53 protein-coding genes and 1 pseudogene (2 of these 54 cut by a window edge) are annotated in these 56,935 nt (G+C 54.6%); 28 read left to right on the top strand and 26 right to left on the bottom strand.

The window, feature by feature from the left end; genetic code table 11:
- Window positions 1–42 carry the final stretch of a hypothetical protein gene (locus AABB92_RS20915; RefSeq protein WP_031378110.1) on the top strand. 162 nt of this gene lie to the left of the window's left edge, so only the last 42 of its 204 coding nucleotides appear in the window; its start codon lies beyond the left edge, outside the window; the stop codon is at window positions 40–42.
- Between the two features lie 15 nt (window positions 43–57).
- Here AABB92_RS20915 and AABB92_RS20920 read toward each other — a convergent pair whose 3' ends face one another.
- The 6 genes from AABB92_RS20920 to AABB92_RS20945 all read right to left on the bottom strand — a co-directional run bounded on the left by AABB92_RS20920 (window position 58) and on the right by AABB92_RS20945 (window position 5,610).
- On the bottom strand, window positions 58–525 hold the full coding sequence (locus tag AABB92_RS20920; protein ID WP_031378109.1) for a GlcG/HbpS family heme-binding protein: 468 nt from the start codon (window positions 523–525) through the stop codon (window positions 58–60).
- 11 nt (window positions 526–536) lie between these two features.
- A complete protein-coding gene (locus tag AABB92_RS20925) occupies window positions 537–1,904 on the bottom strand; it encodes a c-type cytochrome (protein ID WP_052720639.1) in 1,368 nt (455 codons plus the stop codon).
- Window positions 1,904–3,496 (bottom strand): GMC family oxidoreductase, encoded by a 1,593-nt coding sequence (locus tag AABB92_RS20930; protein ID WP_046289413.1) that lies wholly within the window; start codon window positions 3,494–3,496, stop codon window positions 1,904–1,906. The genes AABB92_RS20925 and AABB92_RS20930 overlap by 1 nt, the downstream gene beginning before the upstream one ends.
- Window positions 3,483–4,154 (bottom strand): sugar dehydrogenase complex small subunit, encoded by a 672-nt coding sequence (locus AABB92_RS20935; RefSeq protein ID WP_031378107.1) that lies wholly within the window; start codon window positions 4,152–4,154, stop codon window positions 3,483–3,485. The genes AABB92_RS20930 and AABB92_RS20935 overlap by 14 nt, the downstream gene beginning before the upstream one ends.
- Window positions 4,155–4,193: 39 nt before the next feature.
- Window positions 4,194–4,604, bottom strand: coding sequence for a DoxX family protein (locus AABB92_RS20940; protein ID WP_031378106.1), 411 nt, complete (start codon window positions 4,602–4,604; stop codon window positions 4,194–4,196).
- A 118-nt stretch (window positions 4,605–4,722) separates the two neighbouring features.
- Window positions 4,723–5,610, bottom strand: coding sequence for a LysR family transcriptional regulator (locus AABB92_RS20945; protein WP_046289414.1), 888 nt, complete (start codon window positions 5,608–5,610; stop codon window positions 4,723–4,725).
- A gap of 94 nt (window positions 5,611–5,704) precedes the next feature.
- On the opposite strand from AABB92_RS20945, the gene AABB92_RS20950 reads away from it, so the two are divergent.
- From AABB92_RS20950 to AABB92_RS20970, 5 genes are all read left to right on the top strand, one after another.
- Window positions 5,705–6,685 (top strand): hydroxyacid dehydrogenase, encoded by a 981-nt coding sequence (locus tag AABB92_RS20950; protein ID WP_031378105.1) that lies wholly within the window; start codon window positions 5,705–5,707, stop codon window positions 6,683–6,685.
- Window positions 6,682–7,374 carry an RraA family protein gene (locus AABB92_RS20955; protein ID WP_031378104.1) on the top strand — a complete coding sequence of 231 codons (693 nt, stop codon included), beginning with the start codon at window positions 6,682–6,684 and terminating at the stop codon, window positions 7,372–7,374. The genes AABB92_RS20950 and AABB92_RS20955 overlap by 4 nt, the downstream gene beginning before the upstream one ends.
- Complete coding sequence (locus AABB92_RS20960) at window positions 7,371–8,516, top strand: L-dopachrome tautomerase-related protein (RefSeq protein ID WP_238585860.1); 1,146 nt, start codon at window positions 7,371–7,373, stop codon at window positions 8,514–8,516. The genes AABB92_RS20955 and AABB92_RS20960 overlap by 4 nt, the downstream gene beginning before the upstream one ends.
- A gap of 295 nt (window positions 8,517–8,811) precedes the next feature.
- Window positions 8,812–10,104 (top strand): CitMHS family transporter, encoded by a 1,293-nt coding sequence (locus tag AABB92_RS20965; RefSeq protein WP_031378103.1) that lies wholly within the window; start codon window positions 8,812–8,814, stop codon window positions 10,102–10,104.
- Between the two features lie 686 nt (window positions 10,105–10,790).
- Window positions 10,791–11,813, top strand: coding sequence for a tyrosine-type recombinase/integrase (locus tag AABB92_RS20970; protein ID WP_046289415.1), 1,023 nt, complete (start codon window positions 10,791–10,793; stop codon window positions 11,811–11,813).
- Window positions 11,814–11,999: 186 nt separating this feature from the next.
- Here the strand turns inward: AABB92_RS20970 and AABB92_RS20975 are convergent, their stop codons facing one another.
- Window positions 12,000–13,037 (bottom strand): NADP-dependent oxidoreductase, encoded by a 1,038-nt coding sequence (locus tag AABB92_RS20975; RefSeq protein WP_031378101.1) that lies wholly within the window; start codon window positions 13,035–13,037, stop codon window positions 12,000–12,002.
- Complete coding sequence (locus tag AABB92_RS20980) at window positions 13,027–13,881, bottom strand: oxidoreductase (RefSeq protein ID WP_046289416.1); 855 nt, start codon at window positions 13,879–13,881, stop codon at window positions 13,027–13,029. Before AABB92_RS20980 ends, AABB92_RS20975 begins: the two co-directional genes overlap by 11 nt.
- Before the next feature lie 152 nt (window positions 13,882–14,033).
- Here AABB92_RS20980 and AABB92_RS20985 point away from each other — a divergent pair, with 152 nt between their 5' ends.
- Window positions 14,034–14,591 carry a TetR/AcrR family transcriptional regulator gene (locus tag AABB92_RS20985; RefSeq protein ID WP_031378099.1) on the top strand — a complete coding sequence of 186 codons (558 nt, stop codon included), beginning with the start codon at window positions 14,034–14,036 and terminating at the stop codon, window positions 14,589–14,591.
- Window positions 14,592–14,642: 51 nt separating this feature from the next.
- Here AABB92_RS20985 and feoB read toward each other — a convergent pair whose 3' ends face one another.
- The 3 genes from feoB to AABB92_RS21000 all read right to left on the bottom strand — a co-directional run bounded on the left by feoB (window position 14,643) and on the right by AABB92_RS21000 (window position 18,107).
- Window positions 14,643–16,976 (bottom strand): Fe(2+) transporter permease subunit FeoB, encoded by a 2,334-nt coding sequence (gene feoB / locus AABB92_RS20990; RefSeq protein ID WP_046289417.1) that lies wholly within the window; start codon window positions 16,974–16,976, stop codon window positions 14,643–14,645.
- Complete coding sequence (feoA, locus tag AABB92_RS20995) at window positions 16,973–17,200, bottom strand: ferrous iron transporter A (RefSeq protein ID WP_046289418.1); 228 nt, start codon at window positions 17,198–17,200, stop codon at window positions 16,973–16,975. The genes feoB and feoA overlap by 4 nt, the downstream gene beginning before the upstream one ends.
- A gap of 703 nt (window positions 17,201–17,903) precedes the next feature.
- Entirely contained in the window at window positions 17,904–18,107 is a 204-nt protein-coding gene (locus AABB92_RS21000; protein ID WP_031378098.1) for a hypothetical protein, read from the bottom strand.
- Window positions 18,108–18,169: 62 nt separating this feature from the next.
- Between AABB92_RS21000 and AABB92_RS21005 the strand changes: the two genes are divergently transcribed.
- The 4 genes from AABB92_RS21005 to AABB92_RS21020 all read left to right on the top strand — a co-directional run bounded on the left by AABB92_RS21005 (window position 18,170) and on the right by AABB92_RS21020 (window position 20,256).
- Window positions 18,170–18,382 (top strand): hypothetical protein, encoded by a 213-nt coding sequence (locus AABB92_RS21005; protein ID WP_152659116.1) that lies wholly within the window; start codon window positions 18,170–18,172, stop codon window positions 18,380–18,382.
- A gap of 633 nt (window positions 18,383–19,015) precedes the next feature.
- The gene (locus AABB92_RS21010) at window positions 19,016–19,252 is read left to right on the top strand and encodes a YgdI/YgdR family lipoprotein (RefSeq protein ID WP_031378096.1); all 237 of its coding nucleotides are present in this window, start codon (window positions 19,016–19,018) and stop codon (window positions 19,250–19,252) included.
- 61 nt (window positions 19,253–19,313) lie between these two features.
- Window positions 19,314–19,856 (top strand): YfaZ family outer membrane protein, encoded by a 543-nt coding sequence (locus AABB92_RS21015; protein WP_046289419.1) that lies wholly within the window; start codon window positions 19,314–19,316, stop codon window positions 19,854–19,856.
- Between the two features lie 97 nt (window positions 19,857–19,953).
- Window positions 19,954–20,256, top strand: coding sequence for a hypothetical protein (locus tag AABB92_RS21020; RefSeq protein WP_082097629.1), 303 nt, complete (start codon window positions 19,954–19,956; stop codon window positions 20,254–20,256).
- 64 nt (window positions 20,257–20,320) lie between these two features.
- On the opposite strand, the gene AABB92_RS21025 is transcribed toward AABB92_RS21020, so the two are convergent.
- Window positions 20,321–20,506, bottom strand: a complete 186-nt coding sequence (locus tag AABB92_RS21025) for a DUF2256 domain-containing protein (RefSeq protein WP_202966900.1) — start codon at window positions 20,504–20,506, stop codon at window positions 20,321–20,323.
- Window positions 20,507–21,734: 1,228 nt separating this feature from the next.
- On the opposite strand from AABB92_RS21025, the gene AABB92_RS21030 reads away from it, so the two are divergent.
- A complete protein-coding gene (locus AABB92_RS21030; protein WP_031378094.1) occupies window positions 21,735–22,136 on the top strand; it encodes an H-NS family histone-like protein in 402 nt (133 codons plus the stop codon).
- A 254-nt stretch (window positions 22,137–22,390) separates the two neighbouring features.
- Here the strand turns inward: AABB92_RS21030 and AABB92_RS21035 are convergent, their stop codons facing one another.
- Both AABB92_RS21035 and AABB92_RS21040 read right to left on the bottom strand, forming a co-directional pair.
- A complete protein-coding gene (locus AABB92_RS21035; RefSeq protein ID WP_031378093.1) occupies window positions 22,391–22,840 on the bottom strand; it encodes a VOC family protein in 450 nt (149 codons plus the stop codon).
- 68 nt (window positions 22,841–22,908) lie between these two features.
- Complete coding sequence (locus tag AABB92_RS21040; RefSeq protein WP_031378092.1) at window positions 22,909–24,471, bottom strand: sensor domain-containing diguanylate cyclase; 1,563 nt, start codon at window positions 24,469–24,471, stop codon at window positions 22,909–22,911.
- 270 nt (window positions 24,472–24,741) lie between these two features.
- Here AABB92_RS21040 and AABB92_RS21045 point away from each other — a divergent pair, with 270 nt between their 5' ends.
- The gene (locus tag AABB92_RS21045) at window positions 24,742–25,143 is read left to right on the top strand and encodes an H-NS family histone-like protein (protein ID WP_031378091.1); all 402 of its coding nucleotides are present in this window, start codon (window positions 24,742–24,744) and stop codon (window positions 25,141–25,143) included.
- 104 nt (window positions 25,144–25,247) lie between these two features.
- Here the strand turns inward: AABB92_RS21045 and AABB92_RS21050 are convergent, their stop codons facing one another.
- Both AABB92_RS21050 and AABB92_RS21055 read right to left on the bottom strand, forming a co-directional pair.
- Entirely contained in the window at window positions 25,248–26,225 is a 978-nt protein-coding gene (locus AABB92_RS21050; protein ID WP_031378090.1) for a GlxA family transcriptional regulator, read from the bottom strand.
- Window positions 26,226–26,294: 69 nt separating this feature from the next.
- A complete protein-coding gene (locus AABB92_RS21055; protein WP_046289421.1) occupies window positions 26,295–27,074 on the bottom strand; it encodes an MBL fold metallo-hydrolase in 780 nt (259 codons plus the stop codon).
- Between the two features lie 343 nt (window positions 27,075–27,417).
- Between AABB92_RS21055 and AABB92_RS21060 the strand changes: the two genes are divergently transcribed.
- The gene (locus AABB92_RS21060) at window positions 27,418–28,086 is read left to right on the top strand and encodes a DUF2268 domain-containing putative Zn-dependent protease (RefSeq protein WP_031378089.1); all 669 of its coding nucleotides are present in this window, start codon (window positions 27,418–27,420) and stop codon (window positions 28,084–28,086) included.
- Between the two features lie 53 nt (window positions 28,087–28,139).
- Here AABB92_RS21060 and ahr read toward each other — a convergent pair whose 3' ends face one another.
- The 3 genes from ahr to AABB92_RS21075 form a co-directional block, all read right to left on the bottom strand.
- Window positions 28,140–29,156: an NADPH-dependent aldehyde reductase Ahr gene (gene ahr, locus AABB92_RS21065; RefSeq protein ID WP_031378088.1), complete on the bottom strand. Its 1,017-nt coding sequence runs from the start codon at window positions 29,154–29,156 to the stop codon at window positions 28,140–28,142.
- Between the two features lie 104 nt (window positions 29,157–29,260).
- Window positions 29,261–31,234 (bottom strand): methyl-accepting chemotaxis protein, encoded by a 1,974-nt coding sequence (locus AABB92_RS21070; RefSeq protein ID WP_031378087.1) that lies wholly within the window; start codon window positions 31,232–31,234, stop codon window positions 29,261–29,263.
- 268 nt (window positions 31,235–31,502) lie between these two features.
- Entirely contained in the window at window positions 31,503–31,799 is a 297-nt protein-coding gene (locus tag AABB92_RS21075; RefSeq protein ID WP_031378086.1) for a hypothetical protein, read from the bottom strand.
- A 205-nt stretch (window positions 31,800–32,004) separates the two neighbouring features.
- On the opposite strand from AABB92_RS21075, the gene AABB92_RS21080 reads away from it, so the two are divergent.
- Window positions 32,005–32,190 carry a con-10 family general stress protein gene (locus AABB92_RS21080; protein ID WP_072051034.1) on the top strand — a complete coding sequence of 62 codons (186 nt, stop codon included), beginning with the start codon at window positions 32,005–32,007 and terminating at the stop codon, window positions 32,188–32,190.
- A 170-nt stretch (window positions 32,191–32,360) separates the two neighbouring features.
- Here AABB92_RS21080 and AABB92_RS21085 read toward each other — a convergent pair whose 3' ends face one another.
- Together AABB92_RS21085 and AABB92_RS21090 are read right to left on the bottom strand one after the other, a co-directional pair.
- Complete coding sequence (locus AABB92_RS21085) at window positions 32,361–35,465, bottom strand: efflux RND transporter permease subunit (protein ID WP_046289422.1); 3,105 nt, start codon at window positions 35,463–35,465, stop codon at window positions 32,361–32,363.
- 574 nt (window positions 35,466–36,039) lie between these two features.
- Entirely contained in the window at window positions 36,040–36,864 is an 825-nt protein-coding gene (locus tag AABB92_RS21090; RefSeq protein WP_046289423.1) for an SGNH/GDSL hydrolase family protein, read from the bottom strand.
- Window positions 36,865–37,403: 539 nt separating this feature from the next.
- Between AABB92_RS21090 and AABB92_RS21095 the strand changes: the two genes are divergently transcribed.
- The 4 genes from AABB92_RS21095 (at window position 37,404) to AABB92_RS21110 (ending at window position 44,138) form a co-directional block, all read left to right on the top strand.
- Entirely contained in the window at window positions 37,404–38,522 is a 1,119-nt protein-coding gene (locus tag AABB92_RS21095) for an acyltransferase family protein (RefSeq protein ID WP_031378084.1), read from the top strand.
- Between the two features lie 260 nt (window positions 38,523–38,782).
- The gene (locus AABB92_RS21100; RefSeq protein WP_046289424.1) at window positions 38,783–41,110 is read left to right on the top strand and encodes an FdhF/YdeP family oxidoreductase; all 2,328 of its coding nucleotides are present in this window, start codon (window positions 38,783–38,785) and stop codon (window positions 41,108–41,110) included.
- A 437-nt stretch (window positions 41,111–41,547) separates the two neighbouring features.
- The gene (locus tag AABB92_RS21105; protein ID WP_031378222.1) at window positions 41,548–42,771 is read left to right on the top strand and encodes a cupin domain-containing protein; all 1,224 of its coding nucleotides are present in this window, start codon (window positions 41,548–41,550) and stop codon (window positions 42,769–42,771) included.
- Between the two features lie 251 nt (window positions 42,772–43,022).
- Entirely contained in the window at window positions 43,023–44,138 is a 1,116-nt protein-coding gene (locus AABB92_RS21110; protein WP_046289425.1) for a metallophosphoesterase, read from the top strand.
- A gap of 55 nt (window positions 44,139–44,193) precedes the next feature.
- Here the strand turns inward: AABB92_RS21110 and AABB92_RS21115 are convergent, their stop codons facing one another.
- Complete coding sequence (locus AABB92_RS21115; RefSeq protein ID WP_031378196.1) at window positions 44,194–44,649, bottom strand: winged helix-turn-helix transcriptional regulator; 456 nt, start codon at window positions 44,647–44,649, stop codon at window positions 44,194–44,196.
- Window positions 44,650–44,780: 131 nt separating this feature from the next.
- Here AABB92_RS21115 and AABB92_RS21120 point away from each other — a divergent pair, with 131 nt between their 5' ends.
- Genes AABB92_RS21120 through AABB92_RS21130 form a run of 3 tightly spaced genes read left to right on the top strand, consistent with a single transcriptional unit; the run spans window position 44,781 to window position 47,767 of the window.
- Complete coding sequence (locus AABB92_RS21120; RefSeq protein ID WP_052720642.1) at window positions 44,781–46,043, top strand: MFS transporter; 1,263 nt, start codon at window positions 44,781–44,783, stop codon at window positions 46,041–46,043.
- Entirely contained in the window at window positions 46,040–46,927 is an 888-nt protein-coding gene (locus AABB92_RS21125; RefSeq protein WP_046289426.1) for an EamA family transporter, read from the top strand. Before AABB92_RS21120 ends, AABB92_RS21125 begins: the two co-directional genes overlap by 4 nt.
- A 36-nt stretch (window positions 46,928–46,963) precedes the next feature.
- Window positions 46,964–47,767 carry an MBL fold metallo-hydrolase gene (locus AABB92_RS21130; protein ID WP_031378197.1) on the top strand — a complete coding sequence of 268 codons (804 nt, stop codon included), beginning with the start codon at window positions 46,964–46,966 and terminating at the stop codon, window positions 47,765–47,767.
- Between the two features lie 151 nt (window positions 47,768–47,918).
- Here the strand turns inward: AABB92_RS21130 and AABB92_RS21135 are convergent.
- Window positions 47,919–48,188, bottom strand: a pseudogene (locus AABB92_RS21135) (methyl-accepting chemotaxis protein); the annotation flags it as partial.
- A gap of 650 nt (window positions 48,189–48,838) precedes the next feature.
- On the opposite strand from AABB92_RS21135, the gene AABB92_RS21140 reads away from it, so the two are divergent.
- Entirely contained in the window at window positions 48,839–49,159 is a 321-nt protein-coding gene (locus AABB92_RS21140; protein ID WP_046289427.1) for a hypothetical protein, read from the top strand.
- Window positions 49,160–49,191: 32 nt separating this feature from the next.
- Here the strand turns inward: AABB92_RS21140 and AABB92_RS21145 are convergent, their stop codons facing one another.
- Window positions 49,192–49,476: a hypothetical protein gene (locus AABB92_RS21145; RefSeq protein WP_046289428.1), complete on the bottom strand. Its 285-nt coding sequence runs from the start codon at window positions 49,474–49,476 to the stop codon at window positions 49,192–49,194.
- 1,166 nt (window positions 49,477–50,642) lie between these two features.
- Between AABB92_RS21145 and AABB92_RS21150 the strand changes: the two genes are divergently transcribed.
- The 3 genes from AABB92_RS21150 to AABB92_RS21160 all read left to right on the top strand — a co-directional run bounded on the left by AABB92_RS21150 (window position 50,643) and on the right by AABB92_RS21160 (window position 53,198).
- Window positions 50,643–51,863, top strand: coding sequence for a diguanylate phosphodiesterase (locus tag AABB92_RS21150; protein ID WP_031378201.1), 1,221 nt, complete (start codon window positions 50,643–50,645; stop codon window positions 51,861–51,863).
- Between the two features lie 147 nt (window positions 51,864–52,010).
- A complete protein-coding gene (locus AABB92_RS21155) occupies window positions 52,011–52,220 on the top strand; it encodes a CsbD family protein (protein ID WP_031378202.1) in 210 nt (69 codons plus the stop codon).
- A gap of 207 nt (window positions 52,221–52,427) precedes the next feature.
- The gene (locus AABB92_RS21160; protein ID WP_031378203.1) at window positions 52,428–53,198 is read left to right on the top strand and encodes a MerR family transcriptional regulator; all 771 of its coding nucleotides are present in this window, start codon (window positions 52,428–52,430) and stop codon (window positions 53,196–53,198) included.
- A 112-nt stretch (window positions 53,199–53,310) separates the two neighbouring features.
- Here the strand turns inward: AABB92_RS21160 and AABB92_RS21165 are convergent, their stop codons facing one another.
- Together AABB92_RS21165 and AABB92_RS21170 are read right to left on the bottom strand one after the other, a co-directional pair.
- Window positions 53,311–53,805, bottom strand: coding sequence for an Hsp20 family protein (locus tag AABB92_RS21165; RefSeq protein ID WP_031378204.1), 495 nt, complete (start codon window positions 53,803–53,805; stop codon window positions 53,311–53,313).
- Between the two features lie 168 nt (window positions 53,806–53,973).
- Window positions 53,974–54,213 (bottom strand): hypothetical protein, encoded by a 240-nt coding sequence (locus AABB92_RS21170; protein WP_031378205.1) that lies wholly within the window; start codon window positions 54,211–54,213, stop codon window positions 53,974–53,976.
- Between the two features lie 378 nt (window positions 54,214–54,591).
- Between AABB92_RS21170 and AABB92_RS21175 the strand changes: the two genes are divergently transcribed.
- Together AABB92_RS21175 and AABB92_RS21180 are read left to right on the top strand one after the other, a co-directional pair.
- On the top strand, window positions 54,592–54,816 hold the full coding sequence (locus AABB92_RS21175; RefSeq protein ID WP_031378206.1) for a DUF3606 domain-containing protein: 225 nt from the start codon (window positions 54,592–54,594) through the stop codon (window positions 54,814–54,816).
- Between the two features lie 522 nt (window positions 54,817–55,338).
- Window positions 55,339–56,935, top strand: partial view of a GGDEF domain-containing phosphodiesterase gene (locus AABB92_RS21180; RefSeq protein WP_046289429.1) — the 5' portion only. Its footprint extends 188 nt past the window's final position; the window shows 1,597 of its 1,785 coding nt (coding positions 1–1,597); its start codon is at window positions 55,339–55,341; its stop codon lies off the right edge, out of view.

Below are 56,935 nucleotides of genomic sequence, written 5' to 3' on the forward strand. Positions count from 1 at the left end.
GTCGCTCACCCGGATGTGGCGTTACTGCACCAGGTGAGCTGACCGGCTTCGGCTACCTCAATTCAGCGCCTCACTGGCCGCTTTGGCAATGGCAATTTCATTTGGGTTGGCTGAGCCGCTGACGCCAACCGCACCGGTGACCTGACTATTCAGGGTGACCACCGACCCGCCGCCCAGCGGCACCATTCCCGGCAGCGTGGCGATGGCAGGTTCAGCGCCATTGGCACGCGCCATGTAGCGATCGGTTGAGGTGCGATAAAGCGCGGCGGCACGTCCTTTCTGGATCGAAGAGTCGATACAGCCGATTGGCGCATTATCCATTCGCTTAAACGCCAGCAGTTGGCCCGATTGATCCAGCACCGCGATGCAAACCTGCGCATTCAGGGTTTGCGCCTGCTTTTCAGCCCGGGCAATCATGTGCTGTGCATCTTCAGCGCTGAGGATCGTCTGGGTCAGGGTGGCATCAGCCGTCGCTGTCCAGAGCGTGGCGAGCATGCAGAGCGAGGTACAAAGTGTTTTCTTCATTGTTTCTCCTTTTACCGGTTCATTTTTTTGGCGCGATACTGCTTCAGCAGCAGGCAGATAAGCAGCAGCACCAGCAGACACAAAACGATCCACGGCGCGCGCTGCAGCCAGGGGTTGTTTTTAGGCTGTAGCAATACCTTTTCTACCTGCGCTTCGGTGACAGATTGATCGGGCTTACCAAATCGGGTTGAAACGTAATCCAGCAGGCGTGTCAGCTCGCCACGGCTCATCTGATGGGCGAAGGCAGGCATAAAAGCGTGCCCGGCCTCGGTGGTACGATTGACCCCTTCAGCAACGGTCATAATCAGATTGGCGGGATCGGCCGCAATCACTGCAGAGCTGCCGGTTAATCGCGGAAAGGATTGCGGATTATCGTGAGTGCCTTCGCCCTCTGCCCCATGACAGCTGGCGCAGGCGGCATTGTAGAGCTGCGCCCCACTCAGATGATTGCCGGATATCGCATCCTCAAGCGTTGCCGCCGGCCCGGATTCAACCGACACCACGTTAAACTTGTCCGGCGCGGAAAGAGCCTGAGGTTTTGCCGGCGCTTCTCCCAGCGTTAACAGATAGCGGGCAATAGAGTGACGGTCATTATCAGTAAGACGTGAGAAGGAATTCTCTACGGCAGTGCCCATTTCACCCGCCGCAATGGCTTTGCCCGGCAGCGAGCCGGTTTTGAGATAGGTAGTCAGCGCCTGTTCTGACCAGTCATACAAATGGGCCTGAGTCAGATCGGGGGCATTCCAGCTGCCGACTTCGCCTCCACGCAAAAAGCTCCCGCTTTTCTCTGCCATCATCAGGTTGCGTGGTGAATGGCAACTGCCGCAGTGCCCCAGCGTTTTCACCAGATATTCACCGCGCGTTGTGCTGATTTGATCAGGACTTCCGGCGGGCAGGGCTTCCTGAGACAGAAACAGGGCATTCCAGACGGACATCATCGATCTGACAGAGAACGGAAATGGAAGCTGCGTCTCAGGCACGCGGTGATCTTCCGCCGGTACGCCGTAAATCAAGTAGTTGTAGAGTGCGTCAATGTCCGCATCGGTCATCGATGCGAAGGCGGTGTAAGGCATTGCCGGATAGAGATAACCGCCATCCGGTCGTCGGCCTTCCCGCATTACGCGCCGAAAGTCGCTCAGTGAATAACGGCCAATGCCATTCAGCCGTGAGGGAGAAATATTGGTGGCGATGATATCGCCCAGAGGAGATGAGATCCGGTAACCGCCAGAAAAGGGGTTGCCGTTATCGGGATTGCGGTGGCAGGCCGAGCAATCACCTGCAATCGCCAGATATTCACCGCGCTTAAGCGTCGCCTCATCAGGGGTTGCCCGCACCAGCACCGGAAGCAGCAACAGAAAGACCAGCGTCATTCGCATCATTACAACTCCCGAATCAGGGTGTCAGCCAGACGGAGCGCCAGCGCGATGCCGGTCAGCGTCGGATTCACCGTGGCTGAGGTTGGCATGACCCCGGTGGTGGCGAGAAACAGATTCGAATGATCCCAGCTGCGACAGTGCGCATCGACCACCGAGTCGCGTGGGTTGTCGCCCATAATCGTGGTGCCCATGATGTGATACTGATTACGCCATCCTGTGGGTGCCTCAACTATTTCGCCATTAAAGGCCATCAGAAAATTAGCGAAATCCCGGTAAGCCTGTGCACGCATGCCGCGGACATAACCGTCCAGCTGATAGTTCACCTGCAGCATGGGTAGTCCGATAGCATCACGCCGGCTCGGGTGCGGAATCACGCGATTGGTGGGGCTGGGCAGAGTTTCACTCATGGTGCTGATGTTCATGATGCGCGAAGCGCGATCGCGAATCGCCGCATCAAGTTCACGTCCCATCAGCCCTTGCTTTAGCAGTGACGGTGTCACGTCAATATTCGGCACCAGATTGCGCAACGAATAGCGAATGGCAGAGTGTTGGGCACGGCTCGGCTCATCGCGTCGGGTGGCAATACTGCCGTGCTGAACGGAACCACGGCCTGTCCAGAGGGGTTCATCCGCCAGAAACGTCATGCTTAAACCGGTGTGATCCATCAGATTGCGGCCAACCTGATCGGAACTGTTCGCCACCTCCGACATCAACAGCAATTTTGCAGTTTCCAGCCCATGGGCAGCCACGATGAATTTTTTCGCGCGGAGTCGCACATTACGGCCGTCAGGTTTGCGGTAGTGCACCGCGACGATCTGATTGCCAGCGCCCTTCTCCAGCTGCCAGGCGACCGATTCAGTGCGCAGATCAACGCCCAGCGCCACCGCTTTATCGACATGCATATCACCGGAATACATGGCACCGATGGGACAAACCGGTTCGCAGTTGTTGTTGCCGGCACAGGCTGGACGACCATCGTAAGGCTGCGAAATCCGGGCATGCGGTTCATGTATCACCTGGTAACCGAGCGGCCCAAGTCTGGCCTGCATCCGTTGCACCATGTAGGGTTTGGCTTCCGGTGGCAAAGGATAAGGCGCGGAACGCGGTGGCCATGCCGCCCGGCCCTGACCGCTTTGATCCTCATCAGCGCTGCCCACTACGCCAATTTCACGCTCGGCGAGAAGATACCAGGGTTCGAGATCGTCATAATCTATCGGCCAGTCGCGGCCAACGCCGTAAACGCTTTTTAGTTTGAAATCATTCGGCAACAGCCGCCAGCAGGCGGATGCCCAGTGGCGGGTACTGCCGCCAGCCACTTTCAGAAAGCTGGTGACATACTGAAAATCCGCATCGCCGTGCGCCTCAATGTAGCCATCGGTATAACTATTGGGTGCCCAGGGCAGGTTCGGATAAGGCGCGCACCAGTTACGCTTGCTGGCGCTGTTGCGGTAATTTTCTACCACTTTCCAGCGCGGAATGTAGGGTCCCGCCTCCAGCATAATCACCGACTTGCCGGCTCTGGCCAGTTGACAGGCTGCGTTGGCGCCCAGTGCGCCAGAGCCAATAATCACCACGTCGGCATCATACTGCGTCATGATTTACGTCCTCTGCATGGCTCAGCAGACGCACCGCATCGGCATGGGTTCTGGCTCGCCCTTCCACCATCGCCAGCCATTCGGGCTGCGGCTCGGTGATAACGCGGGCTGCACGCGGTGAGTCGGTGCCCCAGGCGGTGATGTTTTCCGGCATCGGGGGCGCAGTTACACCCTCTGGCACCGCCTGCCAGTAATCATGTCCGCGCTGGGAATAGGAGGGGCGTGGCGTAATACTGGCCGTTGGCTCATACATCAATGCCGAGAGGAACGTGACAAACTGCGCGTCGTCAGTGGCGCGGGTAGTGGCAGGATTACCGGTATAGCCCAGATACCACGGCGTGATAATGGACAGCGCGGTTGTAACCTCCTCTTCAGAGAGCTGCGCGAGACGCTCTTCCGGCGACAGGTGGATATGGCGACGTAAGCGTTCAGCCAGCCGCGTAAGTTGCTGGTCAAAATCGTGCGTCTGGCGGGATAGCAACAGATAGAGACGCTGACAGATGGCCGGATCCAGTCCCTGTCGACCCGTTAAGGTCTGGCTGACAAAAAGTAATGTCTCTTCACTGCCGGACCCGGCCAGCGCAGCAGGCATGATAGCGGGCACGCTGATAATGACGCTTGATGAAATCATCATGCGCAGGAATGTACGCCTGTTCATTTTTCCTCCAGGTGTAGGTAGGGTAAGAAATAATGCGGATTAAACGGCGTATTTTTTATTTTGAATCCGCTGATTCAGCCATTTATCGATGCTCCAGGGGCCGGCACCGTGAATTATTAGCATCAGGAATCCGGCGCAGCAGGATATATTTTTCAGCCACACCATCAGATGGGCGTGCGAATAACCGGGATAAAAAAGAAATGCGGAAAGCAGAGAAAAAATCACCATGAAAATGCAAACAAAACGGGTTAAAAATCCGAACGTTATGGCGAGACTGCCTGCAACTTCCAGCAAAATAACCCACGGTAGAAAATAATCTGACACGCCGTTTTGACGCATCAAAATTAAGTTCTCATCGTAATGAATTATTTTATCGATGCCGGATGTGAAAAAAAGTGCGACAGCGAGCAGGCGCGATAAAGCCCAGATAAACATTTTATAATTTTTCATTTTTTATTAGCTTGAGGTAAGCGTTGTTATTTTTAAAATAGGCCTCAATCAATAAATTTTTTTTGACTTTTTGTGCGGTGAGTCATTTCACCGCATCGCCATCGCGCTCAAAAAGGTTTCACCACTGCCAGCGTTTTTCAGCCAGCTCAACCAGCAATCGTGCGGCTGGTGTCAGTTCGCTCAGCGATCGGTATTGCCAGCCAAAAGTCCGCGGCATGATCACCAGCGGCAGTGTGATTTCTACCAGCGACGGTGGAGTCATCTCCTCCTGCAACAGGCGGCGCGAAAGAAAACTCAACAGCTGAGTCTGCGCCAATACCTGGCGAAGCGGCGATAAAGTATTACTCTCCATCTGCACTTTTGGCGCGGCATAGCCGCCGCTCAGCAGGCGTTGTTCAAGCCACTGCCGGGTCGCAACCTGCGGCGAGGGTAATAACCACTGAAAACGGTTCAGTTGTTCAGGCGTGGGATGCAAACCCGCCAGTGGATGAAAGCAGCTGGCAGCCACCACCACTGGATCTTCCATCAACGGGCGGGTAATAAATTCATCGCTCTTATCCGGTAAAAATCCCAGGATCAAATCCAGTTTGTTTTCCCGCAGCCGTGACTGCAGCAGATCGTTCAGCCCTACCTGCACTTCAAGCACCACGGTAGGCGCATGCTGCAGTAATTCACGGGTTAAATGCGGCAGCATAAATTCGGCTGCAGTAGCTGCAACACCGAGGCGGATCACCCCGGCGGTTCCCGCGCCGAGGGCATTTAAATCCTGCTGCGTCACCTGCATCAGGTGCAGAACTTTTTGAGCGCGTTCACAAAGTAGTAACCCTGCTTCCGTCAATTGTATCCCGCGTCCCACCTTCAGAATCAGCCGCGTTGAGCATGATTTTTCCATGCGCTGAATGCACTTTGTCAGCGCCGGCTGAGTAATACCAAGGGCTTGCGCCGCTTTGCCAAGGTGAGCGGTTTCACGTACCACCACCAGGTAACGCAGGTCTTTAAGCTCCATTCATTCCTCGCAGGAATCAAATCATAAAGAACAGAGAATATTATTTATCAATTCAACCTGCCAGGCTAAATGAAAATTAACACTGGAGTAACACATGAGCTGGAGAATCCTGATGACCGCCCCGACGTTAGGGGCCGGAGGACAACACGCACTGGCCGAGGCAGGATGCGAAGTACATTACCTGCATGACAGCCAGGATGAGGCCGAGGTTGAGAGAGTGATGGCGCGCATCCCTTTTGATGCGGTTATTTCCCGCACGGTTGCCCTTTCCCGTCGCGCCATCACCGCCTGCCCGAGCCTGAAGGTGATTTGTAAACACGGCGTTGGCGTCACCAATATTGACGTCGAGGCGGCTACCGAACAGCACATTCCGGTATTTACCACGCCCGGCACCAATGCGCAGTCGGTGGCTGAACTGACCATCGGCTTGATGCTGAACGCGGCACGCCGCATAAGCTGGTATCAACAGGAAATCGAGGCGGGTCGCTGGACCCGCAACGGCGGCGGTATTGAACTCAGCGGCAAGACGCTGGGTCTGGTGGGCTTTGGTGAAATTGGCCAGCGGGTTGCCCGTATTGCACACGCAATCGGGATGCGCGTCTGCTTTTACGATCCGGTGGTTGGCGATCAGCAGACAAATCTGCCTGGCGAACAGGTCAGTTCACTGGACAGCCTGCTGACCCAAAGCCACGTAATCAGCCTGCACTGCCCGGTCAATGCGGCAACACGTCAGATGCTGAACAGCCGCACGCTGGCGCTGTTACCGCCCGGCGCGGTGATCATCAACACCGCGCGCGGTGAGTTAATCGATGAAGCCGCGCTGGATGCGGCGCTGCGTAACGGTCAGCTTTTCGCAGCCGGACTGGATACCGTCGCCTCGGAGCCTCTCCCCGCCGATCACCCTTTTCGCACGCTGAACAATCTGCTGCTGACGCCGCACATTGGCGGCTCGACGCCTGAAGCGCTGGATGCGGTGGCGCGTTTTGCGGCGCGTCAGTGTCTCGATTTTCTGGCAGGTCATGCGGTAAATCCAGTGACCTGTGTTAACCGAACTGTACTTAAGGAACGCTCATGACAACCGATAACCGCTGGCCTGCTGGCTATTTTATTGGGCAACGTGGATCCCTGCCCGATGCTGACACCATCGACGCCTTCTGCCGTTTACCGGTGCCGAATATCGGAGACTGCATGGGCCGCAGCTGCGGCGCATCCGGATTACAGGCTTATCATAACGACCCGCAGCATGTACTCTGCGGCCCGGCGCTGACGGTCAAGGTCCGTCCCGGCGATAACCTGATGATCCACAAAGCGATAGAGATGGCCCAGCCGGGCGATGTTCTGGTCATTGATGGATCGGGCGATCTTACCCAGGCGCTGATCGGTGGGCTGATGCGTACCTCCGCGCTGGAGAAAGGTATCGCGGGTTTTGTCATTGATGGCGCGATTCGGGACATCAACGAATGGGCAGAAGGCGGCGTCGCTCTCTGGGCCCGGGGAAATACGCTGCGCGGGCCCTCGAAGGAAGGCCCTGGCGAGATCAACGTCACCATACAGTGCGCGGGGATGGTGGTGGCACCAGGCGATTTAATCGTTGCCGATGCGGATGGTGTGATTGCGATTCCACAGCAGCAGCTCGCGTCGTTACTGCCCCGGGTACGTGAACATGAGCAGCGCGAAGCGCGCATTCGCGAAAATAACCGGCAGGGCACCGCCGATCCGGAACGTTTTAACGCGATTTTACGTGCTAAGGGGTGCCCGCTGTGATCAATAAAAAACATACCCGCTCGCTCAGCCTGCTGACACTGCTGTCGGCAATGATGACAACAACCTGTGTCGCTGCCGAGGATCAGCTGCCGGTTCAGTTGCCGACGCAGCAGGACAGTCGTTTGCAGCAGGTTGAAACTTCACCGCGCGTCTGGAATGGCGTTACGGTCAGCGCGGATGGGCGCATTTTTGCTTCGCTGACACAGTCTGAAGGCACCGGTTTGCAGCTGGCTGAAGTGAAGAACGGGCAACTCGAAGCCTGGCCAGACAAGGCGTGGAATCAGTGGGATAGCAAGGACCCGTCCCATCATTTTTTACATGTTAATGCGCTGCGATTTGGCCCTGATGGCGATCTGTGGGTCATGGATGCTGGCAATAAAGGGATCGGTACCGGCGACAAAGCGGTAGAAGGCGGCGCCAAACTGGTACGCATCAATATTCAGACGCGCAAAGTTGTGGCGAGCTATCTCTTCAGGGCTCCCACGCTGAAGCCCGCCAGCTATCTGGATGATGTCCGTTTTAATGGTGATTTTGCCTATATCACTGACCCAGGCGCAGTCGGGCTGGTGGTGCTGAACCTGAAAAATGGCCAAAGCTGGCGCGTGCTGGATAATCACCCGCTCTCCATCGATCATCAACCAATCTATGCTGATGGGAAAAAGCTTTTCTTACGCGACGGGCGTGAAAAGCGGGTAGGACTGGATCAGCTCGAAGTCTCTCCTGATGGCAAATGGCTCTATTACCAGGCTATTCCGGGGCCGATGGCGCGAATAGAGACCCGTTATCTTAATGATGCAACGCTAACGGCTGAAGAGGTTGCCCGTCACACACAGAAGTTTGTTGAAACCTGGAGCACCGGTGGTACCGCTATTGATGCTGACGGCAATCTCTATGCATCGGATATCAACACGCGTTCGGTGAAACGTATTACCCCGCAGGGTGATGTGAGCACGGTGATTCAGGATCCCCGACTGGTCTGGATTGATGCGATGTGGATCTCTGAGGGGCAACTCTGGATGCCATCGGCGCAGATTAACCGGACTCCGGCGACAACCGGCGGTAAGCCTTCTGTGGTGGAGTACCCGGTTAAGCTCTATCGGCTGAGTTTGCCGGTCGCGCCTTCACCGCGCGATCATCAATAATTGACAGGCCCGTTAATTCGGGCCGAATTATCAGGCTTTAGCCAGAAAGTAATTAATCGTTCTCAGACGTAAGTATCGCCTTTAATCATCATCACTTTGCGTGATTTGAAATTTGTTAAAAACATGAGTCAGCGCACAGGAATAATCTTTTTATTGATTGTTAACAGCATCCTTTTTTTCTGATAATGGCTGAATCATTAATAATAACGTTAGTGCACATCGCATTGAATTAAAATCCGCTACGTTTTCTGTTTGTCGCTGACGGACGGGCGATCTCCCTGCAACAGGATAAAATATGTTACTTATTATCAGTCTGCTCATGATAGCCGTGTTTATTGGTCTGTTAATGACCAAAAAGCTCTCTGCCCTGACGGCATTGATTGTGGTGCCAACCCTGTTTGCATTATTAGCAGGGAATGGTTTAGAGACGGGCGATATGGTAATTAAAGGATTGCGCACCGTTGCGCCAACCGGCGTCATGCTGATTTTCGCCATGCTCTATTTTATGAGCGTAACAGATGCCGGTATGTTCGATCCGATCATTAAGAAAATTGTTTCAGCCGTAGATGGTGATCCGGTGAAAATATTTTTCGGCACGGTGCTGCTGGGTTTTATCGTCGCACTGGACGGCGATGGTGCAACCGTTTATATGATTGTGCTTTCCGCGTTTCTGCCGATCTATGAGCGCATCGGGTTGTCGAAATTAAAATCAGCGTGTTTGCTATTACAGTGCACCGGCCTGGGGAATATGTTTCCCTGGGGTGGCCCGACGGCACGTGCTGCAACAGCCGTACATGCAGAGATCAGCACGCTGTTTGTTCCCTTAATGCTGCCCTTACTGGCTTGTGTGATCTGGACTTTTGTCATGGCGTTTATACTGGGACGGCATGAACGCAAACGAATTGGCTGGAACGGCGATTCGGCAGAGAAGCCCCCGCTGGTCTTCGAAGCTAAAGCCTGTGCAAGCTGGCGCTTCTGGACAAACTGGGTATTAACCATTGCACTCATTACGCTGCTGGTGCTGGACCTGGTGCCAATGGCCTATCTGTTTATGCTGGCGACGGCAATAATGTTTCTGGTTAATTTTCCTCGTCTCGACCAGCAGCAGGAGCAGCTTGGCCGGCATGCTCCGGCGATTCTTTCTGTCGCCAGCTTAATTTTTGCGGCGGCGGTATTTACCGGGATTTTTTCAGAAACAGGGATGGCAAATGCACTCGCGCAGGCGATTGTGAACGTTATTCCTGCGGCGTTAGGTCCTTATTTAGCCGTGATTACCGCCTTGATCAGTATTCCGGTAACCTGGCTGGTTTCAAATGATGTTTTTTACTTTGGTATGTTGCCCGTTCTGGTTCAGGCAGCCAGCCATTATGGTATTGCGCCAGTAGAGATGGCGCGTGCTGCGCTGGTGGGCCAGCCGGTTCATATATTAAGTCCGCTGGTCGCATCGACCTATCTGCTGGTGGGCATGCTGAAACTGGATTACGCCCAGACGCAGCGATTCACGTTACGCTGGTCATTTATTACCAGTATCGTGTTCTTTTTAACCTGCCTGTTACTGGGTGCCTTCCCTTTTTATCAGAACGTTTAATCTAAAAAATAGCAGGATGATCGATTGAAATATCATCTTGGCTGCTTAGGGTAACGTACATCATATAAATTTTAACGGGTTTAATATCGATGATGAATCTGCCTGGCAGAATCACCTTATCAATCAGATTAATGCGGTCCTGAAAAATGCACGTTACTTTAATAAAAAATTGAATATTAAAATTTGCAGCACTGTTAATCTATTTTTAATCTGACTGGTACAGCAAAGCCTCTGGGTTTTTAATTAGCGAGTTTGTTAAGTATAAAAAATAACATGTCAGAACTTTGGCCGCACAACCCCCTGGTATGCAGGTGTGAGACGAGTGCAATGCTAATGCTAATGCCAATGCCAATGCCAATGCCAATGCCAATGCCAATGCCAGAATAGACTCAGGTAAGACGTAGCGCAAAATGGCCTGAAGCTGGCTACCCGCTGGCTTCGGCAACCCTCTCCTGCGGTTGTCGCAGTACGGATCAATGATCGCTGTTCATTACGCAACTGAGTTCGTATAATTGTACTTATACGAACTCAGATTAATGAAATGCTGTGCGCTCAGGCTGGATACCCGCCAGTCTCAGGGTAAAAAATGGCAACGCTACGTGAATTCTGTCCGGTTATCCCCCTGCCAGTATCACAGAATTGACGTAGCGCGATCACCGGCAAAAAAGGTCAATAAACGAGCAGAAATGACGAAGTTAATCCCGCTGGCCAATCTGAGTAACCCGCCGCATGCTGACATCACGGATCAGCTAAAACAATTTGTTCAGGACAAAGAGGCTTTTTCACCCAATACCTGGCGGCAGCTGCTGAGCGTAATGCGGATCTGTAGCCAGTGGGCAGAGGATAATCAGCGCAGTTTTCTGCCCATGGCAGCCGACGATCTGCGAGATTATCTGTCGTTTCTGGCAGAGAGCGGGCGGGCATCCTCAACCGTGTCGTCACATGCCGCGCTGATCTCAATGTTACACCGTAACGCCGGACTGCCGGCCCCTAATCACTCGCCGCTGGTTTTTCGTGCCATGAAGAAGATAAATCGGGTAGCGGTGATGAAAGGAGAACGAGCCGGACAAGCCGTACCGTTCAGACTGACCGATCTGCTGGCGCTGGATGAGCGGTGGAGCCGTTCACTCCGCTTGCAGGAGCTGCGTGATTTAGCATTTTTACACGTGGCGTACGCGACTCTGCTGCGTATCAGTGAGCTGGCACGACTGCGGGTGCGGGATGTCTCTCACGCCACGGATGGAAGAGTGATCCTCGACGTCGGCTGGACCAAAACCGTTGTTCAGACCGGCGGACTGGTTAAAGCGTTGAGTTCCCGTTCAACGCAACGGCTTGAAGCATGGATTGATGCGGCGGGTCTTGCCAGCCAGCCTGATGCTTACCTGTTTAGTGCAGTGCACCGCTCTGGTCGGGTGATCACTGCCGGGGCGCCGATGAGTACCCGGGCACTGGAACAGATTTTCTCCCGCGCCTGGTCTGCCGCTGGAAATAACGGTCCTGTTAACGCCAATAAAAACCGCTACACCGGCTGGAGTGGGCACAGCGCCCGCGTCGGCGCAGCGCAGGATATGGCCGCCAAAGGCTACTCTATCGCCCAGATTATGCAGGAGGGTACCTGGAAAAAACCGGAAACCCTGATGCGTTATATTCGCCATGTCGATGCCCATAAAGGCGCTATGGTGGATTTCATGGAACAGCACACAGACTGACCGCAGGTAACGGATCGCAGTCTTTCGCTTTGCTGCCAGAAGTTATCCACAGAAAAAGTGGACAGCCTGTGTGTAAGCCGGTACTCACTATCCTGATGTTCTTGTCAGATCAGCGACATAGCCCGATAACGGCTAACTGGCGCTGTTTCCCGCCGATGAGCAGAAATAACGCCCGCGCATCCTCTGTCAGGCGCGGCTTAGCAGGTCGGGCTTTACGGCCACCACTACTTTTCCTTTTGCATGTCCCTGCTGCAAATGGAGCAGCGCCGCGGCCGCCTCATCAAACGGGAATACGCTATCGATAACCGGTCTGATATCTCCCGCCTCAACAGACTGGACGATCTGACGAAGTTGCTGGCCATCAGGCCGGACGAAAAGGAATGAATATGCCACGCCGCGTTTTTTCGCCAATCGTTTTATCCGGCGGCTTAGTAATCCGACGATCGCGGTAATGATGACGTTGAGTCGGCGTGCCCGGGCAAACCCGACGTCTAACGGACCAACCAGAGAGATTATCCTGCCGCCGGGCCTGAGAATATCCGGATACTTTTCAATCTCGTCTCCTCTCAACGTAGCCAGCACCAGATCATAATCCCGCAGTTCCGCCTCAAACGGCTGTCTGGTGTAGTCCAGCACCCGATCTGCGCCGAGGCGAGATACCCATTCAACATTGCCGCTGCTGGTCGTGGTGGCAACCGTAGCACCTGACAGTTTAGCCAGCTGAATAGCCAACGAACCGATGCCGCCTGCACCGGCGGGGATGAAGACTTTCTGGCCTGGCTGCAGTCCGCCGCGTTCGATCAACGCCTGCCAGGCCGTCAGGCTCACCATCGGCAGCGAAGCGGCCTGAATAAAATCGAGATTGACCGGCTTCAGCGCGGCCGCAGTTTCATTCACCAGGGTAAATTCGCTCAGCGAGCCGTAATCACTGTCAAAGGTGCTGGCAATGATCGCATCGCCAGGCTTAAAGCGCGTGACCTGGCTGCCGGTGGCAACCACAATCCCGGCCAGATCGCTTCCGATAACCGCGGGTAAGGTTAACGGCAGCACCAGCTTAAATATACCGGCAGGTATCATATTATCGATGGGATTGAGGCCTGCGGCATAGACTTCAACCAGCAACTGATCTGCCGCCGGCGCCGGTAAGGTTATCGACTGAAAACCGCTCTGAGGTTGCTTGCCGTAACGTTTAAAGGTAAACGCGCGGTGGGTTTTATTCTCCATTGGCTCTCTGCCCTTTCGGTTCAGTGGCCCGTCGGTCGTCGAGCTGAAGGCTATTGCGTACCGCTTTATCAAGCAGGCCGGCGGGTGCAAATCGGCGCAGAAACGCCAGCCTGCCGGCTAATTTGCCGACCGTGTAGCGCCGCTTTGGCTGAGTGCTTTGCGCCACTTTTACAGTCACATCAGCCACACTCTCTGGCTGCTCTGCTTTCGCCATCGCCTGACTGACAACGGCGGTTAATTTGTTGCGTATCGCCGCATATTCCTCAAGCGGAAGGTCCGCCTGCTGGCTGTTGCTCTCAAAATCGGTGCGGGTATACGCCGGCTCGATGACAGAGACTCGTATTCCCTGAGTGCGCAATTCGTGATCCAGCGCTTCGGAATAGCCTTCAACCGCATGTTTACTGGCGGCGTACAGCGCGACATAAGGCAGCGGGATGAGGCCGATAATCGAGCCAATATTGATGATGCGTCCCCCGCCCTGGCGGCGCATCTGAGGGATCACGGCACAGGTCATCCGCACCATCCCGAAGAAATTGGTATCGAACAGATGTTTTGCCTGGCCGATTGAACTCTCTTCAGCGGCTGCCGGCGCAATGCCATATCCGGCGTTGTTCACCAGCAGGTCGATGCGTCCTTCCCGTTGCAGGAGTTCTTCTATCGCCGCAGTAACCGAATCATCGTTGGTCACATCCAGCATCAGCAATGGAAAAGCGTGGTCGCCTGCTGGCCTGCCGCGCCGGCTGGTCCCATATACCCGGAAACCTGCAGCGATCAGTTTGTCAGCGGTGACATTGCCGATACCGGATGATGCCCCGGTAACCAGCGCCACAGGTTTAACATTCATATCGGGATCCTTGGATTAAATAATGGCAATGATGAGATTCAGCGGTCAGAAACTGGACTAATGATGATGTTCATAATCTATAATGTCAATCGCTTTGATTACGATCATCATAAATGTATGATGGCGTCACGATGAGCAGGAGGTAGTCAGCAATGAAAGTGTCTAAGCAGCAGGTACAGGCAAATCGGGCGCATATCGTGAAAACAGCGTCTGAACTGTTTCGTGCCCGAGGGTTTGACGGCATTGGCGTGGCAGAACTGATGTCAGCGGCGGGATTCACCCACGGTGGGTTTTACAAACACTTTCAGTCAAAAGCCGATCTGATGACGGAGGCGGTGGCCGGTGGATTTTCTCAGGCAGCCGCGCAGCTGAAAGGGGCAGACAAGGAGGCGTTTATTGCGGATTACCTGTCACGTCGCCACCGTGATTCAATGGCCACAGGTTGTATGATGGCGGCGCTGGGCGCGGATACCGCCCGCCAGCCGGACGAGGTTAAACAGGCCTTTGCCGCCGGGCTGGAGAATCAACTGGCCGCGTTAACCACCGAAAGCGGGCAGGCCGCCAGCGACCGGGCGGAATTAATCACCACCATTGCCCAGATGGTCGGTGCCATGGTGTTATCGCGGGCCTGTCCGGATGACGATCCGCTGGCAGAGGAAATACTTCAGGTCTGCCGTGTGCACATACTTAATAAGCCGGCTGAGGGCTGATTCCATCTCCGCCAGCGGCCTTTGCGGCACCGCCGGCGGGAGAGGTCAGGATTACTGCGCGAAGCTATCCTGTTTACCACAACTGCTTTTGCAGCCACCGCAGCCCGAGCCGCTGGTGACAACGGGCAGCGTAAGCGGATGTTGTTTTATCCGGTTGCCCGATTTGCGCATGGCCAGCAGGATCAGCGCATTCACTGCGAGCACGCTGATCAGGCAGGTGGCGCTGAACGCAGGATGCTCGGCAAACGTGACGCTCTGATAAAACAGAGTGGCGGTGGTATAGGCGATGTTGAGTCCCCAGAAGAATGAGAACAGCATCCAGTTACGGCCCGCTTCACGGGCAATGGCACCCATCACCGATACACAGGGAACATACAGCAGGACAAAAATCAGGTAGCTGTAGGCCGCAATGCCGTCGCCAAATTTGGCCGACATCACGCTCATCTGGCCCGCCGCCATTTCGCCATCACCTTTGCTGGCATCGATAGGATGGGCCAGCGCATCGATACTGAATGCGGCTGTCAGACCAGCCCAGGTCTCGGTCAGCGAATCCTTCAGCTCGCCAATCAGATTGAATTGCTGTGGGTCAAATGCGCCACTCTGCACGGCTTCACTGGTATAAAGGCTGTTAAGCGTACCGACCACCACTTCTTTGGCCATGATGCCGCTCACTAATCCTACCGTAGCCTGCCAGTTATCCGGCATTACGCCGATAGGCAGCAGAACGGGGGTGATCTGCTTACTGGTGGTGGCCAGCGCAGAGTGGTTAATATCGTCGACCGGCTGTCCGTTAAACGAGAAGCTGGTCAGCACGCCGATTAACATACTGACCAGGATAATCACCCGGCCGGCCCGTACCACAAACATCTTCAGTCGCTGCCAGGTCTGGATCAGCAGACTCTTCAGATGCGGTCGGTGATAAACCGGCAGTTCCATGATAAAGGGTGAGGCTTCGCCACCCAGCAAAGTGTGCTTCAGCACTAAGCCGGTAACGATCGCCACCACAATACCCAGCAGATAGAGTGAAAAGACCAGGCTGGAGCCATGGGCGCTGAAGAAAGTGGCAGCGAATACTGCAAAGATGGCCAGTCGCGCTCCGCAGGACATAAAGGGCGCAATCAGTACCGTGAGCAGCCGTTCACGCGGCGTATCCAGAGTACGGGCTCCCATAACCGAAGGCACATTGCAGCCAAATCCAACAATCAGCGGCACAAAGGATTTACCGGGCAGCCCCAGTGATTGCATCAGGCGATCCATAACAAAGGCGGCGCGTGCCATGTAACCGGAATCTTCCAGAAACGAGAGAAAAAGGAACATCAGCCCAATCTGTGGGATGATCGGCAGCACGGTGTTGATGCCCGCTCCTATCCCCTGCGCCAGAAAAACGGTCAGCCAGGCCGGAAAATGACAGACGTAGCCCAGCCACTGCGCACCGTGGATAAATATCGCCACCGAGCTGCTGTCAAACAGCGGCTGTAACGCGGCACCGATATTAATCGACAATACAAACATCACGTACATCACCGCCAGAAAGATCGGAATACCCAGCCAGCGGTTCAGCACGATGTTATCAATCCGGCTGGTCAGGCTGCCGGGCGCGGCGTGATGAATGTTACTGACGGCGGCGCACAGTGCGTGGATCGCACGGTAACGGTAATCGGCAATCAGCACCCCGGTATCACCACCGGCCTGCTGAACGATCGCCGGCAACTGCGGCACCAGCGTCGGGCAGAGCTGCTGACTGTTGATATCGCCTTCCAGTAACTGTAATGCCAGCCAGTAACGTTTTTGCGGCGATATCGAAGCAGGCATCAGCGTGCAAAGTTGAGTAATCGCGGCTTCAACATTTTCCGGATAGCGCACCCGCTCTGGTGCAGTGTAGCGGTGCGGATGATCAATCAGCGCCTTGAGCTGTGCGATACCTTCGCCGCGGGTCGAAGTCAGCGAGACCACCGGGCAGCCCAGCCGCGCTGACAAGGCATCAACATCAATAACGATATTCTGGCTGGCGGCGATATCCTGCATATTGAGGGCCACAATGCAGGGGACACCGAGTTCGAGTAGCTGAAACGTCAGGAACAGATTGCTTTCAAGGTTCGACGCATCCACCACGTTAATCACCAAATCGGCGTGATCGTTGTACAGATACTGGCAGGCGATACTTTCGTCGATTGAGCTTTCAGCCGAGAGCGTGGTGAGAGACCGGGTGCCGGGCAGATCGATAAGTCGTACATCAGACTGAGCAGTAAAAAATTGTCCTTCTTTACGCTCGACCGTTACACCGGCCCAGTTACCGACCCGCTGGCGGGCACCAGTGAGCTGATTGAATAAGGTTGTTTTACCGGTATTAGGATTACCGATCAGCCCAATGGTTATGTTTTTCATGAGACCATTTCCTCAAGAACGATGGCATCGAGGTCACGCTGACGCACCGCCAGACTCACCCTGCGGGTACGGATTTGCACCGGGTCGCCCATTGGTGCGACACGGATAATCTCAATCACCGCCCCCGGGAGCATGCCCATGGTGAGTAATTTCTGACGCCAGGCCGGATTCACCGCGGGCTGATAGCCGAGGATTCGATAGGTACTGTGCATGTTCATCGACATATAACCATCTGGTTGGTGGTAAGAGGCAGTGATTATATAAATGATAAGCATTCCGGAATTTGATCTAAGATCAGGCGAAGCGGATTAATGTCAGGAAACGTCAACTCTGTTTCAACTAACAGCAGATTGAGTCCGTAACGTCAGCATCCGACAGGCTCGCGGGTAGTCAGATACCCGCGACCCGTGCCGGCCGCCGCTTAAAACCGTGCCCTGCCAGACATGACGGATTTACCGCCACACCAGACAATCACTAAGCCCAACGCCCCGGTGAGCTGATTTTATGGCGCTGGCGACATGAAATCAGGGATTTCCGGGGGCTTGCGGTTGGCTGCCGATCAGGTAGTTAACTACTAGATACTTAGTTACATCATTCAATGAAGCGATATAAACATATCGGGCCTGCGGCCCGGCGGCGCGCCTCGTCAGGAGGTCATTCCGGGCGCATGTCTAAGGTTTGCACCCGACAACGATCAGGTCGATCGCCGTACTTTCACATCGCAGCGGACTCTGTATGGAGGGGCTCAGCGGTAACGCCGGGCTACCACAATAAAAACCTTATTACAGGATGATGTAACTATTATCGGTAACCACCTTGCCTGTCACTGGCGGTTGTTCGCAAAACGCGATACGACATCTGTTGCGCAGGCCCCTCCCCGCCAGGCCTGCTTCGGTTTTGCCATTTAATCTAAACGAAATCGGCGGCTTATTTCTGCGTCAGCCAGAAACCATCCTCTTCTTTTTCAATCGACATCTCGCTGCCTTGTTTAACCAGATTAACCAGACGAAAAAACTCATCGCCTGAAATATTCCAGCTAAGCCGGATGCGCGCCCGACTGCCCTGCTCCAGTAGCGTTGCGGCTTGCGTGAATGAAGTGGCGCTGATAACTGTCTGATCCGAACTGTTCATACCTGTCCTTAACCGTTAGCAGCAGAAGAAAGCTGTCCCGGATGCTAAAGGGCGATTCTCTGATGCTGACCCGCCAGGCAAACGAGCGCAGCCGGTTTTCTGCCGCTGTATCGCAGCTCACGGGTCACATCTGCCAGCCAACATCGTCGGCTACACCGCCGGTTAAATTTATCGCCAATCGTCTTCGGGGATTAACCGAAGCGTTAAACGAGCGCTATTTTAGGCAGCCGGACAGCGGATTGATGCTGGCAGAAATCTTAAAACCCGGTTTTTAATGTAACCATTACGGCAGCCGGTTCGGCTAATTAACGTCACTGCCTCGCTTACCAACCAGCAGAAAGCGGAGAAGGTGACGATGTAATAGGCTGAGCCCGCCGGCAAAAACGTTTGTCTGGTCGAATTTTTCCGGAAAAAAATGGCCGTAATATATTTCTCTTTCCAGCAGATTTAACCGAACCCGCGCAGATACCCTTTTCAAACCGATTACCGGCTGGCCAGGTCGCTCACGCTGCGCTATTTCACCGTGCCGCTGTTCAGAAACTGGCCGGTTTAAGCGGTGAAATTTGCCCGAGCCGGGATTATTCCGCTGCTCTTTATCCCCGGATTAGGGTCTGCTGGACCGAAGCAAATAATGGGCGCGATTCAGTGATGTTCTGACAGCATCAGCCGTCACTACTGTAATTCAGCCGCCTTGTTTCTCGGCGGGTGCGCCAGCATTAATACGGTAGCGCAAGTGCATCTCTGCCGGTAAGTAAAGGGCTTCATTGATCAACAATGATCTGGATCATTACAGGCTTATTAAAACAAACTCAGGCCTTAACGTTAACGACCGGTTTAATAAACGAGGGTGAAAATGCAGCGTCCCGACAATACCGGGCGTCATTAACAGACTGTATCAGGAAGTAAAAATGAAATTCTCAGCAACCGTTAAAAAAACGTTATTTCCCCTTGGCTTGCTCACTGCGGTGATACTGGTCGCAGGATGCTCAAGCAATTACGTCATCTCGACCCGCGACGGACATATGATTTCCACCCACGGCAAACCCGCCAAAGATAAAGAAACCGGTCTGATCTCCTATCAAGATACCGACGGTAATACGCATCAACTGCAGCAGCAGGATGTAAAAGAGATTGTTGAAAAATAGCGATTTATTGACTTAAAACGAGACTGCAAAGCAGCCATTGTTACACCAGGGATTACTAAAAATGAAAACAACTGTGATTGGCATCAGCCTGCTGCTGTGTGCTTCGTCATCGGCTATGGCCATCGGCCTGAGCGCAGAGCAGGGTAAAAACTTTACTGCCCTCGACGCAGAAATCGGGCGATCTTCAGGCGGACTTTATCTGGATAGTCAGTGGGTTAAAAACACCGATGACGGCGTGCAGATTGGACAGGCAGGCACCGGTTATAGCCTGGAATTAGGCCCGGTAATGCTGTCCGCTGGCATCAAAGCCACCTATATCGGCGGTAAGAAAGGCGATAACGGCGTCGCCTTCCCGGTCGGTGGCGGTGTAAGGCTGAATCTGCCCGCTAACTTTGCCCTCTACGGAGAGGGATATTCGGCTCCCGAATCCTTCGCTAACAGCGTTAAAAATTTCGTTGAGGCCGATGGCGGAATCAGCTGGACACCGATGATGCCACTGACGCTGAAAGCGGGTTATCGCTATGCGGGCGTGGATGGTAAAGATGGACGTCCCGGTCATACGCTGATTGACGGTCCCTTCATTGGTGGCGGTGTTACCTTCTGATCGGCTTACCCTGCTCCCTCCTTTTTTCTGTCAACTGGCCGGTACGCTGCAAGGTCTGCCGGCCTGATTCCAGAGTAAACTCGCTGAGAAACCAATGATGAAACCGTTATTACTGCTGATTTTTACGCTCAGCCTGAGCGGCTGCGTAGAATATAAATGGGTCAAACCTGATGCTTCAGACCAGCAGGAAAACAGAGCTGAGATCGCCTGTCAGGCTCAGGCATTACGCGATTTACCCCCTGACAACGTGGTCAGCGGTAAATACACCGCTAAAGACAGCAAGTACAAAACCACCGACACGGATTATTCCACCCGTGGCGCAAATGAAACGCAGCGGGCGATTCTGGTGAAGGACTGCATGTTCAAACAAGGCTGGCAGCAGATTAAAGTCCAGCAGTAAAAATCGCGCGGTTTGCGTCAGTCACTCAAACCGCGCCTGATAATGTGCCTCGCCCGCCCTCGTTTTACTCGCGATTATCACTGCCCGCCCGCCCGACGGTCAGCTGACGCCGCTCACGCCGGCAGCGTTCGGAGCAGTACTTCACTTCATCCCAGCAGTTTTCCCATTTCTTACGCCAGGTCATCGGTTTATGGCAGGTCTGGCAATAGCGGACCGGCAGTGATTGTTTATTTCCTTTAAAAGTCATCAGGGTTACCTCATCAAAGGGGACTGAAACGGTATCAGGACATCAGTCTGAGTGGATGCAGGCACAGAGTTCAGACTCAGCCGCCGCCTCTCTGCTGTTCCATTGCGCTCAGTTGCCGGGCCAGCGCGGCATTTTTGACAGAATAACCCGCATGCCGTCCACGCGCGTTATACCTGCTCAGCGCGAAACCGATCTTTCAGGACGCCAGCACTGCAGCGATTAATCTTTTCGCCATGAGATTTTAATAACCGATGACAACATCCTGTTGCACCATAATGGTAAAACCGCATTTGCATCACAAAAAGCATTATCCGCCCTGTTTTTTATCCCTCTCTGCCTGTTTATGGCCTGCTGAGTCGGGTTAACGTCGGATAAAGTCCGGCGAATTAGCCCCATTGCTGGCAGCTTATCGGTTCAACGGTGGGCCGGGGAAACCGGTTTAATGCGTATAACGCAATAATGTTATCGTATACTGTCAATAATCCCCCTTTAGCTGCTTTATCGCGCATATATAAGCCTGCCTGAAAACCGAACTAAGGGTTATTATTACCCTGATTAACCAGTTTCAATTGCATCGCGACCCGCCTGCGTTTCCCTTAAGCAGCAATAATCCCTTTTGTCGCTCCTCCGTTGCGCCGTCACCGCCCGCGACTGCACAGCATCTGCGGCAGAGTATGACCAAAGTGCCGCCGGTTTTTAGCAGAAGGCTCTCCTTAAAAAAATAGACGAATCATAAAGATAAGTTATTTTTACCGAATGAAAAGTATCGGTAAGATAAATTCAACCGTTACCCGCTGCGATACTCCAGTGCGTCATTATCACACTTAACAACGCCGCGTTTACTGTTTCACCTGATATAATATGTTGCGGATTTTTAACTGCCAGCCGGGTGATATCCGGCACAGCCTAAGTGGATAGATTGCTAAAAAAGCGTGGCCTCAGCAGGAATAATGCCGCCACAGGCCGATTTAACTCATGGATAAAACAGGCGGTGTTTTTGTCATTTTGAGCGACCTTACCACCAGGTTTAAGTTCTTTTACCTTTGCGGTGTTATTGCACGTTAATTACAGTTTCAACTCTCTTAAAAAACGATTAATATGTCAGAGTTGAACTATTGGTTCAGTATTGAGATTCTTCGAAGGCAAGCATTTTAAAAAGCAGGTCTGACGAAAAGCATCAGCGTGAACCCGCTCTGTATTTTATTATCTGAACAAGACTATGGTGACTTTGATGAGTGACACTCTCAGCAGCTTGAATAATATCCGTACGCTTCGCGCAAACGCACGCGAACTTGATCTTGCTGCCCTGGAAGAAATGCTGGAAAAACTTTCTGTTGTTGTTAGTGAGCGTCGTGAAGAAGCGCAGGCTTCTGAAGCCGCTAATCGTGAGAAAGCGGAAAAACTGGCTAAATATCGCGAATTACTGCTGCAGGAAGGTATCGATCCTAACGAACTGTTAAGTGGTATGCAGTCGGCACCGGTTGAGAAGAAAAAGCGTGCGCCTCGCCCTGCCAAATATCAGTACACTGACGAAAACGGTGAAGTTAAGCAGTGGACCGGTCAGGGACGTACGCCTTCAGCGATTAAATCTGCGATTGAAAACGGTAAATCACTGGATGATTTCCTGATCTGATTGCAGTGCATCCCTTGCAGTAAATCCGCCCGATAGATGTCGGGCGGATTTATCCTCACCCGCAGTGACGCGGTAACATCCGGCTTCTATTATTCTGCCGGGCTGAAAATCAGGAGGTTATCCTCACACAAATCTGATTACACGGTAATGCCAGCCGTCAGCTCTCCCCGAATGCCTGTTCTCCTATTCCGACGACGCTCTTGCATTACTCTGTGACCCAACCGGCCATAGCGCTAAACAACATCGGACAATAATCAATCGTTCTGTTGCGAGGTGGCGTTGCGCGCCATGATAATTTCCAGGCCAATTTGTTGACCATAAGAAAGCTCAAGCGTATTCCCGTCAGGATCGGCGAAGAAAGCCCAGTAACCCACCGGTGCGCCGGACTGCTGCGCGGGCCGACGTAATACACCTTCCTGCTGCGCCAGCGCTACTTTGGCATCAATTTCCTCACGAGTGGCACAGGCGACGCCAATATGACCAAACGGCCCCAGCGGCGTATCCTCCAGGTGAGCCGACTGCACCAGCACCAGTGCAAATGGCCGGGTTAAATCTGACAGCCACGCCACTTTCTGCGCTTCCGCAATGCCAGGCTCGCGATGATGAATAACCTGCATTCCGGCATAACGCTGGTAAAAATCCACACTTTTTTCCAGATCGCGGACCTGCAGAGCAAGATGGCTGAACCCCGTATCGTTTGACATAGTCACTCCCTGAGTTGGTTGAGCGACTACCATGCCACAGCGGTAACGCCGCAAGTGATCAACGGTGCTTAACCGTCTGGCTTTTCACATTCTGCACGATTGCGCCCTTTCCGCTTAGCGCGGTACAGGGCTTCATCCGCCCGTTCAATCAGGTCTGACAATGCCTGCTGTCCGGCAATGCCGCGCTGGGTTGCACAGCCGGCGCTGAGCGTGATCCGTTTTGCCGGCAGTCCGCTGGTTAGATGCGGAATATTCAGCCGGTAAACCGCCTCAACTATCGCCCTGGCCAGTTTTGACGCCTCTTCGGAGCTGTAGCGCGGCAGAATAATCGCAAACTCTTCACCGCCATAACGGGCCGGCAGATCATTTTTACGCAGTGCAAAGTTTTTCAGAATCGACGCGACCGTTTTCAGGCACTCATCGCCCGCTACGTGTCCGTAGGTATCGTTGTAATGTTTAAAATAGTCGATATCGATCAGAATCAGAGAGACCGGCCAGCCCTGAACTCTGGCCTGTTGCAGACTTTCATACAGTCTCCGATCAAAGTAGCGGCGGTTAGCGACGCCGGTTAAGCCATCGCTATTTGCCAGGCTCTGCAGAGAAAGATTTGCCGCAGTCAGCTCGTCACGCAGTCGGGTCAGTTCCCGCTGGTAGCGCAGTGTATGTCGCGCCTGACGCAGCAAAAAAGCACTGAGCGAAAGGATCACCGCCAGCAGTGCGAGGCTCAGCATCACATCCTGTACCCGCTCGTTAATCCAGCGGCTAAACAGCGCAGATTTGTCGTAGCCGGCGGCGACAATCAGTGGATAACGTTGAGATCGTGCAAAGCCGAAGATACGTTTTTCGCCATCAAGCGCGGCCTTCCACTGCCCGCTGCCCTGATCGGCATCGGCCAGCATTTTGCGGAACAGAGGGCTTGAGGAGAGGTTTTTGCCAATATAGCTGTCCGGCTTCGGCCGGGCATAAAGTACCGTGCTGTCTGCCAGCATCAGCACCAGTACGTCGCGCGCGCCCAGCTCGTAATAGCTGTAGAAGTGGCGAAAGTAGTCCACTTTTATGGTCGCGAGCAGGACACCATCAAAACCATTTGAGCCATCATTGACGCGCAGCGACACCGGAATCACCAGATCGCCGGTGGTACGGCTGCGGAGCACCGGCCCGACATGCACGCTGCTACGCAGACTGGCGCGGTGATAACTGAAATACTCTCGATCGGAATTATTGATACCGATCGGCGTCCGGCTCATCGAGGTAGCGATCCAGCGGCCCTGGGCATCGTAATAGAACAATCCGTGCAGCTGCGGCAGCCGATTTTGCAACAGGCGCATAGTCTGACTCAGCGCATCACCATCGACACGATTGTTCACTATCTGGCTCTGCAGGTCGCGCTGTACTTCGCGCAGCGACAGTTCCGTCTGCAGAAAGGTATCTTCTGCCTGTCGCGCCTGTGACAGGGACAGATTGACCGCCATCTCTTCAGTCTGGTTAACGGCGTCACGCCAGTCTTCACGCAGCGTCCACAGATTGATACCGATGACCACCACGGTGAGTACCAGACCTGATAACGTAATGCTTTTGAGTAGCGGCGAAATCTTTGGCGCGGGTGCCGCATTTTTGCTGCGAAACTTCATGCCCATCCTTATTCAAACCCTTTCACTGAGTTAAGCACAGTTAATGGAGGGCAAAAGTACAAATATCATTGTTGTGTTATGCAGAGTGTTTCATTTTTGCGCCCGCATTCTAAACCCTGGTGCATAAAGCCGCCTGCCCTAATTCAGTCTGCCTTGATCTCATCCCCGAATCGGCCGCAACCCTTCAAAAATCAGTGGGATGAATGGTATCCTTACCGCTTACAGTGAATGTGCGCTGTAAATTAATGTGAGTACTGAAGGACCTTTTTTATGAGTGAAAACCTGAGCAGCCTGAATAATATCCGCACCCTGCGCGCGCAGTCGCGCAATATAACGTTAGATGTGCTGGACGAGATGGTGCAGAAATTAGAGACAGTGGTCAGAGAACGACGCGAAGCAGAGGAAGCCCAGGCGGCCGAAGCGCGCGAAAAAGCTGAAAAACTGGCGATGTACCGTGAACTGCTAAAGGAAGACGGAATCGACCCGACTGAACTGTTAGCGGGCCTGTCCCCGGCCACCCGCAGCGGTAAAAAGCGCACCAGGCGCCCGGCAAAATATCAGTACCGCGATGAAAATGGCGAGCTGAAATACTGGACCGGTCAGGGCCGTACGCCATCACCGATTAAAACCGCTCTCGAAAACGGCCAGTCACTGGATGATTTTCTGCTTTAATCCTGGCTGATTCCGTTCCGGAAAATTTGGCCGCGCCTGCACGCTGAATTTTCCGGCACGCTTTTTTATCCGCCGTCGATGTTATGGCGAGCGTCTGGTCATAACTAGCCGTGTTCTGCGGTGGTGACCGGCAACGGCCCGCGGAAAGTTCGCCGCCATTCGCTGGGGGCGACGCCAAATCGATGTTTGAAACGCTGACGAAAAGAGATAGGTGAGGTGAAGCCCACTTTTTCGGCCACGCTCTCAATACTGATATCGGTAGTTTCCAGCAGTTCCTGGCTGCGTTGCAGTCGCTCCGCCGTCAGCCAGTCGCCCAGCGTCATCCCGGTCGCCTTGAAAAAATGGCGCGTCAGCGTTCGCCGGCTCATACCAGCCGAACGCGCCAGTGAATCCAGATCGTGCGGCTGATGCAGGTTGCGCCGCAGCGACTCCAGCAGCGTATTGATTTTGCCGTCACGGGTATTCTCCGGTACCGGGCGCTCAATAAACTGCGCCTGCCCCCCTTCACGATACGGCGGCACCACCATTCTTCTGGCCACCCGATTAGCCACAGCGCTGCCGTAGTGCTTACGGATGATATCCAGACAGCAGTCGATGCCGGCGGCGGTTCCTGCCGAGGTAATCAGGCGATCGTCGCGGGTATAGAGCGCATTACTGTCGAGATGAACCTGCGGAAAGCGCTGGCTGAAGTCACGTTCAAATTCCCAGTGGGTCGCGGCACGATGCTGGTCGAGCAGACCAGCATAGGCCAGCACATAGGTACCCAGACACAGCCCGACCACTTCAGCGCCGCGCTGCCAGGCAGCGGCCAGCTTATCGAGCAGCCGCTGATCGGGCTTTTCAGCCGGATTGTGCCAGTACGGCAGAATGATAATATCCGCCGTATCCAGCTGTTCAAGCCCATGTTCCACATTAATCGACAGGCCGATCTCCGACAGAACCGTGCCGGGCTTTTCGGCGCAGATTGTGACACGGAAAAGATCCGGCTGCGGCATCGCTGATCCAAACAGGATGCAGGGAACCGAAAAGTGGAACGGACTGAATCCAGCCGTCGCTACCACTGCAACATTCAACGCAGTCATCTCGCCTCCTTAATCGTCGGCTCCCCCAGCTGGCGAGCAGGAGAAAAGTGCTCTGATCCGGCGTGCCGGTCAGAACGTTATAGTTTCACCGTCCTGCGGGATAAGCACTTTATCGGTTATCCCCTGCTGATCGGTATAGGCCCGCAGCTCGGCACGGGTCAGCAGACAGTGGTTGATCGCTTCCATGTGCGACGCGACCAGCGTTGCCTCAGGCACGATCTCCAGCGTGTGCAGTGTATCCTCTTTTCCCATAATAATCGGGCCATAGAGATCGTTAGTCGCATTACCGATATTCAGCACCACCACGTCCGGCTGAAAACGTTGCAGGCTTCTTACATATGGCTTAACCCAGACAGTATCGCCCGCAATATAGAGCGTTTTTTCCGTCGGATGAGTAAACACCAGTCCGCAGGCATCGCCCAGCAGATCTGCCATGACTTTGTCGGCATACAGCGCGTTGCTGCCATGCTGGCCGTCAGTTTTATAGATCGTCAGGCCGTCGACAAACGCATTTTCTTCCTGCAGCACCTGAACGTTGAGGAAACCCTGAGAGCGAATCAGGTCAGCATCGCTGTGATTCTGGGTATAAATCATCATCGTTTTTGGCACCAGCTGCTGCGCGGCCTCGTCCCAGTGATCGGTATGGGTGTGGGTAAGGATAACCGCATCGACATCCAGCAGCTGCGAAATCGGCATCGGCAGTTCAACCATCGGATTTCTCAGGTGCGGACGGGCGTTGCCGACAAAGCCCGGCCAGGCTTCTTTTTCAGCCAGCATCGGGTCAATCAGGAATTTCTTGCCGGCATAGTGCAGCACCAGCGTGGCGTTACGGACTTGGGTCAATTTCATAATCAGGCTCCGGTCTGTGTTCAGTCGAGTGCAGCCAGCGTCGGCGACGTCATTGCTGCGATGGAGTGACTTTACCCGGTTGCGAACGCTGGCGTGACAGGCTCGATGGACAGTGATCGATGAAATCGGGCCAACCTGCTGGCTCAGCCAAATCCCTCGTCGCAATCGGCAAAATTCGCGCGCGTCGGAGATGACAGTGTCGTCATGTCGCAGCTAAGCTGGATGACACGAAGGCAAAACCGATCGGCTGACGCATTTGGATATCCGCGTCGGTGAGGTTCAGGCCGGGCAGCGAAACCTGACCGCTTTTCCGGCTCAATCTGATCCGCTGCAGGAGTGAATAATGGCTGAACAATGGAAACTGCACTGGCTGGAAGCGTCAGGCGATTTACAGGATTATCAAACGGAGATTACCCACCAGTCTGATGCGGCATGCCAGATCCTGTCAGCGGTTATGCCGCCACCGCGCCTCGATATTCTGGTTCAGTGCGCGCCAGCGGCGGTGATTCCGGAAACCGGTACCGGCGGCTACGCCTATAGTGCGACGCTGTTTGGTCTGACAATCGATCCGGCTAATCCTCAACTGGCGCAGACACTTAGCAGCGGTGCGCTGATGCGCACTATCCTGCACGAAGTACATCACTGTTTGCGCATGGCGGGTCCCGGATACGGCTGGACGCCAGGCGACGCGCTGGTAAGTGAAGGGCTGGCTGGACAGTTTGTTTGCTGGTTACTGGACTCACCACCCGAACGGTGGGAGCGGGCATCTGAACGGCAGTGGCTGCTGGACAATCCGGTCACGCTGGCGGCGTTGAATAACCCTCATTACGATCATGCTGCCTGGTTCTTTGGCAGCGGAACCTATCCCCGCTGGTACGGTTACACGCTGGGCTATCAGCTGGTAGTCGCGTGGCGCGATCAGCTTCCGGTCTTAACGCCGGAAAAATGGCTTAACGTGACGGCGGAAGAAGTGATCGCCGCCGGGCTCCACTGCGGGCTGGTAACCCGCTGAAAGCAAAAAAAATGCCGCAGAAATCTGCGGCATCGGTTTTCATAAGACGATTATCAGAAATCGGCTTTCAACACCACACGGTAATTAGCTTTACCGGCGCGCACGTGTTCCAGCGCTTTATTGATGTCTGACATCGGGAAGAACTCAACCTGCGGCGCAATATCAGCACGCGAAGCCAGCTTCAGTAACGAACGCAGCTGACCCGGCGAGCCGGTCGAAGAACCGGTTACCGCTTTGTCACCCATGATCAGGTCAAACGCACCCACCTGGAACGGCTTCATCACTGCACCGACGGTATGGAATTTACCTTTAGGTGCCAGCGCCGCGAAATACGGTTTCCAGTCCAGATCGACCGCGACAGTGCTGAGGATCAGATCGAAACGACCCGCCTGCTGTTTCAGCGCTTCAGCGTCACGGCTGTTAACCACTTCGTCTGCGCCCATGTCCAGAATCGATTGTTTCTTGTCTGGCGTTGAGCTGAATGCCACCACTTCCGCACCCATTGCATGCAGAATTTTAATGGCGATGTGGCCGAGACCACCGATACCGATCACGCCAACCCGGCTGGTAGCGGTGATGTTGCTCATCAGCAGCGGTTTGAAGACGGTGATACCGCCACACAGCAGCGGACCGGCGGTGGTAACGTCCAGTTTCTCCGGCAGCGGGATCACCCATTGCCAGTCGGCACGCAGTTTCTCAGCAAAACCACCCTTGTTCATGATGGTCGGAATGCTGCCCTGCTGGCAGTTAACCTGCTCACCATTGATACAGGCGTCGCAGTGCTGACAGCTTTTCGCGGTCCAGCCAATGCCCACCCGCTGACCAATCGACAGGCCTTTGTTTTTTGCCGCGTCGCCCAGCGCAGAAACCCGTCCAATCACTTCATGTCCGGCAATAACGGGAAACTGTGAAATGCCCCACTCGTTGTCGATCATCGACAGGTCAGAGTGGCAGACGCCACAATACTCAACCTCTACTTCAACCTCTTCTGCTGCAAGTTCAGCAACATCGTATTCATAAAGTTCAAGCGCCTGACCAGCCTGCATGGCTGCATAACTTTTAATTTTCATTGGTACCTCTGCGTGGTTAATCACCGTCAAGTGTAACAACTGCAGGCGCGGCTTGCCTGGCCGATACGCCTGCACCGCACTTTGTTGTCTTTTTTGCTGAAAAATCAGCCGTTAACCTGCCCGCCAGACAGAACCTGTAACACTTTTAGCTGCGCCACCGCATCCTGCATCGCATCCATACCCTGGGTTAATTCACGCAGGCTGCCGAGGTGTTTAGCAATATCGGCGCGCTCATGACGGGTCTGCTGATTCATGGTCGCCAGGGTGTCAGCGGCACTGATGCTGCGTGCGGCCATTTGGGTCGCGGTCTGCGCACTGTCACTGGCCACCAGCCGGATGCGTGCGATGGTGCTCACCGCCTCACTGATGTTACTGGCGGTAGCCTCAGCCTGCTCTTTGGAGGAGTGTGCCAGCCGACGCACTTCGCCAGCCACCACCGCAAAACCCCGGCCCGCTTCACCGGCACGGGCGGCTTCCACTGCCGCGTTCAGTGCCAGAATATTGGTCTGGAAGGCGATGTTACTGATGCCGTGGGTTATCTCGTTAATCCCGTGCGAAATTTTCTCCAGATCGTCCAGCCCGTCATCCAGCCGGCCCTGCGCCTGCTGGCTCTGGGTGGCGATGTCGCTGATGGCGCGAATGCTGTTTTCCGCCAGGCTCAGGGTTTCGCCCTGACTTTGGGTGGCGCGCTCTAATACCGGCAGTGCCTCCATCAGCGGCGTCAGCGCCTGCTGATAGCTGATCACCCGATCAAGCACCCCCGTCTGTACGCTGTTCAGCGCTTCCCAGCGACGTAATGCCCGTTGCGCATAGTGTGCCGCGTACCCGGCGTACTCCACCGGAAACTGACTCATCGCTTTCACCTCATGATTAAAGAACACCAGCGCCGACAGCGTCTGGTTGATCGGCACGCCAAGGATCTCGCCAAAGCTGGAGAATCCCGCCGCCGGGATACCTTTGAAAAAGTGGGCGTCGTGTAACTGACCGGCATTTCCGACGCGACGCAGAATACAGTCGTTCATCAGTATCGCCGCCGGTTTGCCGTGCTGACGGGCAAACGCCTGCCACTCCAGCTGCGTCGCCTGTTTGAAGTCCTTTTCCTGCATCAGGAACAGCCGGTCGCCAAACTCCAGATCGCAGAAAAACTGCACGCTGTCAGACTCAATTTTGGCCACCGAACGAATAAAGTATTCATCGCCGACCCTGACGCCAAAAGTCAGCCCCTGTAGCCGTTCTGTCAGCTGGGTCTGTTTGCAGTTCAGGTGGGTGCATAGCGCGGAAACCAGCGATTGCTGCTGGCCCTGACGGTTAAATACCGAACTGACGGTGCGCGCGATCGGATCGGCCTCGGCGATCAACCAGCTGTTGTCGAGCGGCGTAAAGTTCTGGCTTTTGAACGGGGCAAACGATTTTCCCGCTGCCATCTGGCAAAAAATAATTACCGCTTTGCCCTGTAGTATCTTGCCGCCAACCCCAATCCAGGTGCCGTCAAAGCTGATTTTACCGCCGGCCGATCCGCCAATCGCCAGACAGGGGAAACGTCCGCTGTTGTACCAGGCCTGCATCAGGAAACCTTCCGAGGCAGAAAGACCGTCGCAGTAGATCATCGCGAAGGTCCGATCGGCAGAGAGCGGCATCCGCAACTGCAACCGCTCCAGCTCCTGCTGTATCGCTGTGATCCGCTGGCTGGCGGTGTGGGTATCCTGCACGTGCAGGTCAATAATGTGCGTTTCATGCCGCGCAATCAGGCTGTCAGGCAACCAGAGCCAGCTTCCTTCCTGACCGGCACCGTCGCAATAGGTAGTCTGGCGACCGCTGCTGCTTAGCGCGCCATTAGAGGAGAGCGTCAGGACCGTCAGGTCAGCGGACGTAAAGCGTTGCCAGGCCTGACTGGCCCGCTGAAAATCCGCTTCAGGCGGAATAAAAGTCATCAGCAGACCGCCTGCGCGCTGGCTTAATCCCGCCGCGCTGAGCGACGCCGGCAACGCACGACAATCAAAAGTGCCATTCGCAGGCTGGCTGCTACGCCCAAAACGGGCAGCAGGCAGGCGTTTTTTTATCGCCTTAATAATCGACATATTATTGTTTTCGCTGTGATAAGAATGATTTTGCGCTAAAGAAAGCGCTTTCTGGTGTGTTTAAAAGGAGGGCTAAAAGCAGGTCCGTACGCGTTCAGAACTCATGGCTGAGGGCCGGAATCATCATTGATCGGCACGCTCAACGCCTGTTCGTTATCGCCAATAGCGGGAAAAGCTTTAACAATTACTGTAGGTGGTGAAAACGATGAAAACAGCGCGTTTAAGCAGCATAAAATAAGCCGGGAAGCGATCCCGGCAACGTTACTGCTTACTCGTCGCGACTTTCATGCCAGTGCTGCTCACAGCGCTCCCGGGCCTCGGCCGGTAAGTCGCGCAGGTCAGGCAGACTGTCGCCGGCGCCATAGCCCATTGAGCCGGTCACTTCTTCCTGCTCATCCTGGGCAGCAAAGCTCAGTGTCTCATCCAGCGCCTGCCATTCGCCGTCCTGTTGACGATAAATCACCGCATGGGTCGGTGTCTGAGCATCATCGCCATAAATTTCATATTTTTGCTTCCGGGGGTCAGAACCAAACTCAAGCGTATCGATTAAGGTTGCATCAGTCATCGCGTTCTCCTTTTTCGTTGAGCTTATAAGGGTAGCCTGGGGATCGCAGGCTCGCTGCCGTTTCCCGCCCGGTGCGCGCTGATAATCAGCCTGAAAACAACATTTTCCCGGGGTTGTATTGGCATAAACGAAGCGGTCATCTATGCTTCGTGGTGTGACTAGCTAGTCCTTTTTATCTAATGGAACGTTGATAGGAGGTCTCTCTATGACACAACAGAAATACCGAGGTGGTGCTGGCAATTTTGCCAACGATCCGGGCCGTGCGAGCGAAGCTGGCAGTGCAGGAGGCAAAGTCAGTGGGGGCAATTTCAAAAACGATCATGAAAAAGCCAGGGAAGCCGGTCGGAAAGGGGGCAGGATCAGTCGGCGTCCTGCCAGTAATTCTGAATAAGGCGCCTTAGGACGTTTTACGCCATGGAATGGCATCTCATCTTAAGCGGCGGACAGCCCGTTCCCCGATTTTATTGCGAAAACCCGCCGTGCCGTGCCGGTAAACCGGTTCATCACGCCTGTGGGTAAAAATCAGCACGTCTGTGGGCGAGCCGGCAGACGTGCCTGTGGTTATTTCGCCGCGCGATGTCGGGTGAGGTAGTGCTTCACCAGCACGAAGAACAGCGGCACAAAGAATAACGCCAGCACCGTGCCAGCCAGCGTTCCGCCGATGATGCCGGTACCGATGGCGATACGGCTGTTGGCACCCGCGCCCGTCGCCACCGCCAGCGGGATCACCCCGGCGATAAACGCCAGTGAGGTCATCATGATCGGCCGTAAACGGGTCCGCGCCGCCTGCAGTGCCGCCGCGCTCAGCGAGCTGCCCTGACGCACCGCCTCCTCGGCGAACTCAATAATCAGGATGGCGTTTTTAGAGGTCAGGCCGACGGTGGTAAGCAGCGCGACCTGGAAATAGATGTCGTTGCTTAATCCGCGCAACGCAACCGCTACTACCGTCCCCAGCACGCCGAGCGGTACCGCCAGCAGCACCGAAAACGGCACTGACCAGCTCTCATACAGCGCCGCCAGACAGAGGAACACCACCAGAATAGAGATCGCATACAGCGTGGTGGACTGCCCGCCTGCCTGCTTCTCCTGCAGTGACAGTCCACTCCACGCGCCGGTCGTCCCGGCCGGAAGCTGATCGGCCAGCCGTTCAATGGTGTTCATCGCATCGCCGGAACTGTAGCCTTCCGCATTCTGCCCCTGGATTTCATAGGAAGCAGAACCGTTATAGCGATTAAGGCTTTCCGGCCCCATTGTCCAGCGGGTTGAGGCGAAGGCAGAGAACGGCGTCATGCTGCCTTCACTGTTGCGAATAAACCATTTATCCAGATCGGACGGTGCCGAGCGATACTGGCCATCGCCCTGCACGTACACCCGTTTGACGCGGCCGCGATCGATAAAGTCATTGATATAGGCCCCGCCCCAGGCGCTGGTCAGGGTATCGGTAACGTCATCCAGCTGCAGCCCGAGCGCGACCGCCTTATTAGTATCAATATCAACCTGCAACTGCGGCGTCTGCGGCAGGATATTGGCCCGCACGCCGATCAGTTCCGGGCTTTGCGCCGCGTTTTGCAGCAGCCTATCGCGCAGTTTGCCCAGCTCATCGCGGGTGGTGCCGCCACTGGCCAGCAGTTCATAGGTAAAGCCATTATTCTGTCCGAGGCCCGGCACCGACGGCGGCGTCAGGGCAAATATCTGGGCATCACGAATAGCGGAAAGCGCATACGTCGCGCGGCTGGCAATCGCCTCTGCCGAGTTTTCCTTGCCGGGACGCCGATCCCAGTTTTTCAGCTTGATAAACGCCATGCCGGCATTCTGCGCTGCCCCGCTGAAGTTAAAGCCGTTGATGGTAAACACCACGTCGATGTTCTCTTTCTCTTCAGTAAGAAACCAGTCGACGATCTGCTTATTGACCGCTTCCGTCCGGCTGGCAGTGGCGCCCGCTGGCAGCGTCGCCTGCAGCATAATGCTGCCCTGATCCTCGGTTGGCAGAAAGCTGCCTGGTAAGCGGGTAAACATCACAAACAGTACCACGCCCATCGCGGCATACAGCGACACCATAATCAGCGGACGACGCAGAGTGCTGACAACCTTGTGACGATACTGGCGCTCGGTGGCGGCGTAGAAGCGATTAAATCCGCCAAAGAATCCTTTGCGATGCGGCGTGCCGGGGCGGAGCAACATGCCGCACAGCGCCGGCGTCAGGGTCAGCGCTACCAGCACTGAGAAGGTCATCGCCGCGATGATGGTGACTGAGAATTGCCGATAGATCACCCCGGTCGAGCCAGCGAAAAAGGCCATCGGCAGAAACACCGCCGACAACACCAGCGCGATAGCAATCAGCGCACCGGAAATCTCTTTCATCGATTTTTCCGTGGCCTCGCGGGCCGGCAAGCCTTCGTCATGCATGATGCGTTCGACGTTTTCGACCACCACAATCGCGTCATCCACCAGCAGCCCGATCGCCAGCACCATGGCAAACAGGGTCAGGGTGTTGATGGTATAACCGCAAAGTGCCAGCACGCCAAAGGTCCCGAGCAGCACCACCGGCACCGCCAGCGCCGGGATCAGCGTGGCGCGGATGTTTTGCAGGAACAGGTACATCACCACCACCACCAGCGCTATCGCTTCGATCAGGGTGATCACCACATCCTCCACCGAGATTTTGATGAAGTCGGTGCTGTCCAGCGCATACGCCACCTCGTAACCTTGCGGCATCGAGTGGCGATACTCTTCCACTTTGTTTTTCACCAGAGTGGCGGTATCCAGCGCGTTGGCGCCCGGGGCAAGCATCACCCCGATACCGGCCGCCGGATGACCATTAAGCCGGGTGGTCATGTCATAAGATTCACCACCCAGCTCGACCCGCGCCACATCACCGACCCGCACAATGGCGCCGCGGGTATCGCTTTTAACGATGATGTTGCGGAACTGTTCCGGCGTCTGCAGCCGCGACTGCGCCCTGACCGTGGCGGTGAGCTGCTGATTCTGCGGCGAGGGCAGCCCGCCAATTTTACCGGCGGAGACCTGAATGTTCTGCGAACGAATCGCTGCCGTCACGTCGGAAGGCTGCAGTGCGTAGGCGTTGAGTTTGAACGGATCGAGCCAGATACGCATCGCGTATTGCCCGCCGAATACCTGGATATCCCCGACGCCTTCGATCCTTGCCAGCGGCTCCTGCATGTTACTCACCAGCCAGTCACCGATGTCGGTGCTGTTACTTTTGCCGGTGGTGTCATACAGCCCCATCACCAGCAAAAAGTTGGACTGGGACTTGGTGACGGTAACGCCGAGCTGCTGCACCTCGCTCGGCAGACGGGTCAGCGCCTGCTGCACCTTGTTCTGCACCTGCACCTGGGCCGTGTCGGGATCGGTTCCCTGACTGAACGTCACCGTAACCGTCACATTGCCCTGCGAACTGCTGCTGGAGGTGAAGTAGAGCAGATGATCCAGCCCGGTCAGCTGCTGCTCAATCACCTGGGTGACGCTGTTTTCCAGTGTCTCAGCGGAGGCGCCGGTATAGGTGGCACTGATATTCACTGACGGCGGTGCCACATCTGGATATTGCTCAACCGGCAACAAGGTGATGGAGAGCGCGCCAAGCAGCATGATTAAAATGGCAACGACCCATGCGAAGACGGGGCGATAAATAAAAAAACGAGAAAACATCAGCGGGGTCTCTTCCTTTTAGGGCGGGCGCAAAGCCTGCATTCCTGCAGGTTGTGTAACAGCGGTGCAGCGCTGATTATAGTTTGTAACCTTCCCGCTAAACATCCTGACGCTATCATTTGTTAATCCAGCGCAAATCCAGCCGTTTCCGGCAGGCTGTTGCAGCGTGACGCGATCGTCCGCCGCCACGGTAAAACCGTTTCAGTCTGAAACCCTGTGGAACGGATTAAGCAAAATAGCGAGGCCTGGCTATCCTGAAAATAAAGGAAATTAAACAGGAGAGAATGATGAAATTTTTCTACTTCGTTTCGCTTATTGCTTCAGCGCTCTATTTATTGGCATTCCTGCCTAAACTCAGAACCAAACGCGAGCCTATTGCCTATTGGGGATGTTGGGCTTACCTCGGTGCTAACGCCATATTCTGGGCGATTTACGGTATCCGGCACTACATCTGATGCAGCGGTCTAAGCAAAGCGGCAAATAGGCTAATCAGCTTAGCTAGCTGACTGATCGCGCTGGAAAAGCAAGCCGGATTTTTTCAATTATCCGGCGCATTGCCGCTTTACACTGCTGCCTATCCCGCCTGCTTGCCGGTCCGGCTGAGTGAGCCCGCCTGGGAACGTGGCGGGACAGCGGCTGGCGAGGCATTTACTGCGGCCTTAATCTGCTGATCATAATGACTCTCTAACACTCTGAAGGTCTCCTGCGCTTTAATCTGATAGAGCGCGTCGGAGGGATGAATACAATCCGGCGACATCAGCGTTTGCCAGTTTTTAATTTGCTGAATGCGTTGATACTGAGGGACCAGCGGCACATTTTCGTCCCGTGCCAGGCGGTCGATTTGCGCAACATAAGGCGCAACGTTCCATTTTTCCGCCCGGCCGCACAATGGATGAGGCTCCTGAACAATCACCGCTTTCCCGTACTGCTGCGCCACGCGGATCAGCTCAGACATGATCGCCCGATATTGCAGCGGACTGACGATATAGTCAGATTCAGTATCTTTGAAGTGATAGTGGCGGGCGTCATTGGTGGCGAAGTTGAGCAGGATAAGATCTGCCGGCGAGGCGGCCATCTCTTCACGCCAGGTTTTGTTATTGCGGTAAAAATTGCGCCCGTTCAGCAGATCCTTCGACTGCGCCGACAGCGCACCTTTATTGATAATCTCTACCTCAGTGCCATATCTGGCCTTCAGCATCTGGTTTAACTGTGCAATTTCATTATTGGGTGTGAGGGTCGCCCGCAATTTACCGTCTTTTCTGACTGCCATCGCGCCTTTGGTGCTGGAACCGCCATAGGCTTCAATAATAAATTTATCCTCCTGCTGACTGGCAAGCGCAACGCCCGCAGATAAACAGAACGCGATGAAAACAAGCAGATGACAAAAAATATTCTTCATTGAGCATAACTCTGGCAGGGCGAATTGAAAAAGATTATCAGCCAGAGTTCACCCGCTGCAAAATTATTTTGCCGTGTCGCCGCTGCGTTATGCGGGTTAAATCGGTATTGCGCAGAAAAAATCGCCAATAAGCGAAACCCGTGGCGCTTATTGATTATCTCTTCCGATGTCCGTCCGCGAAAAAAAAGCCGATTCGGCGACGAATAAACATCAGTAAAACGCTTACTCACTGCACATTTTTTAACCCTATGTTAAGCGAGGCTTTACCCGGTTCGCGGTTTAACCCGCATCCGGTTGCCCGTCCCGCAAGGGCTGCGCCAGAATGGGCGATTAAAAGCAGCAGCAGTGCGTGCTATTCTGATAAAAAAGTGACGCTAAAAAACGGCCAGGCCGGTTTATCATAATTTAACGATCAACAAAAAGGGCATACTGGCGGAATTCTGAAAAGTGTGGCGCAATATGTTAATTAACCTTCAGAGTGATATTCTGCCGCTGTCACTTCATACACTATCGCTTCGTCATTTATTAAGGTAATAAAAATGACTACACCCGCTTTTTTATCGAGCCGGAATATCGGCCTCGATTTTCTGCGTGCTATCCTTATTCTGGAAGGTGTTTTATATCATGCCGCCCGCAGCCTGCCTGGTGGCAATAGCTGGTATTACGTCGCGGATAAAAACCCGTCGCTGATTTTTAGTTCACTGATTGAATTCATCCATACTTTCCGGATGGAGGCGTTTTTCTTTCTCTCCGGCATGTTCTCCGCCATGGTTTTTTTACGCAAAGGCCAGTCCTTTTTCTTTGAGAACCGTCGCAAACGCGTGCTGGTGCCGCTGCTTGCTGCCTTTGCTTTCATTCCCGGCATCATGTACTGGCTGAGCGCGACGATAAAAGGGGTCGATACTTCGGCCAGTGGACTGCTGGCAGCCTACATGCAGCTGCACCATCTGTGGTTCCTGGTCTCGCTGTCGGCCATCTCCTTTTTTGTGCCCGCCCGCCTGTACCAGACGCTGGCGACATTTGCCCGCCGCCTGCCCTTTCCGCTGTGGCTGGCAGCCCTGATAATCGCCGCCAATAGTCTGTTTGTGGTGAAGTTCGCAGTTAAAGATCTGGGCGAGCTGATCACCTTAATTCCAGTGACCGCACGTTTCTGCGTTTATTACGCAGCCGGCTATGCGCTTTATCTTAATCGTGATGCGATTCCGCAATTAGCGAAACATCCACTGCTGAATACCGCCTTTGTCACGCTGCTGGCGATAATCTGTTATAGCGCTTTCTTCCTGACGATGAAATTTAATCTGCAGGGGGTAGCGAAATATATTCCGGTACTGCTCAGCAGCGTCTTTTCGGTGATCTTCTCTTATTGGGTGATCTTCTTTTTTGAAAAGCTGCGGATGAAAGAGAGCCGCATCGTGAACACGGTGGTTGATTCCGCGCTGGTGGTTTATATTCTTCACTACCCTATCGCGATTGGCTTTGCCTGGCTGCTGGACGATTACCTGCCGGATAATTATCCGGTCAGCTATGTGCTGATAGTTACGGCAATTGCTTCAGGATTGAGTGCATTGTGCTATATGCTCATCAAGCGTAATAGTTTCCTGTCGACACTTTTTGGCCTGAAAGCGAAGCCGGCGAAAGCGCTGGTTTCGGTAAGCTGAAATCGTGCTGTTGCTGCGAGCCGATAATAGCGTAGCGATAACCGCGTAAATACGTTTCGCTCCCTCGCTGCGTTTATTTCTCTGCTGGCGCAATTCTGCGCCAGCTTTATTGATCCGCAAACAACACCTCTGCAATCGACATCGTGATACCAGAAACATTTTGAGAAAAAATTTCAGTAAATAATGCGCTGAATCCACCCTGGGTTGGTTATTTGTGTACCAGACTTACAAAAATAACAATACAGACCATGTGGAGCATTATGAAAGAGCAAAATCGCACAACCGGGATTGCCCCTTATGGTGGCGCTGCAGGCGGCTGGGGCGCACTGAAAGCGGTTGCCGATGCCATTCGCGGTCAGATGTCAGTCAAACAGGATGTGATTGCCCTGTTCAAAGTGAACCAGCCACAGGGCTTTGACTGCCCGGGATGCGCCTGGCCCGACCCTCAGCATGCCTCTTCGTTTGAATTTTGTGAAAACGGCGCGAAAGCGGTGTCGTGGGAAGCGACCAGCAAACGCACCACGCCGGCGTTCTTTGCCGCGCATACGGTCACTGAATTATGGCAGCGCAGCGCATTGCACCTTGAAGGCGAAGGGCGACTGACGCACCCGATGAAGTATGATGCGGCCACCGACACCTACCAGCCAATCGAGTGGGAGACTGCGTTTAAAGAGATCGGCGAACATCTGCGCAGTTATGACGATCCCGACAGCGTAGAGTTTTACACCTCGGGCCGCGCCTCCAACGAAGCGGCTTTTCTGTGGCAGCTATTCGCCCGCGAATATGGCACCAATAATTTTCCCGACTGTTCCAACATGTGCCACGAACCGACCAGCGTCGGGTTGCCGGAATCGATCGGCGTCGGCAAAGGCACGGTAGAGCTGGAAGATTTTGACCATTGCGATCTGGTGTTATGCATCGGTCATAACCCTGGCACTAACCATCCCCGCATGCTGGGTACCTTACGTGAAGTCTCTAAACGCGGCGCGACCATCGTTGCGATCAACCCGCTGCGGGAACGTGGCCTCGAGCGCTTTACCTCGCCCCAGAGTCCGATTGAAATGCTCTCCCTCAGCTCGACCGAGCTGGCATCGACCTATTACAAAGTGCGGGTCGGCGGCGATGCAGCGATGCTGAAAGGCGTCATGAAGATCCTGCTGTCGATGCATCAGGAGGCGCTGAGTAAAGGCGAGCCCGGCGTCATCGATGAAGCCTTTATTAATGAACATACCGAAGGGTTCGAGGCGCTGAAGGCCGATCTGGAGAGCACCGACTGGCAGCACATCCTGAAGGTGTCGGGCATGGCACGTGAAGAGATCCAGCACATCGCCCGACTCTATGCCAGCGCTGAGCGGACCATCATCTGTTATGGCATGGGCATTACCCAGCATCAGTATGGCACCCAGAATGTGCAGCAGATTGCCAACCTGCTGCTGCTACGCGGCAACATCGGTAAACCCGGTGCCGGCATCTGTCCGCTGCGGGGCCACTCTAATGTGCAGGGCGACCGCACCGTGGGTATCACCGAGATCCCGCCGCAGTCGCTGCTCGACCGTCTGGAACGCGTTTTTGGCTTCCGTCCGCCGCAGAAACACGGCCACGGCGCTATTCAGGCGATACAGGCGATGCGTGATGGCAAAGCCAAAGCGCTGCTCTGTCTGGGCGGTAACCTGGCGGAGGCCATTTCCGATCCTCAGGTGACCTTCCCGGCGATGCGTAAGCTGGATCTGGTGGTACATATGGCCACCAAGCTCAACCGCTCGCACCTGCTGCTGGGCAAACATAACTACCTGCTGCCGGTTCTTGGCCGCACCGAAACCGATGTGCAGGCTACCGGCGCGCAAAGCGTAACGGTGGAAGATTCTATGTCGATGGTGCATGCCTCGCGCGGCTCGCTGGAGCCGGCTTCACCGCACCTGAAATCTGAACCGGCGCTGGTGGCCGCGCTGGCTCAGGCCACGCTGCCGGACAGCGTGGTTGACTGGCGCGCCATGGCGGCCGATTACAACCGCATCCGTGATGCGATTGAAGCCGTCTTCCCGGCGTTTGAAAACTTCAATGAGCGGGTGAAAAAACCGGGCGGCTTCCGGCTCTATAATGCCGCTTCTGAGCGCGTGTGGAATACGCCATCCGGTCGGGCGCAATTCAAGGTGATGCAGGGGATTAATGAAGATCCGCGTTCGCTGAAGTGCCATGATCTGGTGCTGACTACGCTACGCAGCCACGACCAGTACAACACCACGTTATACGGCCTCAACGACCGCTATCGTGGCGTCACCGGTCGCCGCGACGTGCTGTTTATCAATGCCGAAGAGGCGGAGAAACGTCAGCTGCGCGTCGGCGATCGGGTCGATTTAATGGCGCTCGATCCGGACGGTAATCCGACCTCACGCCAGATGAAAAACCTGACGATTGTAATCATCGACATGGCTCCCGGTTCGGTCGGCGCTTACTATCCCGAGGCTAACGTGATGGTGCCGCTCGACAGCCATGATACGCAGAGCGGTATTCCTGCCTATAAAAGTATCCCGGTAACCATGACCAGGGTAACCGACGAGACGACAACCACCTCAGGCATACTGCGTTAACGCTGTGGATTGAGGCCGCGCCGTCACTGCAAAGGTTGCCTGAGACTCAGGCAACCTTTTTTATGAGCATAATTTCACCGTCTCCCTGCCGGGGGTACAACACGATCAGCAGGCTAAGATATAAGTTTCACTAACCTTATGCGTAACATTTTATTTCATCTGCAACGCTTGCTGCTTCTTCAACCGATGTTAAACGTACGCCTGACATTTAGACATTCCGTGCCTTTTTCCCGCTGGCTGGCCGGCTGAAATTATACCCTGAATCAACATGTACCATTCTTCCGACGCTCCGGAAATGTATCAACCGGGCTTACTGGTTTGCTCCGCCGCCGATCGCGTTACAAGTTTGTTAAACGCCGTCTTTCTTCTCTGTTTATAACGGATAGGCAGCACCTATTACCGTCTCTACTCTATTCACAGCGGAAGGAAGATTGCCGATGACAACGTTAAGCAGACGACGCTTTATGGCCTTTGCCGCCGGTGGCACCGTGGCGCTGGCCGCGGGTCAGGTTCATGCCCATGATAATCAGGTCGCAGCCTACCCGGCCGGTGCTAAACCCGGCGGGCGCGATCCCGGCCCGCATGACCCGATGCGCGAAGCAGAAAATCCCGACCTGGTTGATCCGCCCGCAACCGACAGCGGCACCTTACCTAACCTGCGTTACAGCTTCAGCGATGCGCACGTGCGTAAAGGCAGCGGCGGCTGGACGCGGCAGGTGACACAACGCGAGTTAGGTATCTCCACCACCATTGCCGGGGTCGATATGCGCCTCAACGCTGGCGGCATCCGCGAACTCCACTGGCACAAACAAGCGGAATGGGCCTACATGACCTACGGAACGGCGCGGGTGACCGCCTTCGATACTCACGGCGGCTGGTTTGTCGATGATATCGGCGTCGGCGATTTGTGGTACTTCCCGCCCGGCGTGCCGCACTCCATTCAGGGGCTGGGACCGGATGGCTGTGAATTTTTGCTGGCCTTTGACGATGGCGGATTTGATGAGGACAGCACCTTTCTGCTCTCAGACTGGTTTAAACACATTCCGCCAGAGATCCTCGCCAAAAACTTTCAGCTCCCGGTTTCTGTCTTCTCTCAGCTGCCGTCGCCCTCAGACGAATATATTTTCGCCGCTACGCCACCTGACCGCGCCGCCTCCGACAGCGTTCAGGGCGGCACCCGATCCACCCTGCGTTTTACCCACCGGATGCTGGCTCAGGATCCGTTAAAGGCACCTGGCGGAACGGTGCGGATTACTGACAGCTCTAACTTCCCGATAGCCCGGCAGGTGGCCGCGGCGCTGGTCGAAATCGAACCCGGCGGGCTGCGCGAGCTGCACTGGCATCCCAATAACGACGAATGGCAATACTATCTGGAAGGCGAGGGCCGGATGGGCGTATTCGCCTCGTCAGGCCAGGCCCGCACCTTTGATTATCGCGCTGGTGATGTCGGCTACGTGCCGTTTGCCATGGGTCATTACATCGAAAATACCGGCAAGGGTCCGTTACGCTTCCTTGAGCTGTTTAAGAGCGACTATTACGCCGATATCTCGCTCAATCAGTGGCTGGCCAGTACGCCACCGGAACTGGTTAAGCAGCATCTGCATCTGGACGATAGCTTTATGGCAGCCCTGTCGCAGAGTAAACGCCCGGTCGTCGGCTAAACGCAATGGCCGGCTTTCCGGCCATTATCAACGGCGTCTTGTGGTAACCCGTACCAGCGTCTCCTTTAACCCTTCTGCCCGCCTGCCGCTGCCCGCGGTTATCTCTGCATAAAGCATTCGTCGTGAAGCCACCGCAGCGCCAGAGTCGTATACACTACACAGCGGCGCATTCCGTGAAAGTTCGCGGTTTATAACGCACATTCTGGTCTTATTTCTTGTGCTGACCTTCAGCGCTCAAAGGGAAGATTGCTATGTTTCACCTGATTTTCAGCTTACCCAGCTGGTACGTTATTGCGCGCGTCATTGTTCCCTTATCCCTGCCGCTGGTCGTCAAAATTCTGTTGTCCATGCTGGTGCTGCTGGCTTCCCAGTATCTGCTGATCAGCCGTTTCACCTCGGGCGGCATTTTCTCGGCTGAGATGCCGCGGATCGTTATTATTCTGTTTAACTGGGCTTACAGCACCGTTCTGTTGCTGGCGCTGACCCAGATGCTGATTGACGCGGTGACGCTGGTGGCCCTGCTGCTGCGCCATCCGCTGGAACTGGTGCCCGGCGTACGCTATCTGGCGGTGCTGTTCGCCATGGGACTGGCCACCGTCGGCGTTTACCAGGCGATACGGGTGCCGCCGGTCAAAGACCTGACGCTGGTGATCCCTGACCTGCCGGCAGAATTTGATGGCTATCAGCTGTTACAGCTGACAGATTTACATATCACGCGGCTGTTTAATGCGGCGTGGAGTGAGGCCACGGTGGCGAAGGCGATGACGCTGGGGGTTGACCTAATCGTGGTGACCGGGGATGTGATTGATGGCAGCCTTGAGCATCGGCGCGCCGACGTCGCTCCGCTGCGCGGCCTGCAGGCGCCTGATGGGGTATGGGCGATCACCGGTAATCATGAGTATTTCTTTCATCAGGCGATCTGGACTGAACATCTGGCTTCACTGGGACTTCAGCCACTGCTCAACAGTCATACGGTGATCGAGCGCGGCACGGCGAAGCTGGTGGTGGCCGGTTTGCCCGACGCATCCGCACCGGCCAGGCAGGCACAGGGGCCCGATCTGGCCAAAGCGCTGGAGCATGCGCCCGCCAATGCGCCGGTGATCCTGCTGGATCACCAGCCCCGTAATGCCCGCCATAACGCCGCGATGGGCGTTGATCTGCAGCTGTCGGGCCATACTCACGGCGGTCTGATCGTCGGACTGGACCGGCTGTTTGCGAAACCCAACGGCGGCTTTGTTTCCGGTCTCTATCAGGTGGACGGAATGCAGCTCTATGTCAATAACGGCACCGCGCTCTGGCCGGGCATGGCGGTTCGGCTGGGCCGCCCGTCAGAGCTGACCCGCATTACGCTCAGACGGCAACCCTGATTCACCCGGTCGGGCCTGCTGCGGGACACAGCCGCAGCAGGCCCGGCAAGAGTGATTAGCCGCCCTTCACCACCCGCACACGGTGGCAATCCTCCGGCCCCAGCGGCTCTCCGCTGGCGGATACCACGGCCAGCGGCTGTAACGGCTGTTGGTCACGGTTATCCCTCAGTACCGAATGGGTCTCGCCTGGGGTGAACATATTCTGCTCACCCCACTGACGCATCGCCACGATAATCGGGAACAGCGCGCGTCCGCGTGCTGTCAGCACGTATTCGCTGTAGGCGCTGCCGTCAGAAGCGGGACGCAGATCAAACACGCCCAGCTCCACCAGCAATTTCAGACGTGCGGCCAGGATATTTTTCGCCAGCCCGAGGTTTTTCTGAAACTCGCTGAAGCGGCGGACGTTGTCGAACGCCTCGCGAACGATCAGCAAACACCAGCGCTCACCCACGGCTTCCAGAGTGCGGGCTACCGGGCATTCACTGTTTAACAATGCGGTTTGCTTCGCCATCTTCTCTCCTGCTCTGTTCTGCTTACGTCTGAGTATACCTTAGCGCGGTAATCTGGTTGCTAAAAAAAACCAAAACCGTTAATAATGGCCAACCTGGTTTTAATTTGAAACCAAATCCGCAGGAGGTAAAAATGGCTCAGCCCGACAGCACACCCCGTTCGCTGGTATCAGATGGTGACCGTCTGGCCTCATCAACCCGCAGCAAACCGGTGCCGCTGAAACTGGTGATGCTGCTGGGCGTAACCTGCGCGCTGGCGGTGGGCAACGTCTATTTTGCGCAACCGCTGCTGACCGCCATGGCGCAGACCTTTGCCGTCTCCGCCGGTTCGACAGGCGTGGTGGTAACCGCCACCCAGGTCGGCTATGGGCTGGGGCTGCTGTTTGTCGTGCCGCTGGGCGACCTTTTTAATGGCAGGCTGCTGATTGTCTGCCAGCTGCTGATGCTGGCACTGGCCGTACTGCTGGTCAGCCTTGCCCCGGACTTTTATGCTTTGCTGATCGCCATGAGCCTGGTCGGCCTGATGGCGGTGGTGGTTCAGGTGGTAGTGGCTTACGCCGCCTCACTCTCTTCTGCGGCGCAACGCGGTCAGGTGGTCGGTATGGTTACCGGTGGAGTGGTGCTGGGAATACTTTTAGCCCGACTGACCGCTGGCGCAATCGCCGATCTCGCTGGCTGGCGGGCGGTTTATCTCTCTTCTGCCGCGCTGCTGGTACTGCTGGCCGCGATCCTCTGGCGGACCGCGCCCGGCCAGAGCGTGCCGATGAAAAGGCCCGCCTGGCGAATGCTGATGCGTGCCTTCTTCCGGCTATTTTTGGATGAGCCGCTATTACGGGTGCGCGGAATCCTCGCCATGCTGATTTTTGCGGCTTTCAGCGTGTTCTGGACCGCCATGGTGCTGCCGTTAAGCCAGCTTCACTTTAGCCATACCGAAACCGGATTGTTTGGCCTGGCGGGTATCGCAGGGGCGCTGGCCGCCATCCGGGCCGGACGCTGGGCGGATCAGGGATATGGCCAACGTACCACCGGCATCGGCCTGCTGCTGCTGACGCTCTCATGGCTGCCGCTTGCGTGGCTACATCACTCAATCTGGCTGTTTATCGCCGGGGTGATCCTGCTCGATTTTGCGGTGCAGGCGGTACACGTCAGCAGTCAGAGCCTGCTGCTTCATGGCCGGCCCGACGCAAATCACCGGCTGATCGCTGCCTATATGTGTTTCTACTCTGTCGGTAGCGCCCTCGGGGCCAGCGCCGCCACCCGGGTCTATGCCGGCTGGCAGTGGCCGGGAGTCTGTCTGCTCGGCTGCGCCATCAGCCTGGCGGCACTGGTGTTCTGGTGGGCGACTTTACGTCCCTCTTCTGCTGACGCTCACTCTCCTGCAGGATCGATAAAATGAAAATGCACCATCTGCTGCTGGCGGTAGTGATCACCGCAATCTGGGGAATTAACTTTTCAGTGATTAAACTGGGGCTGAAGGAAGTTGATCCCTTTGTCCTTGCTGGCATTCGCTTTCTGTTGTGCGCCCTGCCCGCGCTGTTTTTTATCGCTAAACCCGCGGTGAAATGGCGCTGGCTGATCGGCTATGGGCTGGTATTCGGCGTCGGCTTATGGGGCATGGTCAATCTGGGCATCCGGCTCGGATTGTCTGCCGGCGTCGCCTCGCTGGTGCTGCAATTCAGCGCGCTGTTTACCCTGTTACTGGGAAGCTGGGCGTTTCGCGAACCGCTGTCGCGCTTTCAGTCGGCAGGTATCGCCATTGCGCTCACCGGTTTGTCGTGCATCATTTTTCTGACCGATGGCTCTGTTTCAGTGCTCGGGCTGGGTTGCGTGTTGTTCGGCGCTATCGCCTGGAGCGTGGCCAATATCCTGTATAAGAAAGCGAACAGTCATCAGGTATTCGCTTTTTTAATCTGGTCGAGCCTGTTCGCCCCGATCCCGTTATTCATTCTGTCTTATGCTGTTAATGGGCTGAGTGGCTTTCACGGTTTACTGACTCACGCCCATGGGACAACGCTGCTGTCGATCCTTTTCCAGGTCTATCCCAACACCCTGTTCGGCTATTGGGTCTGGAACGCCTTACTGAAACGCTATCCGGTTTCGACCGTCGCGCCGCTTTCGTTGCTGGTGCCGGTGTTTGGCTTACTGGGATCGTTCTGGATTTTCGACGAGCAACTGTCAGCGCTGAAACTGGCTGCACTGCTAATTATTGTCAGCGGTCTGACGATAGGCCTGTATGGCGCGCGACTGATGCAGGCGTGGCGTGGCCGATTCGCATCATAATTCACCCATTCCCAGCCGGGAGAGAAGGAGTTCAGCATGATCAGGCTATGTACCGCCTGTGGCACCGCGTATCAGCCACCGCACAGCCCGACAGATCGCTGTAAAATCTGCGACGACCCGCGTCAGTACGTGCCTGCAGGCGGACAGAGCTGGATCGATTTCGATCAGCTGACCGCGCGCCACGCCAATAAATGGACGGCGCACGGCGATGCGCTGCTAAGTATCAAAACTGTGCCGAAATTTGCTATCGATCAACGGGCGTTTCTGCTGCGCACGCCGCACGGAAACGTATTGTGGGACTGCATTGCCAATCTTGACCAGGCGACCCTGGCGCTGGTGAACGCGCTGGGTGGCCTGCACGCCATCGCCATTTCTCATCCGCACTACTACACCACGATGCAGGAGTGGGCCGCCGCATTTAACGCACCGATATATCTGCACGATCGCGATCGCGAATGGATTGTGCGTGACAGCCCGCATCTCAAACTGTGGCAGGGCGACTCATTGCCGCTGCTGCCTTCACTGACGCTGTTGCGGCTGGGCGGCCATTTTCCCGGCGGCTGCGTGCTGCATTGGGCCGAAGGTGACGGCGTGATCCTGGCGGGCGATATTCTGCAGGTCACGCCCGGGGCGCATGGCGTTTCATTTATGTGGAGTTACCCGAATATGTTGCCGCTCCCGGCTGCCGCGGTGCAGCGTATAATGCAACGGCTGTCGGGCGTGACGTTCGGGCAGGTTTACGGCGCATTCGAAGGTCAGGATATTCGCCAGCAGGCGAAAGAGAAGGTGATGCGATCGGGTCAAATCTATCTGGACTGTCTGCAGGACCGCGACAAGTAACCGCAGAACCGGGATAAACAGCGGGCAGTTCATTCGCCGAGGAAGCAGACTGTTCAAGCAGTACCGCATTTTGCTGCGTTGCCTAATCCATCTGGTTAACCGCAATGTTGATTTGCGCAGTGCCACTGCTTTGCTCTTCTGACGTCGCAAAGATATCAAGCATCAGCTGATCGATTCGCTGCTCCGCCGCCGGCTGTTTTGCGCTATCCATCATGCTTTGATGACGATACAACGCAATGCCGAGCTGATTGGTGGCACTGATCGATTTGTTTAAATCACGGATGCCGGGAATCGCGTTCACCTGCACATATTCAAAACGAGACTGGAAGCCCGATATCACTAATAAAGAAATAATCACCTGCACGATCAGGGACATTGCAAGCAGTGAAAACAGCGATACCAGTCGCTGTGTAATAGTCATAGGTGCTCTCTGTGTAATAGATTAAAAAAGAGCAAGGTGATTAGCTGAATCGATCTTATCGGCGCTGTTTAACCTGACTTTAATTAATCCCCGGCACTATATATTTTAATTATTACTTGCAAGCTGCGCATTCTGAACGATGCAACGGAGATGATTTAACCGTTATTTATACCGGATGGGATACATTATTTTACATCTGCGATTATTGGTTTTTTTCTCAGCGCCACAATTAATCTGCCGGGCGTGAGAATCTGTGCAGCAGTAACTTTCTGGCCCCTGATGATTAGCCCGCTTATTGTGCAATTTTAATTTGGGTTAGCGGTGTGCGGAATTTCTCACAGCGAAACAATATTGTCTGCCAGTGCAGTCAGCAGCCCTGCATTTGAGGGTGATTTTCAGCTTACGCGCCACAAGGCATAAAAAACTCACGGAGGATGGCGGCTGATTTACATCAGAATATCTGATCAAAAGATGGGGGATTCTTTTAGTCACTCTGAACAACAGGCCGGTAATCAGGGCTGATTCTGTCAGGGCCAAATTAAACCGGTGATCGGGCTGGCATTAACAGAATAGTGGTCTATGCTCACTGGCCCGACCAGGCTCAGGCCAGGTCCACAGCAAAAGCGTTTAAAATAAAAAAAGGAGTCATTATGGATTTAGCCACTTTTGAAGCAAGAACCGGTCTTTGGCCACATATGCAATTTACCGATGTGGAATATGAAGTGTGCGGCGATCGTGTCGAGATTTATGCCATTGATGTCAGCCGTCAGACCAAGAGTAAGCTGTTCATCTGCCGCGTACTGAATGAACAGCAGGCAGAATCGCTGACCGCCCAGTTTAAAGAGTGGTTACCTAAACTGCGGCTTAAAAAACGCAAAGTGGCGGTGAACCTTGCACGCCTCAATTGTGAAAAGAGTTATCCCGCCAGCCTGAATCGTCCGGCCGCTCACTCAGCCAGTCGCCAGCTCTGATCGCGGCGGCGGCCGTCTCTTCAGCCTGATCGCTAGCGGTCAGGCTGGTCAGACACCTGAATCGCTGTTGCTGCAAAGCCTGGCGTTAGCGCTGTTTCCGGCAGCTCGAACAGCCGATAGTCACCTGACTCAATCGAGATGTCACGAAACAACGTAATGTGGATCTCTATCCACTGATTAGCGGCCCGCAGAGTATGCGGCCGGTTACGCCGTTCCAGTTCAGCGACAAAATCACGGGTACTTACCGTCCACCTGCCATTGCCGCCGCGGCGCATGACCTGATGGAACGCGCTATGAATCTCATCTGACTGTGGCATTCTTCTTTTCTCACAGAGACTGTATAGATAAACAGTATTACCGATCGCCCATCTGAACAAGCGGCTTCTCTTTTTCGCTGCTTTATTGCTGGTTCTGAAAGGTATTTTCCTGCCTCTGTAACGCTCCAGCGTCTGTCGGGACGTCAGCCCCTGCCTGACGCGCCAGATCGGGAAAAAGGGGGTGCGCCTGCCCCGAGCGATTAATTTTATAATCCTTTAATTTTATTGATTTTTAATTAATTCGCCGCTGAGCACATTCCGCCCGCTGTTCTCCGCTTGCCTTTCTGCTGCGGTGACTTTAAGCCAAATCTTAGAAAACGTTTTCATATAAGCGTAACGCATTGATAAGCAACAACATCACCCACCCTTCGCTTTTTAATCATTTGATATCTAATTAAAAAACTGAGTAAACGTAACGGCAAAGCTGGCGGTTTTGCCCTATCTTTAAATGGCTCTGTAACGAAATCCGCTTCATTTACAGAGTGATCTAACTCCTACCCTTGCCCCCTTTTACCGGGGGCTCTTTTTTGCTCGCCGGTTATTTCCGCTGGCTCAGATGTTATTCCACAATACAGGCCTTATCTCCCGCTTCGCTATCCGCTGAAACGTGCTGAATCGTCGCCTGATTGCGGGGATTAGCACGTGCAGAATCAAGTCAAATGCGCATTTAACGATCGATATAGTTAGGAACGGTTATTTATTTGTAACGTTATAATTCAACAATCTGAGTTATTGCCGAAATCACGGATGATATTACGTTGAAAGTAATGCAATTTTTCCTTAATACTGTTTCGGCAGTTTTTTGGCGTCTAAAAATTAGTCAGTAATGGCGTGGAAACTGTCGATAAAAAAGCGTAATAATCCCGTTAACACCCTATTAACCGGCGCCTCACCAGGGAAGCCGTCAACCAATAAAAAATGTTCTGCCCGTTTTCTTGCCCCTGCCTGTCTGGCAGGGGCTTTTATTTTTCACGGTGTTCCCGCCGCCTCCCGCTGACGCTCTGCCAACAAAACTACCGTTGCCTGTGTGGATAGTGAACCTCTGCCCCGATACTGACGCAAACCATGCGCCCAGCAGAGGCATGAATACCCCGCTGTTGTACCGCTAACCGCTAACGACGCTGTGCTATGGTTGCAAAGCCAACACCAGCCATGTGAGTCCGCCTATGCTTTCCACCATCATTTACCGCAGCCAGCTGACGTCCTGCGTCTCGTCTGAGAGATTGCAGGCGCTGGTCGATCATGCCGGTTCGAAAAATGCGGCCATTCAGGTGACCGGGATCCTGTTATTTGATGGTCAGCATTTTTTTCAGGTGCTGGAAGGCAACATGGAGGCGGTTCTCACTGTCTACCAGCGCATCAGTCAGGACGATCGGCATTTCAACCTGATTGAATTAATGCGGGATTACGCGCCAGCCCGCCGCTTTGGCCACGCCGGTATGGAGCTGTTTGATCTGCGCGACTACCAGGACAGCACCGTGGTTGATGCGCTGCTTAGTCGTGTCACGCTGAATGCCGAGCGGGTGAAAGGCGATCGGGTGGTAAAATTTTTACGTTCGTTTGTTGAAGGGCGCGATAAAGAGACGTTTATTGCGATTGACCCGGCAGATGCCTGGCAATTGATCACTCCGCCATCAGCGGAGGTACCGTTAACTTATCGCCCTGCCCCCGGCCAGCCATGTGAGTTTGCGTTACAGCCGATTGTCGATGTCGCCAGTCGCCGGATTGTCTCCTGTGAAGCGCTGATCCGCGGCCCGCAGGGTGCGTCGCCAGCAGACTACTTTGCCACGCTGCCTGAAGAGATGATCTACCAGGCCGATCTCGATTCAAAAAACTATGCGTTCCAGCTGGCTCGCCACGTGGGCATGCAGCATCAGACCCTGTCGGTCAACCTGCTGCCGATGTCGCTGGTGGTGATTGAGCATGCAGTTGATCGACTAATCCGGCAGATCACCCGACAGGGTTTACGTCCTGAGCAGGTGGTGGTCGAGGTGACTGAAGATGAAGTTATTTCGCGCTTTGATGAGTTTCAGTTTGCCGTTCAGCAGCTGAAAGCCGCCGGGATCAGCCTGGCGCTGGATGATTTTGGCGCGGGCTTTGCCGGCCTGTCGCTGTTAGCGGATTTTCAGCCGGATAAGGTCAAAATCGATCGCAAGCTGATTATGGATATTCACCGCAGTGGTCCCCGTCAGGCCATCGTGCTGGCGATCCTTAAATGCTGCAACGCGCTGGAAATCACCGTCATTGCAGAAGGCGTAGAGAAGATTGAAGAGTGGCTGTGGCTGGAAAGCGCCGGCGTTCGCTATTATCAGGGCTTCCTGTTTGCCCGGCCAGCGCTTAATGCCATTCCGCCGGTAAGCTGGCCTGAGCGGCGTCTTCCGGGATAATCGACTCTTTTTCCGAACTTTGACCTGGCTCACACCGCTTCGCTGCAAACAGCAAAGGCTGTGCCAGGCTTAATCCACCCGCAGGCATAACGCCTGACCGGTAATGATTTAGTCCCCTGGATAACAGCCTTAAAGTGGAGGTTCACCATGAACGAAGATCGCATTGGCGGTAACTGGAAGCAGTTCAAAGGTAAAGTTAAGGAAAAATGGGGCGATCTGACGGATGACGATATGACCGTTGTTGAAGGGAAGCGCGATCAGCTGGTCGGTAAAATTCAGGAACGCTACGGTTACGAGAAAGATCGGGCCGAAAAAGAAGTGAAAGAGTGGGAAGATTCGAACAAATACCGCTGGTAATAGCTGTTCTCGCCGGGCCACGTCGCGCCCGGCACGTCATCTTCCCCCACCTGCTGCACGCTTTTTTCTTCATTCTGCCTTTATCCGATAGTCGCTTAATCTGTCTGCAATTCTTATGGAAATGATTGTTTCTTTATTCGGTTACGGCGCGCATACTGCCGGCGTCATCCCTTTCAGCGGGATCTGAATCCCCTCCGGAAATTTATCATGCCCCAACACTCTACCGACACGGTCTGCGGCCTCGTCGGTGTTCTGCCTGAGACGCTGCGCCGCTGGCGACGTGCCGGACTCATGACGCCTCCTGGCCCGGCCGGTTATTCCGACAGCCAGCTAACGCGTGCGCTGTGTGTGCGCGACATGACCTCGGATGGGCATACGCTTTTTGATATTCACGCCTCGCTTCGCTGGCCTGCACTTAAGCTGCAGGGAGGCTGGGCCTGTCGGGAAGAAGAGTTGTTGCAGCTATTACGGCATGACGCCGATGACGACATCACACGTGAATTACTCACGATGGGCGCGAACTACAGTGGCGATGATTATGTGAATCGCTATCTGCGACCGCTAAACCTCTGGCTACGTAGCGACGCCAGTGAAGGGGCAGCAGCACGTCAGCAACGCTTCCATTCTGCGATTGTCACCCAGTGGCAACATCTGGCGCTGGCTGCCCAGCGGCGTAGCACCGTGCCGCTGTTTCTTGAGGCGGTGAGCGTCACCGATGAAACTGAGATCTGGATGGAAGCCATTCGACTGAATGGACAGGGATTTCGGGTTGAGGTGGCTGCAATTGCGTCTGGCGAACCCGCCGTGGCGCATCACCGGTTTGAGCACCACCTGATGTGGTGCAGTGATGGGATCACTCCGCTGATGAACGCGGCGTATCAATCGATGCTGGAGGCAGGCAAACCGGTGATGCTGACCGGAACCGACACCCGGCTCAAAGCAGAAGCAGAAACAACCCTGCTGACTGCCAGCGCCTGATCCTCGCCCGCTGCGGCAGCGTCGTCGGATAAACCTCCGGCCGGATTTGACGATCAAAAAAGGCGGAAGGCCTCCTGAGCCGCCTTCCGCCATACTGTTTAGCTCCCACCGCTTATTCCTGATGTTCCAGCGTCCGGGGTGCCCCGCCAACCTCAATCGGAATACGGCGAGGTTTCTCGCTTTCCGGAATTTCCTGCAGTAATCCTACGTTCAGCAGGCCATCTGCCAGGCTGGCGCCGGTCACTTTCATGTGTTCAGGGATCGAGAAGCTCAGCCGGAAATCGTGACGCGCGATGCCCCGGTAGATCCAGCCGCTTTTCTCATCTTTCGCCTCCTCAGCCCCGTCGGATGCCGTGGTTTCTTTCTTACCGGCGACCGAAAGGCGTCCGCCGCTCAGTTCGATTTCAAGCTCGTGCTCTTTCCAGCCGGGCACGCTCACCGTCAGTGCGTAGCGGGCATCGTCAAGCCGCTGCAGATCGTAAGCCGGTACAGACGCGACCTGACGGTCGCCGGTAAGCTGGCTGAACAGTTTATCAATGCGGCTGAAGCGATCTGATAACGCGGAATCGGCCAGCGATGGGAAGACAGAGATCTGATGTAAAGACATGGTGACAACCTCCTGAATAATGTTCATCCAAAAGCTCATCTGACCGGTTATCAATCGCCGGTCACTGGTATAAATAATGCCTTTCTCTGCGCTTTCAAGTCCCGTAAATAAATTTTTTATCCTAATAAAAGCAATCGTTTATTAAATAATATCGCCCGTGATGAAGCGCTATTTCTTTGAATGGGGAGCGAGGCAAAAGTGCGGATGTCGGCCGGCCAGCAGCAGCAGCAGTTCATATTCGCCCTGACTTAACAGCGTCGGGTTTACTGCGGCTTCTTTGGTTTGCCAGACGCGCAGGCTGAGGTCGAAGCGCTCAGCGGCGCTCTGCTGAGAGAGTCCCGCAGCAAGACGAAGTTCACGGACATTATTCTGAACCACTACAGGCTGCTGGGAAGGACGATTAACCAAAAAAAACTCCTTTGAAATGAGTGACCCGCGCAAAAAATTCAACGCCGCTTTTTATCGAAAGCGAAGCGTTACGGACGCGGCCCGGATGTTTTGACATGAGAATAATTGACCATTTTAATTAAATGTCAAATGTCAGGCTTATCTTTTATGTGCAGTCAGTGAATAAGCGAAGCGGCTTAATCTGCCAGTAAATCGTCATTTTTCAGTTTTTTAGAATGTGTTATTTCCAACACCAGGAATTTTCCTGATATTTTCGCGTGCGTTAAATCAGGGATTATTCCGCTACTCTGCCTTCCCATCATTCATCAGGATGGTCGGTTTAACCTGAGGATAATTTTTCAGGACCGATAACCAAAAAAAGCAGAGGAGAATAAAGCGATGAAAAACCCTATTCAGCGGCGCGTACCTGAAGATCTGTCGCGGGTGGAGATACGAGAGCAATGGCAAATCACTTACTGGACTCAGGAACTGAAAACTACCCAGGAGCGGCTGACACGCGCCATCCGGGAGACGGGTCCGCAGGCTGACCACGTGCGTGACTGGCTGGAGAAAAATCCACCGCCGCGACAGCCACAGCAGCCAAAAACGACTGGCAAGCGTTAAACGGATGGCCGCCGGAGCGTCAACGTCAGCGTCGCTCTTTCTGCGGTTTACGGCCCCGCAGTGAGGACGGCTGAGAGGGATAATTGAGGTCAGTCTGGCTGCCCTGCTGGGGTTTTATCTGTTAATTTAGGATGTTACCCGCCCTGGTCCGTCAGGGCGCTGACGGTTTATTCGCTGAGTTTACTTTTTAACCATTAATATAATCCCAAATTAATTGTCTGCAGAATGAATGATAATTGATTATCAGTCGGCTAATAATCGTTAAGCCCCTTTACAGAGTATTGCGCCCTGACTGTGAAAATAAAAACGGCTGTCGATAAAATTACCGAATCGTAAACAGGCATGAAATGCGTTAAAGAAAATAGTAAGAGACACCCGCCGTCGAGTCACTTATCATCACTGTGAAAACAATAAATATGCGTTATTTCCTTTCGCCCGAACCGCACCTGGTTCCGGTCAGTTACCGTACAATTTCTCTTTTTATTTCGTGCCGTCACCAGACAGTACGAAGGACACACACAGATGCTAAAAAATTTAAACGGCGACGATGAACGCCGTACCCGTGCTTTGCAGGCGCTCAGCCGGCCTGACGAAAGCCGCGACGATGTCCTCAGGAAATTTGTCAGGTTAGCCAGCCAGGCGCTGAGTATTCCGGGCAGTTTTATTTCCGTGCTGGATGATGAATATCAGACGGTACGTGCAGCACACAATTTTGCCCTTGAGCGTTCATCACGCCAGGACTCCTTATGCCGTCACGTGGTCGACAGTGATAGCGCCGTTATCGTTCCTGATACTTATCTTGATGCACGCTTTGTTACTCATCCGTTAATTACCGGCGCTCCCTTTATTCGTTTTTATGCTGGCGTGCCGTTAAAAAACCGCGAAGGTATTATTCTGGGGACCTTATGCGTCACCGATACCCATCCCCACCCTTTTGGTGCCGATCAGGTCACTACGCTGAAATTACTTTCAACGCTGGTCATGTCGTTTCTGGAGGCGTGGCATTCCGCTGGCTTTGCCGATCCGGTCACCGGCCTGCCAAACCGTCAGCGGCTGATCCGCGATCTGCAATATCTGGCCGTGGCGGGCGATACCACGCCGCGCCGTCTGGTGCTGATTGATTGCATCGATATGTCACGCGCTTACGAACTGGCTCGCACCATGGGTATGGGGCCGGTTGAAAATCTGCTCAAAGATATGGCGACCCTGCTGCCGCTGCGCCTGCGCCCGGCGGTCGGTGAAATGATCTATACGGTTGCCACCGGCCGGTTCGCTATCCTGACCCGGGCGGACAGCCGCCTGAGTGCGGCGTGGGTCGCCGGGCGTCTGGAAGGGATCAGTGCCGATATGGACGAAGGATTATCGGTGGCGCTCACTACGCATACCGGCGAAGCCGACTTTACTGCGGGCAGCGTGCCGGCGCCGGAAGTGCTCCGTCGCGCCGTCAGTGCGCTCAACGAAGCTGTGGGCCGGGGAGTGCCATCGCAACGCTTTGACGCCACCACCGAAATGCAGCGCACCGAAGATTTCGTTCTGATGACCGATCTCAAAATAGCGCTGCGTGACAATATCGGGCTCTATCTGGTCTATCAGCCAAAAATTTGTCTGCACAGCGGTAAGCCGGTCGGGCTGGAAGCGCTGGTCCGCTGGCATCACCCCACGCGCGGCGAACTCTCCCCGGCGAGTTTTCTCCCGCTGGCGGAGCAAACCGACCTGCTGTCGACGCTGACGGCCTGGGTGATCGATCAGGCGGTAGATCGTCTGCGGCGACTGCGGAATAACTGTATCCAGCTGCCTTTAACCGTCAATGTCAGCGTGCGCGACTTCTCACGCGAGGGCTTTGCCGCTGCGCTTGAAAATAAAATGCTGAAGGCAAAATTGCCGACGTCGCTGCTGGGTATCGAGTGTCTCGAAACCGAACGCATTATTGAAAGTCCCACGGCGTTACGCGGGCTGGAAATGCTCAAACAACGTGGTTTTGGCATTTCACTCGATGATTTCGGATCGGGCTACAGCAATATCAGTTATCTGCGACGGTTGCCGCTTGATGTGATTAAGCTGGATCGTTCACTGATCAGTGAGCTCTCTTCAGATACCGCTTCCCGTATCATCGCCCGTA

This window comes from Pantoea brenneri (genome assembly GCF_038594305.1).
Lineage (GTDB): Bacteria > Pseudomonadota > Gammaproteobacteria > Enterobacterales > Enterobacteriaceae > Pantoea > Pantoea brenneri.

Excerpts from the sequence above, each read along its gene's own strand:
- AABB92_RS21080 (WP_072051034.1), top strand. The coding sequence starts at position 32,005 with ATGACACAACAGAAATACCGAGGTGGTGCTGGCAATTTTGCCAACGAT.
- AABB92_RS21010 (WP_031378096.1), top strand. The coding sequence starts at position 19,016 with ATGAAATTCTCAGCAACCGTTAAAAAAACGTTATTTCCCCTTGGCTTG.
- AABB92_RS21085 (WP_046289422.1), bottom strand. The coding sequence starts at position 35,465 with ATGTTTTCTCGTTTTTTTATTTATCGCCCCGTCTTCGCATGGGTCGTT.
- AABB92_RS21095 (WP_031378084.1), top strand. The coding sequence starts at position 37,404 with ATGACTACACCCGCTTTTTTATCGAGCCGGAATATCGGCCTCGATTTT.
- AABB92_RS20920 (WP_031378109.1), bottom strand. The coding sequence starts at position 525 with ATGAAGAAAACACTTTGTACCTCGCTCTGCATGCTCGCCACGCTCTGG.
- AABB92_RS21105 (WP_031378222.1), top strand. The coding sequence starts at position 41,548 with ATGACAACGTTAAGCAGACGACGCTTTATGGCCTTTGCCGCCGGTGGC.
- AABB92_RS20930 (WP_046289413.1), bottom strand. The coding sequence starts at position 3,496 with ATGACGCAGTATGATGCCGACGTGGTGATTATTGGCTCTGGCGCACTG.
- AABB92_RS20955 (WP_031378104.1), top strand. The coding sequence starts at position 6,682 with ATGACAACCGATAACCGCTGGCCTGCTGGCTATTTTATTGGGCAACGT.
- AABB92_RS21165 (WP_031378204.1), bottom strand. The coding sequence starts at position 53,805 with ATGTCTTTACATCAGATCTCTGTCTTCCCATCGCTGGCCGATTCCGCG.
- AABB92_RS21090 (WP_046289423.1), bottom strand. The coding sequence starts at position 36,864 with ATGAAGAATATTTTTTGTCATCTGCTTGTTTTCATCGCGTTCTGTTTA.
- feoB (WP_046289417.1), bottom strand. The coding sequence starts at position 16,976 with ATGAAAAACATAACCATTGGGCTGATCGGTAATCCTAATACCGGTAAA.
- AABB92_RS21020 (WP_082097629.1), top strand. The coding sequence starts at position 19,954 with ATGAAACCGTTATTACTGCTGATTTTTACGCTCAGCCTGAGCGGCTGC.
- feoA (WP_046289418.1), bottom strand. The coding sequence starts at position 17,200 with ATGTCGATGAACATGCACAGTACCTATCGAATCCTCGGCTATCAGCCC.
- AABB92_RS21175 (WP_031378206.1), top strand. The coding sequence starts at position 54,592 with ATGAAAAACCCTATTCAGCGGCGCGTACCTGAAGATCTGTCGCGGGTG.
- AABB92_RS21115 (WP_031378196.1), bottom strand. The coding sequence starts at position 44,649 with ATGGCGAAGCAAACCGCATTGTTAAACAGTGAATGCCCGGTAGCCCGC.
- AABB92_RS21055 (WP_046289421.1), bottom strand. The coding sequence starts at position 27,074 with ATGAAATTGACCCAAGTCCGTAACGCCACGCTGGTGCTGCACTATGCC.
- AABB92_RS21070 (WP_031378087.1), bottom strand. The coding sequence starts at position 31,234 with ATGTCGATTATTAAGGCGATAAAAAAACGCCTGCCTGCTGCCCGTTTT.
- AABB92_RS21060 (WP_031378089.1), top strand. The coding sequence starts at position 27,418 with ATGGCTGAACAATGGAAACTGCACTGGCTGGAAGCGTCAGGCGATTTA.
- AABB92_RS21075 (WP_031378086.1), bottom strand. The coding sequence starts at position 31,799 with ATGACTGATGCAACCTTAATCGATACGCTTGAGTTTGGTTCTGACCCC.
- AABB92_RS20950 (WP_031378105.1), top strand. The coding sequence starts at position 5,705 with ATGAGCTGGAGAATCCTGATGACCGCCCCGACGTTAGGGGCCGGAGGA.
- AABB92_RS21040 (WP_031378092.1), bottom strand. The coding sequence starts at position 24,471 with ATGAAGTTTCGCAGCAAAAATGCGGCACCCGCGCCAAAGATTTCGCCG.
- AABB92_RS21145 (WP_046289428.1), bottom strand. The coding sequence starts at position 49,476 with ATGCCACAGTCAGATGAGATTCATAGCGCGTTCCATCAGGTCATGCGC.
- AABB92_RS21130 (WP_031378197.1), top strand. The coding sequence starts at position 46,964 with ATGATCAGGCTATGTACCGCCTGTGGCACCGCGTATCAGCCACCGCAC.
- AABB92_RS21160 (WP_031378203.1), top strand. The coding sequence starts at position 52,428 with ATGCCCCAACACTCTACCGACACGGTCTGCGGCCTCGTCGGTGTTCTG.
- AABB92_RS20985 (WP_031378099.1), top strand. The coding sequence starts at position 14,034 with ATGAAAGTGTCTAAGCAGCAGGTACAGGCAAATCGGGCGCATATCGTG.
- AABB92_RS21050 (WP_031378090.1), bottom strand. The coding sequence starts at position 26,225 with ATGACTGCGTTGAATGTTGCAGTGGTAGCGACGGCTGGATTCAGTCCG.
- AABB92_RS21030 (WP_031378094.1), top strand. The coding sequence starts at position 21,735 with ATGAGTGACACTCTCAGCAGCTTGAATAATATCCGTACGCTTCGCGCA.
- AABB92_RS20945 (WP_046289414.1), bottom strand. The coding sequence starts at position 5,610 with ATGGAGCTTAAAGACCTGCGTTACCTGGTGGTGGTACGTGAAACCGCT.
- AABB92_RS20980 (WP_046289416.1), bottom strand. The coding sequence starts at position 13,881 with ATGAATGTTAAACCTGTGGCGCTGGTTACCGGGGCATCATCCGGTATC.
- AABB92_RS20925 (WP_052720639.1), bottom strand. The coding sequence starts at position 1,904 with ATGATGCGAATGACGCTGGTCTTTCTGTTGCTGCTTCCGGTGCTGGTG.
- AABB92_RS21045 (WP_031378091.1), top strand. The coding sequence starts at position 24,742 with ATGAGTGAAAACCTGAGCAGCCTGAATAATATCCGCACCCTGCGCGCG.
- AABB92_RS21015 (WP_046289419.1), top strand. The coding sequence starts at position 19,314 with ATGAAAACAACTGTGATTGGCATCAGCCTGCTGCTGTGTGCTTCGTCA.
- AABB92_RS21140 (WP_046289427.1), top strand. The coding sequence starts at position 48,839 with ATGGATTTAGCCACTTTTGAAGCAAGAACCGGTCTTTGGCCACATATG.
- AABB92_RS20940 (WP_031378106.1), bottom strand. The coding sequence starts at position 4,604 with ATGAAAAATTATAAAATGTTTATCTGGGCTTTATCGCGCCTGCTCGCT.
- AABB92_RS21150 (WP_031378201.1), top strand. The coding sequence starts at position 50,643 with ATGCTTTCCACCATCATTTACCGCAGCCAGCTGACGTCCTGCGTCTCG.
- ahr (WP_031378088.1), bottom strand. The coding sequence starts at position 29,156 with ATGAAAATTAAAAGTTATGCAGCCATGCAGGCTGGTCAGGCGCTTGAA.
- AABB92_RS21155 (WP_031378202.1), top strand. The coding sequence starts at position 52,011 with ATGAACGAAGATCGCATTGGCGGTAACTGGAAGCAGTTCAAAGGTAAA.
- AABB92_RS21110 (WP_046289425.1), top strand. The coding sequence starts at position 43,023 with ATGTTTCACCTGATTTTCAGCTTACCCAGCTGGTACGTTATTGCGCGC.
- AABB92_RS20935 (WP_031378107.1), bottom strand. The coding sequence starts at position 4,154 with ATGAACAGGCGTACATTCCTGCGCATGATGATTTCATCAAGCGTCATT.
- AABB92_RS21005 (WP_152659116.1), top strand. The coding sequence starts at position 18,170 with ATGCTGACCCGCCAGGCAAACGAGCGCAGCCGGTTTTCTGCCGCTGTA.
- AABB92_RS20965 (WP_031378103.1), top strand. The coding sequence starts at position 8,812 with ATGTTACTTATTATCAGTCTGCTCATGATAGCCGTGTTTATTGGTCTG.
- AABB92_RS20975 (WP_031378101.1), bottom strand. The coding sequence starts at position 13,037 with ATGGAGAATAAAACCCACCGCGCGTTTACCTTTAAACGTTACGGCAAG.
- AABB92_RS21125 (WP_046289426.1), top strand. The coding sequence starts at position 46,040 with ATGAAAATGCACCATCTGCTGCTGGCGGTAGTGATCACCGCAATCTGG.
- AABB92_RS21000 (WP_031378098.1), bottom strand. The coding sequence starts at position 18,107 with ATGAACAGTTCGGATCAGACAGTTATCAGCGCCACTTCATTCACGCAA.
- AABB92_RS20970 (WP_046289415.1), top strand. The coding sequence starts at position 10,791 with ATGACGAAGTTAATCCCGCTGGCCAATCTGAGTAACCCGCCGCATGCT.
- AABB92_RS21100 (WP_046289424.1), top strand. The coding sequence starts at position 38,783 with ATGAAAGAGCAAAATCGCACAACCGGGATTGCCCCTTATGGTGGCGCT.
- AABB92_RS21120 (WP_052720642.1), top strand. The coding sequence starts at position 44,781 with ATGGCTCAGCCCGACAGCACACCCCGTTCGCTGGTATCAGATGGTGAC.
- AABB92_RS21035 (WP_031378093.1), bottom strand. The coding sequence starts at position 22,840 with ATGTCAAACGATACGGGGTTCAGCCATCTTGCTCTGCAGGTCCGCGAT.